The organism is Gemmobacter fulvus (genome assembly GCF_018798885.1).
Taxonomy (GTDB): domain Bacteria; phylum Pseudomonadota; class Alphaproteobacteria; order Rhodobacterales; family Rhodobacteraceae; genus Gemmobacter; species Gemmobacter fulvus.
Map to the genome: position 1 here is coordinate 2,844,931 of NZ_CP076361.1, position 55,377 is coordinate 2,900,307.

At 64.9% G+C, this 55,377-nt stretch carries 53 protein-coding genes and 1 tRNA gene (2 of these 54 cut by a window edge); 25 read left to right on the forward strand and 29 right to left on the reverse strand.

Annotated elements, in window-relative coordinates; genetic code table 11:
• Window positions 1-2,088, reverse strand: partial view of an NADP-dependent malic enzyme gene (locus tag KM031_RS13790; protein WP_215506947.1) — the 5' portion only. The gene continues 192 nt to the left of window position 1, outside the view; only the first 2,088 of its 2,280 coding nucleotides appear in the window; its start codon is at window positions 2,086-2,088; the stop codon falls past the left edge of the window.
• A 140-nt stretch (window positions 2,089-2,228) separates the two neighbouring features.
• Here KM031_RS13790 and KM031_RS13795 point away from each other — a divergent pair, with 140 nt between their 5' ends.
• From KM031_RS13795 to KM031_RS13825, 7 genes are all read left to right on the forward strand, one after another.
• Window positions 2,229-3,338 (forward strand): cupin domain-containing protein, encoded by a 1,110-nt coding sequence (locus tag KM031_RS13795; RefSeq protein WP_215506945.1) that lies wholly within the window; start codon window positions 2,229-2,231, stop codon window positions 3,336-3,338.
• 69 nt (window positions 3,339-3,407) lie between these two features.
• Complete coding sequence (locus tag KM031_RS13800; protein ID WP_260691971.1) at window positions 3,408-3,845, forward strand: cytidine deaminase; 438 nt, start codon at window positions 3,408-3,410, stop codon at window positions 3,843-3,845.
• Complete coding sequence (locus KM031_RS13805; protein ID WP_215506941.1) at window positions 3,842-5,152, forward strand: thymidine phosphorylase; 1,311 nt, start codon at window positions 3,842-3,844, stop codon at window positions 5,150-5,152. Before KM031_RS13800 ends, KM031_RS13805 begins: the two co-directional genes overlap by 4 nt.
• Window positions 5,152-6,348, forward strand: a complete 1,197-nt coding sequence (locus KM031_RS13810) for a phosphopentomutase (protein ID WP_215506940.1) — start codon at window positions 5,152-5,154, stop codon at window positions 6,346-6,348. Before KM031_RS13805 ends, KM031_RS13810 begins: the two co-directional genes overlap by 1 nt.
• Complete coding sequence (locus tag KM031_RS13815; protein WP_215506938.1) at window positions 6,345-7,340, forward strand: adenosine deaminase; 996 nt, start codon at window positions 6,345-6,347, stop codon at window positions 7,338-7,340. The genes KM031_RS13810 and KM031_RS13815 overlap by 4 nt, the downstream gene beginning before the upstream one ends.
• On the forward strand, window positions 7,330-7,977 hold the full coding sequence (upp, locus tag KM031_RS13820; protein WP_215506936.1) for a uracil phosphoribosyltransferase: 648 nt from the start codon (window positions 7,330-7,332) through the stop codon (window positions 7,975-7,977). Before KM031_RS13815 ends, upp begins: the two co-directional genes overlap by 11 nt.
• Window positions 7,978-8,042: 65 nt before the next feature.
• Entirely contained in the window at window positions 8,043-9,341 is a 1,299-nt protein-coding gene (locus KM031_RS13825) for an SPOR domain-containing protein (protein ID WP_215506934.1), read from the forward strand.
• 85 nt (window positions 9,342-9,426) lie between these two features.
• Here KM031_RS13825 and KM031_RS13830 read toward each other — a convergent pair whose 3' ends face one another.
• The 3 genes from KM031_RS13830 to KM031_RS13840 form a co-directional block, all read right to left on the reverse strand.
• Window positions 9,427-10,452 (reverse strand): hypothetical protein, encoded by a 1,026-nt coding sequence (locus tag KM031_RS13830; protein WP_215506932.1) that lies wholly within the window; start codon window positions 10,450-10,452, stop codon window positions 9,427-9,429.
• 88 nt (window positions 10,453-10,540) lie between these two features.
• On the reverse strand, window positions 10,541-11,029 hold the full coding sequence (locus tag KM031_RS13835) for a GNAT family N-acetyltransferase (RefSeq protein WP_215506931.1): 489 nt from the start codon (window positions 11,027-11,029) through the stop codon (window positions 10,541-10,543).
• Window positions 11,026-12,663, reverse strand: a complete 1,638-nt coding sequence (locus KM031_RS13840) for an AMP-binding protein (protein WP_215506929.1) — start codon at window positions 12,661-12,663, stop codon at window positions 11,026-11,028. Before KM031_RS13840 ends, KM031_RS13835 begins: the two co-directional genes overlap by 4 nt.
• 97 nt (window positions 12,664-12,760) lie before the next feature.
• Between KM031_RS13840 and KM031_RS13845 the strand changes: the two genes are divergently transcribed.
• The gene (locus KM031_RS13845) at window positions 12,761-13,693 is read left to right on the forward strand and encodes a DMT family transporter (protein WP_215506927.1); all 933 of its coding nucleotides are present in this window, start codon (window positions 12,761-12,763) and stop codon (window positions 13,691-13,693) included.
• Here the strand turns inward: KM031_RS13845 and KM031_RS13850 are convergent.
• Window positions 13,678-14,268, reverse strand: coding sequence for a thymidine kinase (locus KM031_RS13850; RefSeq protein ID WP_215506925.1), 591 nt, complete (start codon window positions 14,266-14,268; stop codon window positions 13,678-13,680). The genes KM031_RS13845 and KM031_RS13850 overlap by 16 nt on opposite strands.
• 501 nt (window positions 14,269-14,769) lie before the next feature.
• Here KM031_RS13850 and KM031_RS13855 point away from each other — a divergent pair.
• The gene (locus KM031_RS13855; protein WP_215506923.1) at window positions 14,770-15,225 is read left to right on the forward strand and encodes a hypothetical protein; all 456 of its coding nucleotides are present in this window, start codon (window positions 14,770-14,772) and stop codon (window positions 15,223-15,225) included.
• 91 nt (window positions 15,226-15,316) lie between these two features.
• On the opposite strand, the gene KM031_RS13860 is transcribed toward KM031_RS13855, so the two are convergent.
• Complete coding sequence (locus tag KM031_RS13860; protein WP_215506977.1) at window positions 15,317-16,708, reverse strand: DEAD/DEAH box helicase; 1,392 nt, start codon at window positions 16,706-16,708, stop codon at window positions 15,317-15,319.
• A 442-nt stretch (window positions 16,709-17,150) separates the two neighbouring features.
• On the opposite strand from KM031_RS13860, the gene KM031_RS13865 reads away from it, so the two are divergent.
• On the forward strand, window positions 17,151-18,548 hold the full coding sequence (locus KM031_RS13865) for an aldehyde dehydrogenase family protein (RefSeq protein WP_215506921.1): 1,398 nt from the start codon (window positions 17,151-17,153) through the stop codon (window positions 18,546-18,548).
• Between the two features lie 6 nt (window positions 18,549-18,554).
• On the opposite strand, the gene KM031_RS13870 is transcribed toward KM031_RS13865, so the two are convergent.
• The 3 genes from KM031_RS13870 to KM031_RS13880 all read right to left on the reverse strand — a co-directional run bounded on the left by KM031_RS13870 (window position 18,555) and on the right by KM031_RS13880 (window position 23,154).
• Window positions 18,555-19,709 (reverse strand): MFS transporter, encoded by a 1,155-nt coding sequence (locus KM031_RS13870; protein WP_215506919.1) that lies wholly within the window; start codon window positions 19,707-19,709, stop codon window positions 18,555-18,557.
• Window positions 19,710-19,823: 114 nt separating this feature from the next.
• Window positions 19,824-22,268, reverse strand: coding sequence for an ATP-dependent helicase HrpB (gene hrpB / locus KM031_RS13875; protein WP_215506917.1), 2,445 nt, complete (start codon window positions 22,266-22,268; stop codon window positions 19,824-19,826).
• Window positions 22,269-22,425: 157 nt separating this feature from the next.
• Window positions 22,426-23,154, reverse strand: a complete 729-nt coding sequence (locus KM031_RS13880; protein ID WP_215506915.1) for a DUF3108 domain-containing protein — start codon at window positions 23,152-23,154, stop codon at window positions 22,426-22,428.
• A 144-nt stretch (window positions 23,155-23,298) separates the two neighbouring features.
• On the opposite strand from KM031_RS13880, the gene meaB reads away from it, so the two are divergent.
• The 4 genes from meaB to KM031_RS13900 all read left to right on the forward strand — a co-directional run bounded on the left by meaB (window position 23,299) and on the right by KM031_RS13900 (window position 26,553).
• Window positions 23,299-24,273 carry a methylmalonyl Co-A mutase-associated GTPase MeaB gene (meaB, locus tag KM031_RS13885; RefSeq protein WP_215506913.1) on the forward strand — a complete coding sequence of 325 codons (975 nt, stop codon included), beginning with the start codon at window positions 23,299-23,301 and terminating at the stop codon, window positions 24,271-24,273.
• Window positions 24,274-24,484: 211 nt separating this feature from the next.
• A complete protein-coding gene (locus KM031_RS13890) occupies window positions 24,485-25,582 on the forward strand; it encodes a bifunctional transcriptional activator/DNA repair enzyme AdaA (protein ID WP_215506912.1) in 1,098 nt (365 codons plus the stop codon).
• Window positions 25,583-25,685: 103 nt separating this feature from the next.
• Window positions 25,686-25,973: a 50S ribosomal protein L28 gene (gene rpmB, locus KM031_RS13895; RefSeq protein ID WP_215506975.1), complete on the forward strand. Its 288-nt coding sequence runs from the start codon at window positions 25,686-25,688 to the stop codon at window positions 25,971-25,973.
• Between the two features lie 148 nt (window positions 25,974-26,121).
• The gene (locus KM031_RS13900) at window positions 26,122-26,553 is read left to right on the forward strand and encodes a copper chaperone PCu(A)C (RefSeq protein WP_215506910.1); all 432 of its coding nucleotides are present in this window, start codon (window positions 26,122-26,124) and stop codon (window positions 26,551-26,553) included.
• 15 nt (window positions 26,554-26,568) lie between these two features.
• Here the strand turns inward: KM031_RS13900 and KM031_RS13905 are convergent, their stop codons facing one another.
• The 3 genes from KM031_RS13905 to KM031_RS13915 are packed head-to-tail and all read right to left on the reverse strand — an operon-like array spanning window position 26,569 to window position 28,807.
• On the reverse strand, window positions 26,569-27,909 hold the full coding sequence (locus KM031_RS13905) for a sensor histidine kinase (RefSeq protein WP_215506908.1): 1,341 nt from the start codon (window positions 27,907-27,909) through the stop codon (window positions 26,569-26,571).
• On the reverse strand, window positions 27,906-28,568 hold the full coding sequence (locus KM031_RS13910) for a response regulator (RefSeq protein WP_215506906.1): 663 nt from the start codon (window positions 28,566-28,568) through the stop codon (window positions 27,906-27,908). Before KM031_RS13910 ends, KM031_RS13905 begins: the two co-directional genes overlap by 4 nt.
• Window positions 28,568-28,807 (reverse strand): PepSY domain-containing protein, encoded by a 240-nt coding sequence (locus KM031_RS13915; protein ID WP_246567281.1) that lies wholly within the window; start codon window positions 28,805-28,807, stop codon window positions 28,568-28,570. The genes KM031_RS13910 and KM031_RS13915 overlap by 1 nt, the downstream gene beginning before the upstream one ends.
• A 322-nt stretch (window positions 28,808-29,129) precedes the next feature.
• Between KM031_RS13915 and KM031_RS13920 the strand changes: the two genes are divergently transcribed.
• Entirely contained in the window at window positions 29,130-29,795 is a 666-nt protein-coding gene (locus KM031_RS13920; protein ID WP_215506902.1) for a calcium-binding protein, read from the forward strand.
• A gap of 97 nt (window positions 29,796-29,892) precedes the next feature.
• Here KM031_RS13920 and KM031_RS13925 read toward each other — a convergent pair whose 3' ends face one another.
• Window positions 29,893-30,207: a hypothetical protein gene (locus KM031_RS13925; protein ID WP_215506900.1), complete on the reverse strand. Its 315-nt coding sequence runs from the start codon at window positions 30,205-30,207 to the stop codon at window positions 29,893-29,895.
• Window positions 30,208-30,503: 296 nt separating this feature from the next.
• On the opposite strand from KM031_RS13925, the gene lepA reads away from it, so the two are divergent.
• Complete coding sequence (lepA, locus tag KM031_RS13930; protein WP_215506898.1) at window positions 30,504-32,303, forward strand: translation elongation factor 4; 1,800 nt, start codon at window positions 30,504-30,506, stop codon at window positions 32,301-32,303.
• A gap of 172 nt (window positions 32,304-32,475) precedes the next feature.
• On the opposite strand, the gene KM031_RS13935 is transcribed toward lepA, so the two are convergent.
• The 10 genes from KM031_RS13935 to KM031_RS13980 all read right to left on the reverse strand — a co-directional run bounded on the left by KM031_RS13935 (window position 32,476) and on the right by KM031_RS13980 (window position 39,697).
• Window positions 32,476-33,252 carry a succinate dehydrogenase iron-sulfur subunit gene (locus KM031_RS13935; protein ID WP_215506896.1) on the reverse strand — a complete coding sequence of 259 codons (777 nt, stop codon included), beginning with the start codon at window positions 33,250-33,252 and terminating at the stop codon, window positions 32,476-32,478.
• Window positions 33,253-33,255: 3 nt separating this feature from the next.
• The gene (locus KM031_RS13940; protein WP_215506894.1) at window positions 33,256-33,555 is read right to left on the reverse strand and encodes a hypothetical protein; all 300 of its coding nucleotides are present in this window, start codon (window positions 33,553-33,555) and stop codon (window positions 33,256-33,258) included.
• Entirely contained in the window at window positions 33,555-33,875 is a 321-nt protein-coding gene (locus KM031_RS13945) for a hypothetical protein (protein WP_215506892.1), read from the reverse strand. Before KM031_RS13945 ends, KM031_RS13940 begins: the two co-directional genes overlap by 1 nt.
• A 160-nt stretch (window positions 33,876-34,035) precedes the next feature.
• A complete protein-coding gene (gene sdhA, locus KM031_RS13950) occupies window positions 34,036-35,838 on the reverse strand; it encodes a succinate dehydrogenase flavoprotein subunit (protein ID WP_215506890.1) in 1,803 nt (600 codons plus the stop codon).
• Between the two features lie 9 nt (window positions 35,839-35,847).
• Window positions 35,848-36,219: a succinate dehydrogenase, hydrophobic membrane anchor protein gene (sdhD, locus tag KM031_RS13955; RefSeq protein ID WP_215506889.1), complete on the reverse strand. Its 372-nt coding sequence runs from the start codon at window positions 36,217-36,219 to the stop codon at window positions 35,848-35,850.
• A gap of 10 nt (window positions 36,220-36,229) precedes the next feature.
• On the reverse strand, window positions 36,230-36,613 hold the full coding sequence (gene sdhC, locus KM031_RS13960; RefSeq protein WP_215506887.1) for a succinate dehydrogenase, cytochrome b556 subunit: 384 nt from the start codon (window positions 36,611-36,613) through the stop codon (window positions 36,230-36,232).
• Window positions 36,614-36,956: 343 nt separating this feature from the next.
• A complete protein-coding gene (locus KM031_RS13965; RefSeq protein ID WP_215506885.1) occupies window positions 36,957-37,988 on the reverse strand; it encodes a MaoC family dehydratase in 1,032 nt (343 codons plus the stop codon).
• 50 nt (window positions 37,989-38,038) lie between these two features.
• A complete protein-coding gene (locus tag KM031_RS13970) occupies window positions 38,039-38,242 on the reverse strand; it encodes a DUF1737 domain-containing protein (RefSeq protein WP_215506883.1) in 204 nt (67 codons plus the stop codon).
• Entirely contained in the window at window positions 38,242-38,796 is a 555-nt protein-coding gene (locus KM031_RS13975; protein WP_215506882.1) for an NnrU family protein, read from the reverse strand. Before KM031_RS13975 ends, KM031_RS13970 begins: the two co-directional genes overlap by 1 nt.
• Before the next feature lie 40 nt (window positions 38,797-38,836).
• The gene (locus tag KM031_RS13980; protein ID WP_215506880.1) at window positions 38,837-39,697 is read right to left on the reverse strand and encodes an HpcH/HpaI aldolase/citrate lyase family protein; all 861 of its coding nucleotides are present in this window, start codon (window positions 39,695-39,697) and stop codon (window positions 38,837-38,839) included.
• Between the two features lie 205 nt (window positions 39,698-39,902).
• On the opposite strand from KM031_RS13980, the gene KM031_RS13985 reads away from it, so the two are divergent.
• Complete coding sequence (locus KM031_RS13985; protein ID WP_215506878.1) at window positions 39,903-40,208, forward strand: hypothetical protein; 306 nt, start codon at window positions 39,903-39,905, stop codon at window positions 40,206-40,208.
• On the opposite strand, the gene KM031_RS13990 is transcribed toward KM031_RS13985, so the two are convergent.
• Window positions 40,205-40,957: a sulfite exporter TauE/SafE family protein gene (locus KM031_RS13990; protein WP_215506876.1), complete on the reverse strand. Its 753-nt coding sequence runs from the start codon at window positions 40,955-40,957 to the stop codon at window positions 40,205-40,207. The two genes, KM031_RS13985 and KM031_RS13990, sit on opposite strands and share 4 nt — an antisense overlap.
• A 155-nt stretch (window positions 40,958-41,112) precedes the next feature.
• Between KM031_RS13990 and mdh the strand changes: the two genes are divergently transcribed.
• Window positions 41,113-42,075 carry a malate dehydrogenase gene (mdh, locus tag KM031_RS13995; RefSeq protein ID WP_215506874.1) on the forward strand — a complete coding sequence of 321 codons (963 nt, stop codon included), beginning with the start codon at window positions 41,113-41,115 and terminating at the stop codon, window positions 42,073-42,075.
• A gap of 118 nt (window positions 42,076-42,193) precedes the next feature.
• Here mdh and katG read toward each other — a convergent pair whose 3' ends face one another.
• A complete protein-coding gene (gene katG, locus KM031_RS14000; RefSeq protein WP_215506872.1) occupies window positions 42,194-44,404 on the reverse strand; it encodes a catalase/peroxidase HPI in 2,211 nt (736 codons plus the stop codon).
• Between the two features lie 181 nt (window positions 44,405-44,585).
• On the opposite strand from katG, the gene KM031_RS14005 reads away from it, so the two are divergent.
• A complete protein-coding gene (locus tag KM031_RS14005; protein ID WP_215506870.1) occupies window positions 44,586-45,512 on the forward strand; it encodes a hydrogen peroxide-inducible genes activator in 927 nt (308 codons plus the stop codon).
• Window positions 45,513-45,597: 85 nt separating this feature from the next.
• Window positions 45,598-45,685 (forward strand) — tRNA-Ser (locus KM031_RS14010).
• A gap of 353 nt (window positions 45,686-46,038) precedes the next feature.
• Here the strand turns inward: KM031_RS14010 and KM031_RS14015 are convergent.
• Complete coding sequence (locus KM031_RS14015) at window positions 46,039-46,392, reverse strand: cupin domain-containing protein (RefSeq protein WP_215506868.1); 354 nt, start codon at window positions 46,390-46,392, stop codon at window positions 46,039-46,041.
• 163 nt (window positions 46,393-46,555) lie between these two features.
• Between KM031_RS14015 and KM031_RS14020 the strand changes: the two genes are divergently transcribed.
• The 4 genes from KM031_RS14020 to pdxR all read left to right on the forward strand — a co-directional run bounded on the left by KM031_RS14020 (window position 46,556) and on the right by pdxR (window position 50,741).
• Entirely contained in the window at window positions 46,556-47,137 is a 582-nt protein-coding gene (locus tag KM031_RS14020; protein ID WP_215506866.1) for a GNAT family N-acetyltransferase, read from the forward strand.
• 36 nt (window positions 47,138-47,173) lie between these two features.
• Window positions 47,174-47,713, forward strand: a complete 540-nt coding sequence (locus KM031_RS14025; RefSeq protein WP_215506864.1) for a P1 family peptidase — start codon at window positions 47,174-47,176, stop codon at window positions 47,711-47,713.
• Between the two features lie 137 nt (window positions 47,714-47,850).
• Window positions 47,851-49,230, forward strand: coding sequence for a hypotaurine--pyruvate aminotransferase Tpa (gene tpa / locus KM031_RS14030; RefSeq protein ID WP_215506863.1), 1,380 nt, complete (start codon window positions 47,851-47,853; stop codon window positions 49,228-49,230).
• Window positions 49,231-49,289: 59 nt separating this feature from the next.
• Window positions 49,290-50,741 (forward strand): MocR-like pyridoxine biosynthesis transcription factor PdxR, encoded by a 1,452-nt coding sequence (gene pdxR, locus KM031_RS14035; RefSeq protein ID WP_215506861.1) that lies wholly within the window; start codon window positions 49,290-49,292, stop codon window positions 50,739-50,741.
• A gap of 212 nt (window positions 50,742-50,953) precedes the next feature.
• On the opposite strand, the gene KM031_RS14040 is transcribed toward pdxR, so the two are convergent.
• A complete protein-coding gene (locus KM031_RS14040; RefSeq protein ID WP_215506859.1) occupies window positions 50,954-52,192 on the reverse strand; it encodes an MFS transporter in 1,239 nt (412 codons plus the stop codon).
• Between the two features lie 118 nt (window positions 52,193-52,310).
• Here KM031_RS14040 and KM031_RS14045 point away from each other — a divergent pair, with 118 nt between their 5' ends.
• Window positions 52,311-53,015 carry an ArsR/SmtB family transcription factor gene (locus tag KM031_RS14045; RefSeq protein ID WP_215506857.1) on the forward strand — a complete coding sequence of 235 codons (705 nt, stop codon included), beginning with the start codon at window positions 52,311-52,313 and terminating at the stop codon, window positions 53,013-53,015.
• A gap of 96 nt (window positions 53,016-53,111) precedes the next feature.
• On the opposite strand, the gene KM031_RS14050 is transcribed toward KM031_RS14045, so the two are convergent.
• On the reverse strand, window positions 53,112-53,600 hold the full coding sequence (locus tag KM031_RS14050; protein ID WP_215506855.1) for a YciE/YciF ferroxidase family protein: 489 nt from the start codon (window positions 53,598-53,600) through the stop codon (window positions 53,112-53,114).
• 39 nt (window positions 53,601-53,639) lie between these two features.
• A protein-coding gene (locus KM031_RS14055; RefSeq protein WP_215506853.1) for a catalase crosses the window boundary here: on the reverse strand, window positions 53,640-55,377 show its 3' portion. The gene runs 341 nt beyond the window's last position; the window shows 1,738 of its 2,079 coding nt (coding positions 342-2,079); the start codon falls outside the window, past its right edge; the stop codon is at window positions 53,640-53,642.

Sequence of the window (55,377 nt, forward strand, 5' to 3'; positions counted from 1 at the left end):
AATATTCGCGGCCCCCTGCAGGCGCGATTCGGGGAACATGCGGGCGCGCAGCTCGGTGTCGAGTGCGGCATCCACGCTCATTTCACCCTCATAGATGAAATCACGGGGCGTGCTGTCGAGGATCTCCAGCGCCGCGCGCATCCGGCGGCCCGAATCCGTCTCAAGATTGCCGAAGTTGGAATGCGAGCACAGCGCCACTTTCGGGGTCACGCCAAAGCGTTTGGCATGGCGCGCGGCCCCCAGAATGGTCAGCGCGATCTGTTCGGGCGTTGGCACCGGGTTGACCTGCGTATCCGCGATGAACAGCGGCCCATCCTCAAGGATCATCAGGCTGAGCGCGCCATGCGGGCTGAGCCCGTCGCGCCCCAGAACTTGCGAGATATAGTTCAGGTGCCACAGATACTGACCGAAGGTGCCGCAGATCATGCTGTCGGCATCGCCGCGATGCACGGCAATGGCGGCAATCGCCGTGGTATTGGTGCGCAGCACGGCCCGGGCAATATCGGGCGACACGCCGCGCCGCGCCATCAGCTCGTGATAGCTCGACCAGTAATCGCGATAGCGGCGGTCGCTTTCGGGGTTCACGATCTCGAAATCCCGCTCGGGGCGGATCGGCAGGCCCGCGCGTTCGCAGCGGGTGGCAATCACATCCGGGCGGCCGATCAGGATCGGCTTGTCGGTGGTTTCTTCCAGCATCGCATTTGCGGCGCGCAGCACCCGTTCATCCTCGCCTTCGGCAAAGATGATGCGGCGGGTGACCTGACGCGCGGCCTCGAACACAGGGCGCATGATCAGCGCCGATTTGAACACCGAGCCGTTGAGCTTTTCGCGGTAAGCGGCCAGATCTTCAATCGCGCGGGTGGCCACACCCGTTTCCATCGCCGCCTTGGCCACGGCCGAGGCAACAACGCCGATCAGGCGCGGATCGAAGGGTTTCGGGATCAGGTAATCCGGCCCGAAGGTCAGTTGCTCGCCCTTGTAGGCGGCGGCGGCCTCGGCGCTGGTGGTGGCGCGGGCGAGCGCCGCAATCCCGTCGATACAGGCCAGCTGCATCGCATCATTGATCTGCGTCGCGCCCACATCCAGCGCGCCGCGGAAGATGAAGGGGAAACACAGCACGTTGTTGACCTGATTGGGAAAATCAGACCGGCCTGTGGCGATGATCGCATCGGGGGCCACGCTGCGCACGGCATCGGGCAGGATCTCTGGCGTCGGGTTGGCCAGTGCGAAGATGATCGGGGCAGGGGCCATGCGCGACACCATCTCGGGCGTCAGCACACCGGGGCCGGACAGGCCGAGGAACAGATCCGCGCCGTCGATCACATCCGACAGGCTGCGCTTGTCCGATGCCTGCGCATAGGCCGCCTTCTGCGGGTTCATATCCTCGGCGCGGCCTTCATAGACCAGCCCGTGAATGTCGCAGAGCCAGACATTCTCGCGCTTCACCCCCAGTTTCAGCAGCATGTTCAGGCAGGCAATGCCCGCCGCGCCACCGCCGGTGGAGACGATCTTGATGTCCTCGAACCGCTTGCCCGCCACATGCAGCGCATTGGTTGCCGCCGCGCCGACCACGATGGCGGTGCCGTGCTGGTCATCGTGAAAGACCGGAATGTTCATCCGCTCGCGGCACAGTTTTTCGACGATGAAACAGTCGGGGGCCTTGATGTCCTCAAGGTTGATCGCACCAAAGGTCGGCTCCAGGGCGCAGACGATATCGGCCAGCTTGTGCGGGTCTGGTTCATTCAGTTCAATATCGAAGCAATCGATATTGGCGAATTTCTTGAACAGGACGGCCTTGCCCTCCATCACCGGCTTGGAGGCCAGCGCACCGATATTGCCAAGCCCCAGAACGGCGGTGCCATTGGTGACGACCGCGACCAGATTTCCCCTTGCCGTATAACGGCTTGCCGTGGCGGGATCGGCCTTGATCTCAAGGCAGGCCTCGGCCACGCCGGGGCTATAGGCGCGGCTCAGATCGCGGCCATTGGCCAGCGGTTTCGTCGCGCGGATCTCAAGCTTTCCGGGCTTGGGAAATTCGTGATAATCCAGCGCCGCCTGACGGGCGTTATCCTGCCGTGCTTCTTCCATATCATCCTCCCGGAAATTTGGTTTACCCTTAAACCACTCTCAAAATCACGCAAGCCTGATTGCGCCAACAGCATCTTTTGCCAAAGCTTGCAAATCATCCGTCCCCTCGGCACTCTGCGCCAATTCGGGGGAAGGAAACAATGACGGAAAGCCGCAATAGCGCCCGCGCCGAAATGCGCCTGCCCAGCCAGGATCTGCGCGCGGATCTGGCGTTCTTCACCCGCACGCTCGGCTTCCGGCTCGACACGATCTACCCGGCGGACAATCCCGAAGTGGCGGTGCTGTCGGGCCATGGGCTGCGGCTGCGGCTTCAGGTCGGCGCGACAGAGGCCCCCGGCACCCTGCGCCTTCTGACTGACGCGCCGGATGAGGTGGCCGCAGGCGCGCGGCTGCTGACCGCGCCCAATGGCACGCGGGTCGAGATTGACGATCTGAACCCGCCACTGGTGCTGCCGCCGACCGAACATGCCTTTCTGGTGCGGCGTCTGGCCGATCAGGCCCCGTGGATCATTGGCCGCGCCGGGATGCACTACCGCGACCTTGTGCCGTCGCGTCTGGGCGGGGCGGTGATTGCCAGCCATATCCGCATCCCTGATGGTGGCCCGGTGCCCGATATGGTGCATTACCACAAGGTCGGCTTTCAACTCATCTTCTGCATCAAGGGTTGGGTGGATGTGGTCTATGAGGACCAGGGGCCGAAAATCCGCCTGACTGCCGGGAATTGTTTCATCCAGCCACCCGAGATCCGCCATCGGGTGCTGGAAGCCTCGGACGGGATCGAGGTCATCGAGATTGGCGTGCCCGCCGAGCATGTGACCGAAATCGACCATGAGATGACCCTGCCGACGCCGCATCTGCGCCCTGACCGCGAATGGCAGGGGCAGCGCTTTGTGCATAATATCGGGGCAGAGGGGCAGTTCCGGCCCTTCCGCATTCCGGGGTTCGAGGCTCGCGACACCACGATCTGCGCCAATACCCAGGGTGTAGCCTCGGTGATGGTGGTGCGGCCCCTGTCCAATGCGATGGGCACGCCCGCGCCCTGGACACGGCATGATGGCGACATCCTGTTCACCTTCGTGATGGCGGGGCATCTGCTGTTGGAAGGCGAGGGCAAAGCACCGTTCCGCCTGTCGCCCGGCGATGCCTTCGTGGTGCCGCCCGGCATGGCAACCCGCTATGCCGACCCGACCGAGGATCTGGAATTGCTGGAAGTCAGCCTGCCGGGGGTCTTTGCGACAGAGCGCCTCTGACGGCGGGCGGGCACTGCCGCAAGGGCTGCGCTTGCCTATCGCGCGGCGCTGCCGCACACTCCGAACCAAATGGTCAAAACCGGAGCCGCCATGTCCTTGCTTGATGCCGCGACGAACGTGCGTGAAAACGCCTATGCCCCCTATTCGCGTTTCAAGGTCGGCGCGGCCCTGCGCACGCCTTCAGGCGTGATCTATGCCGGTTGTAATGTCGAAAATGTCGCCTATCCCGAAGGCACCTGTGCCGAAGCCGGGGCGATTGCCGCCATGGTTGCGGCGGGCGAGACACGGATTGCCGAGATGCTGGTGATTGCCGACAGCCCGGATCCAGTGCCGCCCTGTGGTGGCTGCCGCCAGAAGATCGCCGAATTCGCAGCGCAGGATGTGGTGGTGACGCTGTGCACGACGGCGGGTCAGTCGCGCCGCATGACGGTGGCCGATCTGCTGCCTGGCGTGTTCACCGCCGCGCATATGGCCGCCAGCGACAGCGCCGGAGGCGACGGCGCATGACCGACGCCCGCGCCATCATCGCCACCCTGCGCGATGGCGGGCAGCCCAGTGTGGCCGATCTGCGCTGGTTTGCCGACGGGCTGGCATCGGGTGCGGTCAGCGATGCGCAGGCCGGGGCCTTTGCCATGGTCGTGCTGCTCAAGGGGCTGGGCGAGGGCGGGCGCGTGGCGCTGACACAGGCGATGCGCGATTCCGGGCGGGTGCTGGAATGGGATATGCCCGGCCCGGTGCTGGACAAACATTCCACCGGCGGGATCGGTGATTGCGTGTCATTGCTGCTGGCGCCTGCGCTGGCGGCCTGCGGGGCCTATGTGCCGATGATCTCGGGGCGCGGTCTGGGCCATACCGGCGGCACGCTGGACAAGCTTGAGGCGATCCCTGGCTTCCGCACCGGCCTGAGCGAGGCGCAACTGCGCCGGCAGATTGCCGAGACACGCTGCGCCATCGTATCGGCCAGTGGCGATATTGCCCCGGCAGACCGCCGACTTTACGCGATCCGCGATGTGACCTCGACCGTGGAAAGCATTGACCTGATCACCGCCTCGATCCTGTCCAAGAAGCTGGCGGCGGGGCTTGAGGCGCTGGTGCTGGATGTGAAGGTCGGCTCTGGTGCCTTTATGAAGACCATGGACCGGGCCGAAGCGCTGGCGCGTGCGCTGGTGAAAACCGCGCAGGGGGCGGGCTGCATGACCACGGCGCTGATCACCGACATGAGCCAGCCGCTGGCCACGGCAGCGGGCAATGCGCTGGAGGTGATCGAGGTGATGGAGACGCTGACCGGCACCTCGGTCAATGCCGCGCTGTGGGACATCACGGCGGCGCTGGGCGGCGAGGCGCTGGCGCTGGGCGGCCTTGCGGCGGATGCCGCCGATGGGGCCGCGCGGATCGAACAGGCGCTGCACAGCGGGGCGGCGGCCGAAGTCTTTGGCCGGATGGTGGCGGCACAGGGTGGGCCTGCGGATTTTGTCGACCGCTGGCCGGACCGTCTGCCCGCAGCACCAGTCACGCGCGAAGTGCCCAGCCCGCGCGATGGGTTTGTGACAGCGATCGACGGCTTTGCGCTGGGGCAGGCGGTGGTGCATCTGGGCGGTGGTCGCCTGCGAGAGGGTGACCGGGTGAACCCCTCGGTCGGCCTGTCGGATCTGGCCGGGCTGGGCGAAGAGATGCACCGCGGAGTGCCGCTGGCCATGGTCCATGCGGCCAGCGTGTCAGAGGCCGAAGCCGCCGTGCGCAGCGTTCTGGCCGCCTATGAGCTGGGCGCGCAGGCGGTGGCCGAGCCGCCGCTGGTGTTGAAAAGGATTGCCTGATGAGCCGCGCCTTTCTCGTGGTGATGGACAGTGTTGGCATTGGCGGCGCGCCGGATGCCGCCGATTTCGGGGATGCCGGGGCGAATACGCTTGCCCATATTGCTGCGGAATGTGCGGCAGGACGGGCCGAGGTCGGGCGCAGCGGGCCGCTGCGGCTGCCGCATCTAGATGGCTTGGGTCTGGGGGCAGCCTGTCGGCTGGCCAGCGGGGCAGAGGTGCCGGGGCTGACGGCCGCGCCCAGCGGGCGCTGGGGGGCGGCCACCGAAGTTTCGCGCGGCAAGGATACGCCCTCGGGGCATTGGGAACTGGCGGGGGTGCCGGTGCCATGGGACTGGACCTATTTCCCCGACACGCAGCCCGCCTTCCCCGAGGCGCTGGTGGCCGAGGTCTGCCGTCTGGCGGGGACGGCGGGCATTCTGGGCAATTGCCATGCCTCGGGCATTCCGATCATCGAACGCCATGGTGCCGAGCATCTGCGCAGCGGCTGGCCGATCTGTTACACCTCGGCGGACAGCGTGTTCCAGATTGCGGCGCATGAGGAAAGCTTCGGGCTCGACCGGCTGATTGCGCTTTGCGCAGCACTGGCCCCAAGCCTGCATGCGATGAAGGTGGGGCGGGTGATTGCGCGGCCCTTCACCGGGCAGGTGGGCGCGTTTCAGCGCACCGCGAACCGCCGCGATTTTGCCATAGCGCCGCCTGCGCCAACCTTGCTGGATTGGGCGGCATCCGCCGGGCGGATGACCCATGCCATTGGCAAGATCGGCGACATCTTTTCGCATCGCGGCATCGGCAGGCTGCACAAGGGCAAAGACGACCTTGCCCTTTTCGACCATCTGGATCGCTTGGTAGCCGAGGCAGAGCCGGGATCTTTGACCTTTGCGAACTTCGTGGAATTTGACAGCCTTTATGGCCACCGGCGCGACGTGGCCGGGTATGCCCGCGCGCTGGAGGTATTCGACAGCCGGGTGGGCACCTTTCTGACGCGGCTGCGCCCCGGCGATCTGGCCCTGTTCACCGCCGATCACGGCAATGATCCGACCTTCCGGGGCACCGAGCACACGCGCGAGCGGGTGCCGGTGTTGGCAGCGGGCGTGGGGGCGGGCGAGATCGGCCTTTGTGCCTTCACCGATATGGCGGCCTCGGTCGCCGCCCATCTTGGCATCCCGGCGCAAGGGCCGGGACGGAGTTTTCTATGAGCCTGAAATCCAACCCGAAACTGGAACTGCACCTGCATCTGGAAGGGGCGGCCCCACCGGCCTTCATCCGCGGGCTGGCCAAGGAAAAGCATATCGACATTTCCGGCATTTTCGATGCGCGCGGCGGTTATGCCTATACCGATTTCTGGCACTTCCTGAAAATCTACGAAGCGGCGACCTCGGTCCTGCAAAGCCCGATGGATTTTCACCGCCTGACGCTGGCGGTGCTGGAAGAAAGCGCGGCAAATGGCGTGATCTACACGGAAATGTTCATCAGCCCGGATTTTTGCGGTGGGCGCGATCTGGGGGCGTGGCGCGAATATCTGCATGCGATGACCGAAGCCGCCGAACAGGCGGAGCGTGATCTGGGCATCACCATGCGCGGGATCGTGACAGCAATCCGGCATTTCGGCCCCGACAAGGCGCGCGAAACCGCGCGCTGTGCGGCAGAAACGGCGGGACGCTTCATCACCGGCTTTGGCATGGGTGGCGACGAGAAGATCTGCGAGCCCAAGGATTTCGCCTGGTCCTTCGACATGGCGCGCGAGGCCGGGCTGGGGATCACCGTCCATGCCGGGGAATGGCGCGGGCCGGAGCATATCCGCGATACGCTGACCGCGCTGCGCCCCAGCCGTCTGGGCCATGGCGTGCGCGCCATCGAGGATCTGGCGCTGGTGGATGAACTGGCCGAACAGGGCATCGTGCTGGAGGTCTGCCCCGGATCGAACATCGTGCTGGGTCTTTACCCGGACTGGCGCGCGCATCCCATCGGCCAGCTTTACGACCGGGGCGTGAAGGTCACGGTCTCCACCGATGACCCGCCGTTCTTTCACACCAGCATGGCGCGGGAATGGGACCGTCTGGCAGACGCGCTGGAGTGGGATGACGGCGTGTTCCAGACCCTGAACCGCACCGCGCTTGACGCCGCTTTCTGTGACGCCGATACCCGCGCAACCCTCGCCAAGACACTGGAGCAAGCCTATGCCCGATAATCAGCCGCTGCCGCATCTGACCGTCGTCCATCATCCGCTGGTGCAGCACAAGCTGACGATCATGCGCGACAAGGAGACCTCGACCGCTGGCTTCCGCCGCCTGCTGCGCGAGATCAGCCTGCTTCTGGCCTATGAGGTGACGCGCGAACTCGACATGACCACGACGCGCATCGAAACGCCGTTGCAGCCGATGGATGCGCCGACGCTGGATGGCAAGAAACTGGCGCTGATTTCCATTCTGCGCGCGGGCAACGGCTTGCTGGATGGTATTCTGGAACTGATCCCGGCGGCGCGGGTCGGCTTTGTCGGATTGTATCGTGACCCGGAAACACTTCAGCCGGTGCAATATTACTGCAAGGTGCCCGATCATCTGGAAGAGCGCATCTGCATCGTGGTGGATCCGATGCTCGCCACCGGCAATTCTTCGGTCGCGGCGATTGATCTTCTGAAACAATCAGGGGCCAGGAACATCCGTTTCCTGTGCCTGCTGGCCTCACCCGAGGGGGTTGCCCGCATGAAGGAAGCCCATCCCGACGTGCCAATCGTTACAGCTTCGCTGGATAGTCACCTGAATGAACACGGTTATATCGTTCCTGGCCTAGGGGATGCGGGCGACCGTATGTTCGGCACTAAATAAGGGATTACCCCTTTACTCGGGAACAATCCTAACGCATGATTCGCCCATACTACATGGGGGTAGTCATGCTTCGTAAGATTGTTGCGGCCGCAATTCTGGCGGCTGTTGCCGGGGTTACTGTTGCGCAGGCGCAGACGGTTGCGCAAATCGGTGGACCCGCAGAGCTGCCGCCCTCCAGCTTCAAGGGCCAGATGTATGTCGACAGCCGGGGCTGCGTGTTCCTGCGCGCAGGCCTGAGCGGGCGCACCAACTGGGTGCCGCGCGTCAGCCGGGATCGCAAGGCGCTCTGCGGCTATCCGCCCACCCTTGCCGCCATGGCCAATCCTGTGCCGGTGGCCGAAGCGCCTGCCGTGACTGTGGCCGAAGCACCCGCCCCCCGGGCGACTGGCAAGCCGCTGAACACCGTGGCGACGCTGACCACCCCGCCGAAGATCCGCATGACGCCGCCTGCGGGCGCGATGACGGCCGAGCCCTATATGACGCGGGCCGTGCCCGCCGCCATTGCCGCACCGCCTGCGGTGGTTATGGCACAGGCGCCGCGTGTGGCGGTGCAGCCGCCCGTGACCCGCGCGCCCGAGCCGATCCTTGGCCCGGTGCAGACCGGGCTGACCGGCGGCAAGATCGGCTGCTACACCTCGGCCCCGGTGCCGAAACTGGTGTCGCTGTCCAATGGCGGCACAGCGGTTCTTTGCACCAGAGGCGATGGCACCCTGGCCGGGGCACGGGCCCCGCTTTACGCCAAGGTGGCGATGGGCGAGGGCAACCGCGTCGGGGCCGGGCTTTATGATCCGGCAGGCACCCGCGTCAGCCGGGGCAATATGTCGGTCGATGCGGTGGGCAGCGCGGATCGCGCGACCATCGTGACGACCTACGCCGCAGCCCCCGAGCCGATCGTGATGCCCAAGGGCTACAAAGCCGCTTGGACGGATGACCGCCTGAATCCCTACCGGGCGCAGGGCACGGCACAGGGTCAGGCGCAGCAGGATCAGCTGTGGACGCGGGAAGTGCCGTCCAATCTGGTCGCGGCACAGGGCACCGTGGTGCGCCGGGTAGCCGTCTCCACCAAGGGCACCGCCCCGCGCGTGCAGATCTCGACCAAATCCGAGCCAACGGCGCGGGTTGCCAAACCGGCAACCAAGGGTAGCTTCTATGTGCAGGTCGGCACATTCGGGGTGGCCAGCAATGCCGAGGGCGCGCGGGCGCAATTGCGCGCGGCGGGCCTACCGGTTGGCACCGCGAAGATCAGCAAAGGCGGCAAGCAGATGCAGATGGTTATGGCCGGCCCCTTTGCCGACAGCGCTGCGGCGCAGATGGCCTTGCGCGCGGCGCGCGGCGCAGGCTTTGGCGACGCTTTCATCCGCTAAGACATTTCCGTTCAGGCAAAAAACGGGCAGATATAAATCTCACGCCCTCCTGCCATTGGCCGGGGGGCGCTTTTCTGTCTGCCGCTCACTCGGCGCAGATCGCCTGAAGGCTGATCCAGTCGCCATCCGGCAAGACGGGCTTGGCTGGGCTGCGGGCGAAAGGGTCGGCCTCGATCAGCGCCAGCGTGGCCTCGCCGCTCGGGTCCAGTGCCCGCGCATAGGGGCTGGAGGGGATGCCCGCCTCGGCAAAGCGCGCCAGCAGCGGCTCTGCCGCAAGCGGGGCGGGGGGGGCAAGCAGAAGTTCCGCGCCATACCCCTCGACCGCGCCAGGATCGAGCCGCCCGGTGGTCAGCAGTCCAAAGGTGGCGCGCAGCCCCGCATGATCCAGCAAGGGTTCCATCGGATCGGCCGTGCTGGCCCGCTGCGCCTCGGCCAGCGCGAAACCGGCGGCGAGTTCGCCGCTTTCCTGCGGTTCGATCAGGCTGCGATGCAGAGTGATGATATGGCCGGGCAGATGCAGCGCCTTGGCAGCCCCATCGCGTAGCACATAAAGCTGCGGCGGGTTGGGGCCAAAGACCCGCAGCGCCATCCGGTCCAGCGCCGCCTGCCCGGAGGGATCGGCGCAGGGCGCACCTGCCACGCGCGACAGATCAGCCAGTGCCATGCGGCCAATCGCCTTGCGGGTGGCTTCGGGCACCATCGCCGCCGTATGATCGACCATGGCCGAGGGCACAAAGGCCATGCCCAGCAGCAGCACCAGCGACGTGCCGATCAGGAACAGGCTGCCGCGCAGCCGCCCCGGTTTGGGTCGTTCTGACGCCAGCGCATCGCGCACGGTTTCCAGCGCCGCGATCATCGTCGTATCGTCCAGTTCCAGCGTTTCCAGCGCATCGGGTCCAGGGGCATAGAGCGCAGGCATCTCGCCGGGGTTCAGCCGCTCCACCGCGGGCAAAGACCAATGCGACAGCGCGGTTTCGGTGCGCGGATCGGCGAGCGTCAGCGAAGCTTCGCCAAACGCCACCACAACCTCGCGGCGCTGCAACTCCGGCGCCTCGCGCCACAGGCCCGGACTTTCCAGCTTCTGATATTTTTTCAGCGCCGTGCTGCGCATGGAGGGCCTTTTTTGCCGCGTTCAGCGGACCTTAGCGCGGATGATGCAGGCTCACAACCGGCTCTGCCCGCCGCAGCGCGGCAATAGGCTAGTCCAGACCGAAGGCGGCATGAAAGCGCAGGGCACCGGCGGCGGTGCTGGCACATCGGCGGGTCAGAACATAGTCGGGCGGGATGTCGGGCGCAAAGATCGCCGGGTCGGCGGCAAAGCCGAAGCGGCCATAATAAACCGGGTCGCCGACGATCACCACACCGCCCACCGACAGGCGGCTGAGCTGTGCCAGCGCCGCCCCGATCAGCGCCGTGCCGATGCCGCTGCGCTGCTGCGCCGGATCCACCGCCAGCGGCGCGATGCAGGCCCAGCCCGTTTGCCCGCCCACCGAACAGGGCGAGGCCGCGATATGCCCCTGGATGCCGTTTGGCCCTTCTGACACCAAGGACAGCAGCAGGCCGCCTTCTGCCCGCAACCGCGCAACGATTTCGGCCTCGTTGCCATCGGCATGGGCGGCGGTCAGAAAGGCCTCGGTGATCAGCGTGGCAATGGCGGGCGCGTCCTGCGGCCCCTCGGGGCGGATCATCCTTTCTGCGCCATCAGCTTGGCCACGGCGCGCAGCTCGAACTTCTGGATCTTGCCGGTGGAGGTTTTGGGCAGGTCACAAAACACAACCGCTTTGGGGGTGGCAAACCCGGCCAGCCGGGCACGGCAATGTTTGATCAGCTCGTCTTCAGTGGCGGACATGCCGGGCTTCAGTTCGACAAAGGCGCAGGGCACTTCGCCCCATTTGTCATCCGGTTTGGCGACGACCGCGCAGAGGCTGACGGCGGGGTGGTGCATCAAGGCCCCCTCCACCTCGACCGAAGAGACATTCTCGCCGCCGGAAATGATGATGTCCTTCGCGCGGTCGGTGATCTTGATATAACCATCAGGATGTTGCAACGCGATGTCGCCGGAGCGGAACCAGCCGCCCTTGAACGCCTCGGCGGTGGCTTCGGGGTTCTTGTAATAGCCCTTCATCACCATGTTGCCGCGCAGGGCAATCTCGCCCAGATGGGCAGCATCGCGCGGCACCGGCATGCCGTGGGTGTCATGCACCTCGGCCCCTTCCAGCGTCGCCATGGCGACGCCGGTGCGGGCCTTGAACGCGGCGCGGTCCTCGCCGGTTTTCTGATCCCATTCGGGTTTCCACAGACATTCGGTGGCGGGGCCATAGGTTTCGGTCAGGCCGTAAACCTGCGTCACGTTGAAGCCCAGCGGTTCAATCGCCGCCAGCGTGGCGGCGGGCGGCGGGGCACCGGCGGTGAACACCTCGACGATCTGGGCAAAGTCGCGGCGGTCTTCGGGCTTTGCATTGATCAGCGTGTTCAGCACGATGGGCGCACCGCCGAAATGGGTAACCCCTTCATCGGCAATCGCATCATAGACCGCCTTCGCCGTGATGTCGCGGCAACAGACGATGGTGCCGCCCATCATCGGGATCATCCAGGGGTGGCACCAGGCATTGCAATGGAACAGCGGCACGATGGTCAGATAGACGGGATACAATTGCATCCGCCAGGCAATCACATTGGCCATGGTGGCGAGATAGGCACCGCGATGGTGATAGACCACGCCCTTGGGGCGCCCGGTGGTGCCCGAGGTATAGTTGATGGCGAGGCTTTCCCATTCGTCCTGCGGCAGGATCCAGTCAAACCCCGGATCGCCTTCGGCCAGAAGCTCTTCATATTCAAGGTAATGGCCGCTGGCGGCAAAGCCTGCCTCGGCATCGGCAACCTCGATGATCTGCGGCGCGGGGCCCTGCATCTTCTTGATTGCCTGTTCCGCCAGCGCCACAAAGGCGCTGTCCACCAGCACGATCTTTGCCCCGGCATGGCCGAAGATATAACCCACCGTATCGGCATCCAGCCGGGTGTTGATGGTGTTCAGCACCGCACCGCAGGCGGGCACGCCGAAATGCGCCTCGGCCTGTTGCGGGATATTGGGCAGAAGCGTGGCCACCACATCGCCGGGGCGGATGCCGCGCGCCACCAGCGCCGAGGCCATGCGGCTGATCCGGACGGCATATTCGGCATAGCTGCGCCGCGTGGTTTTCCAGACCAGTGCGGTGCGGTCGGCATGAATATCCGCGGCGCGCTTCAGATGCGACAGGGGTGTGAGCGGCACATAATTGGCCGCGTTTTTGTCGAGCCCCGATTCATCCACCAACCAGCCCATCGCATCCTCCCGAAATCTCGCGCATATGTCGCTTTTCGGCGGGCAGTTTGCGTCCGTATCGGGTGATTGAAAAGAGCATCACGAAAGGAAATTACGCATGGCCCCCATGACACAGGATCGCACGCTGACCGCAGCCGGCATGGTGCTGATCTATGCCATGCTGATCGGCTTTACCGACAATTTCGTGCGGGTGATCGCGGCAGAGGCCGGGCTGTGGCAGTTTCATGCCACGCGGTCGATCATGGCCTGGGGATTGCTGCTGGCCTTGATGGTGCCTTTTGGCCTGCGTTTGCGTCCGGTGAACATGCGGGCGGTGGTGGCGCGGTCGGCGATTCACGGGCTGGCCATGCTGATCTATTTCGGCGCGCTGGCGTTTTTGCCGGTGGCACAGGTTGCGGCGGGGCTGTTCACGGCGCCGATCTTTGTGCTGCTGATCTCGCGCTTTGCCTATGGCCACAGGATCGGCCCGGTGCGGATCATCGCCGTGGCCATCGGCTTTTGCGGTGTGGTGCTGGTGCTTGGCCCTTCGGCGATGGCGGGGGCCAGTGTGGCGGCGTTTCTGCCGGTGCTGGCGGGCGGGCTTTACGCCATGGGCAATATTGCCACGCGCGAATGGTGCCCCGAAGAAAGCGCCGAAACCCTGCTGGGCGGGTTTTTCGCGGCCCTTGGGATTCTGGGCCTGATCGGCATGGCCCTGCTGGCGCTGATGCCGCTGGCGGTGCCGGAGGGGGCGGCGGGCTTTGTGCAGCGCGGCGCGGTCTGGCCCTCAGGCGCCTTCTGGTTCTGGACCTTTGTGCAGGCGGCGGGATCCTTGCTGGGCGTGGGCATGATGATCAAGGCCTATCAGCTGGCCGATGCCAGCAGGGTCTCGGTGTTTGAATATGTGATCCTGCCCGCCTCGGCGCTCTGGGCCTGGCTGATCTGGGGCGAAACGCTGACGCCACTGGCGATTGTCGGCATGTGCCTGATCACGCTGGCGGGATTGCTGATCGCCGCGCGGTCGAGGCAGGTGGTTCAGGCAACCGCCTGATCGGCCACCGCCGCGCGCCAGTGGCGGCGGCACAGGCTGACATAGGTTTCATTGCCGCCGATCTGTACCTGTTCGCCATCGCGCAGGGCGCGGCCATCCGGGCCGCGCCGGATCACCATGGTCGCCTTGCGCCCGCAATGGCAGATCGTGCGCACCTCGCGCATTTCATCGGCCCAGGCCAGCAAGGCCGCCGAGCCGGGAAACAGATTGCCCTGAAAATCCACGCGCAGCCCGTAGCACATCACTGGCACGCCCAGATCATCCACGGCCTGCGCCAGTTGCCAGACCTGCGGTTTGGTCAGAAACTGCGCCTCGTCGATGAACACGCAGGCCACCGTGCCCGCCGCAAAGCGCGTGCGCAGCTTGGCCAGCATATCCTCTTGCGGGCCAAAGGTATCGGCAGCCTCGCCGATGCCGATGCGGCTGGCAATCCGGCCTTCACCGGCGCGGTCATCAAACCGCGCGGTCAGCAGATAGGTCGCCATGCCGCCTTCGCGGTAATTGTGCGAGGCTTGCAGCAGGGCCGTCGATTTGCCCGCATTCATCGTGGAGTAATGGAAGTAAAGCTTTGCCATGATGCGCGCGGCGATAGCGCAAAAGCCCCGGCTTTCACAAGCGGGGCTTTTGCGTCACTCGTCCGAAATCGTTACACACTCACTGATACGGCTACGTTACAGACACTGATACGGGCACTGGCAAGTGCGGGCAGGGGTCACGCCGGATGTGGTGGCTTCGGAAAGCCTTGTTCCACAGGGCGCGGGCACAATCGGGGCACAGAACGGCACCCCGGATACTCGTTACACAAAGATCACCCGGCACGAGGGGCACCGGCAATCGCAGAACTGGTTACGCACAGGACGGGCCCGCCGCAGGGTCGCCCAAAAAACAGGCTCCCATTCCATACAGAACAAGGCACGGCGGACCCCTACCCATGCCGACGCTGGGGACGCCGGCCACTCACTACGGTTCCGATTACGCGGAACTGAATTATGAATGACAAAACCCTGTCATCCGATTAATGGGAAAACGAAGATCGTTTTCCCCCATGCTCTTGCAGGGGTTTTGAAGGTTGAGAAATGTCCGTTGCATCCTATCTCAAGAAACATACCGAGGCGCTCGTCAAAGACGTGGGCATCGAAGCGGCATGTGAACTGACCGGCAAATCCAAGGCGACGATCGGGCGCTATTATTCGGATCAGCACGAACATGGCGACCGTTTCATGCCGATTGATGTGGTGGCGGATCTGGAGGCGGCGGCGCGCTTTCCGCATGTGACCTCGGCACTGGCCGATCTGCGGGGCATCACGCTCAGCTATGACGCCGAAAAGCGCAATGCGCAGTCGTCGGGCATCAATGCCGATGTGGTGGCGCTGGCCCAGCGGTTCGGCATGCTGATGGCGGAATACAATCAGGCGATTGGCGACGGCAAGATTTCAGTCAACGAGGCCAAGCGGCTGTTGCGCGAAACGCTGGCCATCCAGCAGGTCTTGCTGGAGATGAAGCTGAACCTTGAGGATGAGGTGGATTCCTGAACCAGGGCGGCGGGCTGATCGCCGCCGCGGCCGTGTCCAGATGCAAAAAGGGGCGGTGAACCGCCCCTTTTTTATGACACGGTGATGTGGATCACGAGGCCATCGCGCCGCGATTGGCCGGGCGGCGTGCGCCCTGCGGTTTCTTCGGCGTGGCAAGCCCCCCGGCAGAGCGGCCCGCGCCCTGCGGTTTGGCACTCTGCGGCTTGGCGCCAAACGGCTTGCCACCCTCGGCGCGCTGGCCTTGGGGTTTTGCCCCTTGCGGCTTTGCGCCCTGCGGACGACCGCCCGGCTTGGCCCCCTGCGGGCGGCCCCGGTTCTGGCCCGGCTTGACGGCGGCCTTGACCACATCCATCGCCCAGGGCGCGCCACCCACCACCGGGATCGGCTTTTTCAGCACTTTCTCGATGGCTTGCAGCTCTTCCATCTCGGCAGGGGCACAGAAGGCGATGGCATTGCCTTCTGCCCCGGCACGGGCGGTGCGGCCGATGCGATGGACATAGTTTTCCGGCACATTCGGCATGTCGTAGTTATAGACATGGCGCACGCCCGGAATGTCGATGCCGCGTGCGGCCACATCGGTGGCCACCAGCACATCCAGATCCCCGGCGCGGAATTCGGCCAGCGTGCGCTCACGCTGGTTCTGGCTCTTGTTGCCGTGGATCGAGCTGGCCTTGAAGCCCCAGCTGACCAGCAGCTTCATCAGCTTCTCCGACCCGTGTTTGGTGCGGCCAAAGACCAGCGCCTGTTCGCCCGGATGCTTTTTCAGATAGGTTTCCAGCAGTTTCGCCTTGTCACCCTGCGGGGTGTAATAGACGCCCTGCACGATGCGTTCGACCGGCTTGCCGGGCGGGGCGACCTGCACGCGCACCGGATTGCGCAGATAGGTGTCGGCGATTTCTTCGATGTCCTTCGGCATGGTGGCCGAGAACAGCAGCGTCTGGCGCTTGACCGGGATATGTTTGGCAATCCGGCGCAGCGCGTGGATGAACCCCATGTCGAGCATGTGGTCGGCCTCGTCCAGCACCAGATAGCCGCATTTTTCCAGGCTGACCGCGCCGCGTTCCAGCAGGTCGATCAGGCGGCCCGGTGTGGCGATCAGCACATCGGTGCCGCGCGCCAGCCGCTCGGATTGTTTGTGGATCGACGCGCCGCCGACCACCATGGTCAGTTTGACCGCCGTGCCCTTGGTGAACACCATGAAGTTGTCGTGGATCTGGCTGACCAGTTCCCGCGTCGGGGCCAGCACCAGGGCGCGCACATTGCGCGGCCCCGGCGGGTGGCCGATGTCGAGCAGGCGGTGCAGCAGCGGCAGGCCGAAGGCCGCCGTCTTGCCGGTGCCGGTCTGCGCCAGACCCATCAGGTCGCGGCCTTCCATCACCTGCGGAATCGCCTGCACCTGAATCGGGGTGGGGGCGGTAAAGTTGGTTTTTTCCAGCGCCTTGAGGATATTCGGCGAAAGGCCGAGGTCTGCGAACGTCGTCATCATATGTCTTTCCGACAGACCACAGGCCTGTCTGCAACCGCCCAGCTGGCGGAAGGAGGGGGCGGTGACGCCTCGCCCTCGGAACGGATTCCCGAGTGCCGTCGGCACCGCGGAACCCCTGCGTGATGGTGGGAACCTGTCCCCGCGCCCTCATATGGTGCTCACGCGGCACGGGCGTCGGTTGTGGTGCAGATGGGGCCTGCCTGTCTGTTTGTCAAGAAAAAAGGCCGGGAGGCAGAGTCGTGGGGCCGGGCACCGGGCGGCGTGGCCGGGATTTCTGTCGTCTGGCGCGGCCGATCTGGCGGCGGCGGCACACAGGATCCTTGACGTGATCCCAGAACAAAGCTCTGATTATAAATCGTTTTCCTGTGGCAAACAGGCCCTTCTGGTACCGCTGTGGCGGTCCGACAAGAAAGGGCAACAGGACGGGGGGAGGGGCGGCATGGACGGTGGCGATCCGGTAGCGAGGCTGTTTCACCTGCAATCGTCCGGGGCGGCGGCGCGGCGCGCCACCTTCGGGCTGACCGAGCGCCGCGCGGCGTTGGCCCGGCTGGCCGACGCGATCCGGGCGCGGCAGGCCGAGATCGTGGCAGCGCTGGCGACCGATTTCGGCAAACCCGAGGCAGAGGTGGTGCTGACCGAGATCCTGCCGCTGTTACAGGAAATCGCCCATACCTCGCGCCATCTTGGCCGCTGGATGCGGCCCCGGCGGGTGCGGGCCGGGCTGTCGGCCTTTGGCACCTCGGCGCAGATCGTGACCGAGCCGAAGGGCACCTGCCTGATCATCGCACCCTGGAACTATCCGCTCAATCTCGCGCTGGGGCCGCTGATCTCGTGTCTGGCGGCGGGCAACAGCGCGATCCTGAAACCGTCAGAGCTGACCCCGGCCACATCGGCGCTGATTGCCGATATCGTGGCCGAGACCTTTGCCAATGATCTGGTAGCGGTGGTCGAGGGCGGCAAAGAGGTGGCCGAGGCGCTGCTGGCGCTGCCCTTTGACCATATCTTTTTCACCGGCAGCCCCGAGGTTGGCAGCCGGGTGATGGCGGCGGCGGCAAAGACGCTGGCCTCTGTCACGTTGGAGCTGGGCGGCAAATCGCCCTGCATCATCGGGCCGGGGGCGGATCTGGCACAGGCCGCCAAGTGGATCGCCTTCGGCAAATTCACCAATGCCGGGCAGACCTGTATCGCGCCGGATCATGTGCTGGTTCATGCCAGCGTTGCCGCCCCTTTCAAGGCGGCGCTGCGCCATGCCATCAACCGGCTTTATCCCGGTGGGCTGGCGTCGCCCGATCTGACGCTGGTGATCAACGACCGGCACGCGCAGCGCCTGACGCATCTGCTGGGAGAGGCGCTGGACATGGGGGCGCGGCTGGTCACGGGTGGGCCGTCGCGCGGGCGGCGCATCCTGCCCACGGTGATCGAAGCGGTGACACCCGAAATGGGGCTGGACCGGGACGAGATCTTTGGCCCGATCCTGCCCTTGCTGATCTATGACGATCTGCCCGATGCCTTGGCCCGCATCGCAGCGCGGCCAAAGCCGCTGGCGCTTTATATGTTTGAAAAAGACCGGGGGCTGGTGGAGCAGGTGATTGCGGGCAGCACCTCTGGCTCTGTCGGGGTGAATCTGACGATGCTGCAATTCTCGCACCCGTTCCTGCCGTTTGGCGGGGTGAACCGATCGGGGCTGGGGGCGGCGCATGGGCAGTGGGGCTTCCGGGCCTTCAGCCATGAAAAAGCCGTGCTGCGCAACAGGTTCAGCCCGGTGCCGCTGCTGTTTCCGCCCTATACGGCGCGGGTGCGGCGGCTGATCGCGCTGGCGCAGCGGATGCTGGGCTGACCCGCCTCAGTGCCGGGCCGCATCCGCCGCCCGCACCAGCCCGGCCAGCGCCGCAACCACCAGCAGCAACAGCGCCAGCGCGCCATAGGTCCAGCGAAAGCCGATGTGTTCGGCCACAAACCCGATGGAAGAGGGGGCGACCAGAATCCCGCTGTAGCCGATCATCGTCACCGTCGACAGCGCGGCGCCACTGGCCATGCCGGGATGATTGCCTGCCGCCGAAAACATGATCGGCACGGTATTGGCGATGCCAAGGCCCGCCACCGCAAAGGCGACCAGCACCACCGGGGCCGAGGGGGCTGCGGCGGCGACCATCAGCGCCAGCGCGGCCAGAATGGCCGAGGCGCGCAGGGTCAGCACCGCGCCAAAGCGGTTGCGCACCGCATCGCCCGCAAAGCGCATGATCGCCATGGCCCCCGAGAACAGGGCAAAGCCCATGCCCGCCACCGCCACCCCAGCGCCATGTTCCTGCAACAGGTATAGGGCGGCCCAATCCATCACCGCGCCCTCGGGCACCATGCACAGCAAGGCCATCAGCCCGATCACCCAGATCAGCGGATCGCGCGGCAGCAGCCGGGTTTTCGGCGCATCCTGCATCGGCCCGGTCTCCGGCGCGGCATAAATCCGGGGTGCGGCCAATGTCACGATCAGCGCCACCGCTGCGGCCACGCCCAGCGCCTGCGCCACAGCGCCCCATTGCGCCAGCGCTAGCCCGCCAATGCTGCCACCCAGAAAGCCGCCGAGGCTCCAGAATCCGTGGCTGGAGGACATGATGGCCCGGCGCATCCCGCGCTCGACCTCGACCGCATTGGCGTTCATCGCCACATCCATGCAGCCGATCAACGCCCCGAACAGCGCCATCGCCAGCGCCAGCAGCGGCAGATTGGGCGCGATCACCACCAAGGGCAGCACCGGGATCACCGCAAAGGCAAAGCCGCACAGCACGCGGCGCGCGCCATGGCGCTGGATCAGCCGCCCGGCGAACAGCATGGCCGCCACCGCGCCCAGACCCAGCACGAGGATCAACAGGCCCAGCATCGCCTCGCCTATGCCGTGGCGGGGCAGCAGCAGCGGAATCTGCGGTGCCCATGCCCCCATGATGAAACCATTGGCCAGAAACATCGCAGCCACCGCCCAGCGGCCCTGTTGCGCATCCGTCATCGCCCACTCCCTGCTTGCCCGCACAGCCATATCCGCGGACTGACGCAGGGGGAAGATGTGCGGCTTCACAGAGTGTTGCAACCGATTTCAACCGTGGTCAAAGCGGTGTGAGGCTCAGGTTCCGCGCGGTTTGGTGCGGGTTGTGGGATCTGCGGCGCGCGGATCTTCCGGCCAGGGGTGGCGCGGATAACGCCCGCGCATGTCGCGGCGCACATCGGCATAGGAATTGGTCCAGAACCCCGGCAGATCTGATGTGACCTGCACCGATTTGCCGCCCGGCGACAGCAGCGTGATGCGCAGCGGCAACCGCTTCGGCCCGACTGTGGGGTGAACCGTCACCCCGAACAGCTCTTGCAGCCTTACCTCGATGCCCGGGGCCTCGCCGTCATAGTCAATCGGCACGCGCCGCCCCAGCGGGGTTTCAAAATGGCTGGGGGTCAGCTGATCCAGCAATTGCGCGCCGTCCCAGCCCAGCAGCGCCCGGATCGGTTCCAGCAGATCAAGGCTGCGCAGCTCGGCCTCGCTGCGCTTGCCCGAAAGATAGGGTAGCAGTGCATCGCCCGCCAGCAGCGCCGCCTCCGACACATCGGGCAGGGCAGAGCCGTCGCGCCGACACAGATCCACCCGCGCGGCCAGACGCCGGGCGGCGGCGCTCCAGTTCAGGCCGATCTGGCGCAGCCCGTCCAAGGCGGCGCGGGCAAGTGCCTCGGGCGGCGCATCGGTCCAGTGCCGGTCGTCCAGCACCAGCGCGCCGAAACATTCCTGTTTGCGGGCCACCACCCGGTTGTCGCGCTTGGACCATTCGCAGAGCGCGCGCCAGCCGATGCGGCCACCATGCACGGCGCGCAACTCGGCCTCTGTCAGCGCCACCGCCTGCCGGATTGTGGCTTCGCGCAGATCGCCGTCCAGATCGGTGGCCACCAGCAGCCTCTGCCCCGATAGCGGCAGGCCCGCCGCCATCGCCGCCCCCTTGCCACCGGACAGAACCCAGCGCGGCGCATCGCCCTTGCGGCGCAATCCCACCCGGTCCGGATAGGCCAGCGCCGCCATCTGCCCAAGGCTCAGCCCCAGCGGTGCGTCGGGCACCGCGCGGGCCAGCCGTTTGGCCTCTGCGCGGATGCGCTCCACCGTGCCGCGATGCACCTCGCGCCCGTCCCGCTCGGCCCGACCAGGGTCTTTGACCGCCGCCATGCGTAGGGCCAGATCGGGCGGCGCCCCACGTAGCGGATCCCGCTCTGCCAGCACTGCCGCCAGCGTCGCCGCCTCGGCCCCGCCACCCGCGCGCAGCAGCATATGCCCCAGCCGGGGATGCAGCGGCAGCGCCGACAGCGCCCGCCCGTGATCGGTGATCCGCCCGGCGACGTCCAGCGCCTCCAGCGCCGTCAGCAGCGCGCGCGCCTCGCCCAGCACGCCCGGATGCGGCGGGGTCAGGAAGGGCAGATCGCCGCCGCCCCAGACCGCAAGCTCCAGCGCCAGCCCGGTCAGATCGCCTGCCTCGATTTCGGCAGGCGGATAGGCGGCAAGCCCGCCCTCTTCGCCCTTGGACCACAGTCGATAACAGACCCCCTCGGCCACCCGCCCGGCGCGGCCCCGGCGCTGTTCCGCCTCAGCCCGCGTCACCCGCTCTGTCACCAGCCGCGCCATGCCCGACGGGGCATCATAGCGTGCCCGGCGTGCGCGCCCGGCATCCACCACCACCCGTATATCGGGAATGGTGAGCGAGGTTTCCGCAATCGCGGTCGCCAGCACCACCTTGCGCAGCCCCGGGCTGGCGGGGGCCAGTGCGGCCCGCTGCGCCGCAAACTCCATCGCGCCGAACAAGGGGCGGATCTCGCAGCCGCGCAGCCCCTTCAGCAGCCCCTCCACCCGGCGGATCTCGCCCTCGCCGGGCAGGAACACCAGCACCCCGCCCTCGGGGCACTCCTCCACGGCCTGCACCACCAGCGCCGCTGCCGCCTGATCGACACGCGCCCGCGCATCGAGCGGGCGCGGCAGCCAGCGGGTCTCCACCGGAAAGGCCCGCCCCGCCGAGGTGATCATCGGCGCATCGCCCAGCAGAGCCGCCACGGGTGCGGCGTCCAGCGTGGCCGACATCACCACCAGCAGCAGATCGTCGCGCAGCGCCGCCCGCACCTCCAGAACCAGCGCAAGACCAAGATCCGCATTCAGGCTGCGCTCGTGGAATTCGTCAAAGATCACCGCGCCGATCCCGTCCAGCGACGGATCGGTTTGCAGCATCCGGGTCAGGATCCCTTCGGTCACCACCTCGATCCGCGTGGCACGGCTGACTTTCGCCTCGCCCCGGATGCGATAGCCGACGGTCTGCCCCACCGGCTCGCCCAGCGTTTCGGCCATACGTTCGGCGGCGGCTCGGGCGGCCAGCCTGCGCGGCTCCAGCATGACAATCCGCCCGCTGCCCAGCCCGGCCTCCAGCAGTGCCAGCGGCACGCGGGTGGTTTTCCCGGCCCCCGGCGGGGCCTGCAAGACTGCCATGCGCCGCGACTGTAACGCCGCGATCAGCGCGGGCAGGGCCTCGTCAATCGGCAAACTGTGCTGCATCCGGCCCCCTGATCTGGCTGGCTGGCGTCACAGCAGAAGCGGCGCGCCAATGCAAGCGTGAAGGCACGGCTGCACCAACCCCGCCCTCTGCCATTTGCATTTTGCCCAAATACTCAGATCCGGCAGCACCGCATCGACGGTGCCGGGCTTGTGCGGATCAGCGCCGCACAAGCCGCGCCTTGCCGTAAAGCGTGTCCATCGCCACCTCGACCACGCGCATCCGGCCTTCGCCCGCCGGGGCATAGGTCAGGGTAAAGGGAAAGCGCGTCTTCTCGGCCATGTCTTCGGGCGAGAACCCCGCAACCCGCCGGTATTCGCCCGAACAGACCACCTTATCGCCCGTGGCCTTGGCGGCAGAGGTCACAAGGCGGCTGGCGCGGTGGCCATCAAACATCTTCAGATCGACCCGGCATTCCTGCCCCGCGGCCACTTCGCGCAGCGTGGCAAACATCGCGGTCAGCGGATCGACCGTGCCGCCCTGCGTCGCCGGATCGACATCATAGGCGCGGGGTTTGCGGTTGGTATTCGTGCTGGTCAGTGCGGGCACGCCCTTGCTGTAGCGCAGGGTGGATTGCGATTTGCGTTTGCCGGTATCGGCATCCTCGGAATAGGCTCTGGGCAGATAGGTGCCCTTGGCCGTGATCGTGCCCGAGGCGGTGGCATCATAGCGCACCTTCTTGAGCAGTGCGGCAAGCCCCGCCGTTTTCAGCCGCCCCTTGACGGAATAGGCAGCGCCCGGCGCACCATCCCCGCTCCAGGTCAAGGCACCGGCGCTGATTCCCCGCAGCACGAAATCGAACTCTGCCTGTTCGGCCCGCGCCCCCGTGGTCGCAGACAGCAGCGCCGCCGCGAAGATCACGCCCGTCAAACCTTTGCTCACCTGCATCACATCCGGCCTTTCTGGAACATGCGGCTGGTCATGCCGTCTTGCGCACTGGCATATAGGGCGGCGAACGGGCATTACAGCCCCGGATGTGGCGGTCGACCCCCGGCCCCCATGAAATGAGCGAAGCCCTGCCGGAGAGCCGCCATGGATGTTACAGCTCTTGCACAATCCGTGACACACGGCGACCGCCGTGCCTTGGCCCGTGCGATCACGCTGGTGGAAAGCGCCCGCGAGGATCACCGCACACAGGCGCGTGCGCTGGTGGCAGAGGGGGCCAAAGCCGGCCGTCAGGCGCTGCGCATCGGGCTTTCGGGCACGCCGGGCGTGGGCAAATCCACCTTCATCGAGGCGTTTGGCTGCCTGCTCACCGCGCAGGGGCTGCGGGTGGCGGTGCTGGCGGTGGATCCCAGCTCTGCCCGGTCAGGCGGTTCCATTCTGGGCGACAAGACGCGGATGGAACGGCTGTCGCGCGAGCCTCTGGCCTTCATCCGCCCCTCGCCCAGCCAGACCCACCTCGGCGGCGTGGCGCGGCGCACCCGCGAGGCAGTGGCCCTGTGCGAGGCGGCGGGATTCGACGTGGTGTTGATCGAGACGGTGGGGGTCGGGCAGTCGGAAACCATGGTCGCCGAAATGTGCGATCTGTTTCTGCTGCTGCTGGCCCCGGCCGGTGGGGATGAATTGCAAGGTGTCAAGCGCGGCATCATGGAAATGGCCGACCTAATCCTGGTGAACAAGGCGGATGGCGATCTGAAGCCCGCCGCGCTGCGCACTCAGGCCGATTACGCAGGCGCGCTGCGCCTGCTGCGCCGCCGACCGCAAGACCCCGACGGGTTCCCCAAGGCGCTGACCGTCTCCGCCCTGGAACTGCAAGGCTTGCAGGCCGCCTGGGCCGAGATGCAGGTGCTGGCCGACTGGCGCCGCGCGCAGGGCCATTGGGCCAGCCGCCGGGCCGATCAGGCGCGCCACTGGTTCGAAGAAGAGGTCCGCCATGGCCTGCTGGCCAGCCTCAACCGCGACCCGGTGAAAGGGTTGATGCAGCGTCTGGGTGCCGAAGTCGGGCAGGGGGGCCGCACCCCGGATGATGCGGCGGCAGAGCTTCTGACGCTGCTGGGCCGCTAGGCAGGCAGGGGGCGCTCGCGCCCCCTCTGCGGGCTGCGCCCACATTCACCCCCTGAGGATATTTTTGCCAAGATGAATGGGGAAACAGGTTTGTATTTCATCTTGGCCCAAATATCCATGTTGTAACGGTCACGCAGCGGACGGGTTGGCTGGGGGAATACACGCCCGATTTCCGCGCCCCTGTCAGGCGCGAATCGGATAGGCTCTGCGCATGTTGTTCACACTCCCCGATCCCGACAGCCTGTATCAGGCCCTGCTGGCCCGTGACCCGCAATATGATGGCCGCGCCTTTGTGGGCGTGGCGTCGACCGGCATTTTCTGCCGGTTGACGTGCCCGGCGCGCAAACCCCTCCGGCGCAATTGCAGCTTTTTCGACAGTGCTGCGGCCTGTCTGGAGGCGGGGTTTCGGCCCTGCAAACGCTGCCACCCGCTGGGCGAGATTGCGCCCGCGCATCAGGCCTTGCTGGCCGCGCTTGAGCAGGATCCGGCGCGGCGCTGGTCGGAGGCGGATCTGGTGGCGCTGGGGCATGATCCTTCGACCCTGCGCCGGGCGTTCCGGCGGCAGTTCGGCATGACCTTTCTGGATCTGGCCCGGCAGGCGCGGCTGCGCCATGCCGCGCGGCATCTGGCGCAGGGCGGCACGGTGATCGAGGCGCAGCTGGAGGCGGGATTCGACAGCGCCTCGGGGTTTCGGGCCGCGTTTGCGCGGCTGCTGGGCCATGCGCCGGCGCGAATGGCCGAGGCTGCGCTGTTGCGGGCCGATTTCATCGACACGCCCCTGGGGGGCATGGTGGCGCTGGTCGATGACCATGCGTTGCATCTGCTGGAGTTTACCTCGCGCCCGGCCTTGGGGGCAGAGCTGCGCCGTCTGTCTGCCTTGACCAAGGGACGGATCGGTCTGGGGCGCAGTGCGATCACGGATCAGCTTGAGGCGGATCTGGCGCGGTATTTCGCGGCCGAGTCGGCGCAGTTCACCACACCGATGGTGCTGTATGGCACGCCGTTCACCCGCGCGGTCTGGCAGGCATTGCAGACCATTCCGCCGGGCGAGACCCGCAGCTACAGCCAGATTGCCCGCCAGATCGGTCGGCCCGAGGCGGTGCGGGCGGTTGCGCGCGCCAATGGGGCCAATCAGCTGGCGGTGCTGATTCCCTGCCACCGGGTGATCGGGGCGGATGGATCCCTGACCGGATATGGCGGCGGTCTGTGGCGCAAGGAGCGGTTGATTGCGCTGGAGGCCCGGCTTGCCGCCGCTTCGCGTGATCAGAAGCTGCGTGAATCGCTTGACCTTGCTTGCAATTGGCCATAAACGGCGGCGATGGAATTCGGTGCCTGCTGGCTCAGTGGGCGTCATTGGTGTTACTCCGGGCCGCCGCTGCCGTGCAATGGCCCGAAAGACAAGGAACAAGACGATGTCGCGCGTCTGCGAACTGAGCGGAAAAGGCCCGATGGTTGGCAACAATGTCAGCCACGCCAACAACAAGAGCAAGCGGCGCTTCCTGCCGAACCTGAACGATGTCACGCTCATCTCTGATGTGCTGGGCCAATCGTTCAAACTGCGGATTTCGGCGGCTGCCCTGCGCACCGTGGATCACCGCGGCGGTCTGGATGCGTTTCTGGCAAAAGCCAAGGACGACGAACTGTCGGACAAAGCGCTGAAGATCAAGAAAGACATCACGAAAGCCCAGGCTGCGGCCTGATCCTTTCCGGTGATGAATGCTGAAAACCCCGCCATCGTGCGGGGTTTTTGCATTTGGCGGGTTTGGTCCATGTGCGGACTTGTCGCTTTGCATGGGGCGTGAAAATCGGCTTTGTTGCGGGCAGTCAGTCTTTTTGCAGGATCTTGCCATGCGCCTTCTTTCCAGCCTTGTTGCCGCAACCCTTCTTGTGGCCTGCCCTGTCTTTGCCGATGGCATTCAGATCAAGGATGCCTATGCGCGCAGCTCAGGCCATATGGCGAAAAGCGGCGCTGCCTTCATGGTGATCGAGAATCAGGGCAGCACCGATGATCGCCTGATTGCGGCCAGCGCCGAGTTTGCCAAGAAAGTTGAACTGCATACCCACCGCGAAAGCACGGATGGCGTGATGCAGATGGTCGAGGTTCCGGAAGGCTTTGCGGTGGCGGCGGGTCAAAGCCATGCGCTGGCGCGGGGTGGCGATCATGTGATGTTCATGGGCCTGACCCGCAGTCTGAACCAGGGCGATGTTCTGACTGTCACCCTGACCTTCGAGAAGGCGGGCGAGATGGCCATCGAGGTTCCGGTTGATCTGAACCGCTGAGCCGGGCAGGGCGGGTCAGGCCACCAGTGGCAACCAGACCCGTGCTTCAAATCCCGGATCGGCATTGGCCAGTTCGATGCGCCCGCCTGCCGCTTCGGCAATGTCGGCGACGATGGCAAGGCCGATGCCATGCCCGGCCTCATCCAGCCGCAAGCCGCGCTGGGTGAGCAGATGCAGCAGGTCGGGCGGGGCGCCCGGCCCGTCATCGCGGATGGAGAGGCACAGCTCCTCCGCCCCGCTGCTCGCCTGCACAGTGACGCGTTCCGTGGCGTGGCGCAGCGCGTTTTCCAGCAGTGCGCCCAGCAGTTCGGTCAGGTCTGCCGCGTCGATGCGGGCGCGCAGATCCTCGGCGCCCGACAGCACCCATTCGGTATCTTCGCCCTGCGGCGTGCGTTGCAGCACGGCGACCACCTTGCGCAGCACCGGCATCACGGCGGTTTCGGCATGGCGCGGGTCCGTCAGCAGCCGCGCCCGGGTCAGTTCGCGTTCCACGTGACGGCGCATGGCGGTGACGATGGTGGCGATGCTGGTGGCGATTTCGCCCTCGCCGCGCTGGCGCAGCCGGTCGGCGTCGCCCTCCAGCGCCTGTAGCGGCGTTTTCAGCCCATGCGCCAGATCGCCCGCCCGTGCCCGCGCCCGGGCCAGCTCGGCGGCGCGCGCCTCCAGCAGGCCGTCGATTTCGGCGGCCAGTGGCATCACCTCCTCGGGCAGATCGGCCCCCATGCGCCGTCGCCGCCCTGCGGCGAGATCGGCCACCCGTGCCCGTGTGGCGGCCAACGGGCGCAGCCCGACACCGATCTGCACCGCCGAGGCGGCAATCAGTGCGGACCCCAGCAGCGCCAGATAAGGCAACAACTCTGCCAGAAAGGCCTGACGCGCCGCTGCCAGTTCGGCGCGGTCGGTGGCAAGGGTCAGCCGCAGCAGCGGCGCTTCGGGGCGGGTGCCGAAGCGCAGGCTGCGGTCCAGCACCAGCAGGGCCTCGCCCCGTGGGCCGGGCAGCGTCAGCACCGTGGCGGTGCCGGGCGCGGGGGGTGTTTCGGGCAGGGGCAGGGTGTAATCCCAGAGCGAGCGGGTGCGCTGCACCTGATCGCCCAGCCGGATCTGCCAGTAATGCCCCGAGAGGGGCTGCATATACAGCGGATCAATCGGGGTGCTGCGCAGCACCGGCTTGCCATTGGCATCGGGTTCGATCGCGGCGGCCAGTGCCAGAAAGCGCGAGTCGAGATCTGCGACTGCCACCCGCTCCACATGGCGGTCGAACAGCAGGGCCAGACCACCCGCCGCGAGCGCCAGTGCCAGCCCGATGGCCGCCGCCCCTGCCAGTAAGAGCCGCAGCCGGATCGAGCGGGCCGTCACGCGGTCTGATCCAGATGATAGCCGAAGCCGCGTCGGGTGAGGATGGTCTCGGCGCCCAGCTTGCGCCTGAGCCGAGTCACCACCGCCTCGACCGCGTTCGCCTCACGCGAATCGTCATCGCCATAGAGATGTTCGCGCAGCTCGGTCGGGGGCACGGTGCGGTCACGGTGCAGCGCCAGATAGGCCAGCAGGCGGAATTCCAACGGGGTCAGCACCACCGGCACCCCAGCCTGTGCGGCGGTCATCCGGTTCATGTCGAGGCTGAGCCGCCCGACCACCAGCACCGACCCGCCCCGCCCGACCGAGCGGCGCACCAGCGCGCGGGCGCGGGCCAGAAGTTCCTCCATGCGGAAGGGTTTGGGCAGATAGTCGTCGGCCCCGGCATCAATGCCTTCGACCCGTTCCGTCCAGGCCCCACGCGCGGTCAGCACCAGCACCGGCACCTCGACCCCTTCGGCGCGCCAGCGTTTCAGCACGGCCAGCCCGTCCAGCTTGGGCAGGCCCAGATCCAGCACGATCAGATCATAGGTTTCGGTTCCGCCCAGAAACCATGCGGCCTCGCCATCGGCGGCCATTTCCACCCGGAAACCGGCCGCGGTCAGCGCCCGGTCCAGATCCGCCGCGATGCGTGGATCGTCCTCGACGACAAGCGCCCGCATCAATCTTCCTCTTCATCGACATCCAGAATGATGCCGGTCACGGCATCCACGTCCACTTCGATCAGACGGCCATCCGGCGTCAAGATTTCCAGTTCGTAAATACGGGCGTTCCGCTCATATTCCAGCTCGATCTCGATGATGCGGCCCGGATGCGCGGCCTCGACACCGGGCAGGATGCTGGCGAGCGGCAGAATTTCGCCACGTGCCACGGCGTCGCGGGCCAGTTCAGCATCATCCATCGGCAGAGGCGGCTCTGCGAGGGGCGGAGAGGGGGGCACTTCGCTTCCCGCAGCGGCGGGCCACAGAAGCAGGCACAGAAGGGCAAGATGATATCGCATGGTGGCAGATTAGCTGCGGGCCCCTGACAATTGGCTGACAACAGGGGTCAGGCCGCTGTCAGGAAGCCTGTGGCAAACAGCCGTCATCGTAGCCCGTTCCGGCGGGTTTGCGCCGCAGCACCGCGCTGCCGGAACCTGATCGGGAACAGAACGCCCTGTTGTGCGTTTTCCGGTGCAGGCTTCGGCCCAGGCGATCAAGACAAACGAGCGAAGGAGACCTCACATGGTACGTAAAACCGGCAACGATCTTGCCAACACGCTTAAGGGCAGCACTGTGAATGACTGGCTGTCGGGGCAGGGTGGCAATGACACGCTGTACGGCTATGCCGGCAATGACGACCTCTATGGCGGCAGCGGCAATGACCGTCTGTTCGGTCACCTTGGCCGCGACGATCTGGAAGGTGGCTCGGGCGACGATGTGCTCTATGGCGGTGCCGACCATGATGATCTGGAAGGCGATGCAGGCAATGACCGTCTGTTCGGCGGGGCGGGCAATGACGACCTTGACGGCGAATCCGGCAATGACCGTCTGTTCGGCGGCTCTGGCCGCGACGAGCTGGACGGCGGTTCGGGCAAAGACCGTCTGTCCGGCGGCACCGGGTCTGACTGGCTGGATGGCGGTTCGGGCAATGACGTGCTGACCGGCGGTGCCGGGGCGGATGTGTTTGAATTCGACCGCCGCGATGGTGTGGACGTGATCACCGATTTCACCAATGGTCAGGACCGTCTGGAAATTGACGATCTGAGCCGCAGACAGGCGTCGGATCTGATCGAAAATGCCCGTCAGGTGGGCGATGATCTGGTGCTGACGCTGTCGGCCGATGCGCAGATCACCCTGCAAGACATGCAGCGTGCCGATCTGGGCCTGTCGGATTTCATCTTCGACTGATCCCGTCTTCGGGGCGCGGCATGGCTGCGCCCCATCGGTTCATTTGGAAAGGGGGGGCAAATTGCCCTCCTTTTTTGCTATAGGGATGGGTTGCCGATCAGCCGCCGCAATAGGCTTCGGCGGTCTGGCCGAAGGCCTTGTAGCGTTCCCAGAACGCATCATCGGCTTCGCGTTTGGAAATCCACACATCATGCGCGCGGTCCGGGTCGTTCATCAGCTTGGCCGCCTTGCGCTGATCGCCGCCTTTCAGCGTCATGTCCGCGACCTGCTGGATGCAGGCACAGACACCGCGATTGGCCGCGCTGCGGTCAGAGCGGTTGCAGGCCTTCTCGATTGGCCCGGCTACCGCCGCGAGTGTCATCATGGGAAGGATCAGAGCGCCGAAAGCGCCTGCCAGAACCAGTTTCTTCATGTCTCTGCCTCTTGCCTGTTGGCGGGGTTCCCCTCCGCCACGGGTCATTTTCTGCCATGCAGTATGACGATTCGGGCGGAAATTTGCAAGGAAAGCCGTGTGATCGGCGGGCTTTGGCCCATGGGCGGGCGCGCAGGCCCTATGCTGCGGCCAAGGGGGAACCGAACCGCAAGATACGGTAAGGGCGAGGCGCGCGCTGTGGCAGATCTGCCGTGCCTGCGCAATTGGGTCGCCTGCGGACGCGCCCCCCCGATACCCCCTTCCCGGCCCTGCAGAGACAGGTTATATCGCGCGCCATGACCCAGCTTGACCTCATCCGAAATTTCTCCATCGTGGCCCATATCGACCACGGCAAATCCACCCTTGCGGACCGGCTCATCCAGATGACCGGCACGGTGGCCGACCGCGATATGAAGGCACAGATGCTTGACTCGATGGATATCGAGCGCGAGCGGGGCATCACCATCAAGGCCAACACGGTGCGGATCGAATATCCGGCCAAGGATGGCAAGACCTATATCCTGAACCTGATCGACACGCCCGGCCACGTCGACTTCGCTTACGAAGTGTCACGGTCGATGCGCGCAGTCGAAGGTTCGCTGCTGGTGGTCGATGCGTCGCAAGGGGTCGAGGCGCAGACGCTGGCCAATGTGTATCAGGCGATTGATGCCGGGCACGACATCGTGCCGGTGCTGAACAAGATCGACCTGCCTGCCGCTGAACCCGAACGGGTGAAGGCGCAGATCGAGGATGTGATCGGCATTGACGCATCGGATGCCATTCCGATTTCGGCCAAATCCGGCCTCGGCATTGCCGATGTGCTGGAGGCCATCGTGACGCGGCTGCCGGCCCCCAAGGGCGACCGCGATGCCCCGCTGAAGGCGATGCTGGTCGACAGCTGGTATGATGCCTATCTGGGCGTTGTCGTGATGATCCGCGTCATGGATGGCGTGATCAAGAAGGGCGACCGCGTCAAGATGATGCAGACCGGCGCGATCTATGGCATCGACAAGCTGGCCGTGCTGAAGCCGCAGATGGTGGATATTGCCGAACTGGGGCCGGGCGAGATCGGCGTGCTGACCGCCTCGATCAAGCAGGTGCGCGATACCCGCGTGGGCGACACCATCACCCATGAACGCAAGGGCACCGACACGCCGCTGCCGGGCTTCAAACCTGCGCAGCCAGTGGTGTTCTGTGGCCTGTTCCCGGTGGACGCCAATGACTTCGAGGCGCTGCGCGATGCGATCGAGAAGCTGGCGCTGAACGACGCCTCGTTCAGCTACGAGATGGAAACCAGCGCCGCCCTTGGCTTTGGCTTCCGCTGCGGCTTTTTGGGCCTGCTGCACCTTGAGGTGATCCGCGACCGTCTGGAACGCGAATATGACCTTGATCTGATCACCACGGCACCGTCGGTGGTGTTCAAGCTGCACATGAAAAGCGGCGAGGTGATCGACCTGCACAACCCCGCCGACATGCCGGATCTGACCTATGTGGATCATATCGAAGAGCCGCGCATCAAGGCCACCATCATGGTGCCGGATGACTATCTCGGCGATATTCTGAAGCTGTGTCAGGACCGGCGCGGGATCCAGCTGGATCTGTCTTATGCCGGGTCGCGGGCAATGGTGGTCTATGACCTGCCGCTGGCCGAAGTGGTGTTCGATTTCTATGACCGGCTCAAATCGGTCACCAAGGGCTATGCCAGCTTTGACTATCAGATCTCGGAATACCGCGAGGATGTTCTGGTGAAGATGTCGATTCTGGTGAATGACGAACCTGTGGATGCGCTGTCGATCATGGTCCACCGGGACCGGGCCGAAGCGCGGGGCCGCGCCATGGTGGAAAAGCTGAAAGAGCTGATCCCCCGCCACATGTTCAAGATCCCGGTGCAGGCCGCCATCGGCGGGCGGGTGATCGCGCGCGAAACCATCGCGGCGATGCGCAAGGACGTGACGGCGAAATGCTATGGCGGCGACGCCACCCGGAAGAAGAAGCTGCTGGAAAAGCAGAAAGCCGGTAAAAAGAAGATGCGCCAGTTCGGCAAGGTCGAGATTCCGCAGACGGCATTCATCTCTGCGCTCAAGATGGACAACTGAAACAGGGCAGGGGCGCGTCATGTGATGCGCCCCGCCTTTGCAGCGGCGGGGCAAAGCGCGTGTCATGCGGCACCGAGGGCTGCTGTGCGCCCTGCAATACAATCCCAACCATGTCGGAAAACGGGCCTGATCGCCCGGAACAGGCGGGGGCCACAACGGGCCCCCGACGATATCAGACGGCCCGTTCGACCATCATCTTCTTGATCTCGGCAATAGCCTTGGCCGGATTCAGCCCCTTGGGGCAGGTCTTGGCGCAGTTCATGATGGTGTGGCAGCGGTAGAGCTTGAACGGGTCTTCCAGATCGTCCAGACGCGCGCCGGTCGCCTCGTCACGGCTGTCGATGATCCAGCGATAGGCGTGCAGAAGCGCGGCCGGGCCAAGGTATTTGTCGCCGTTCCACCAGTAGGACGGGCAAGAGGCGCTGCACGAGGCGCACATCACGCATTCATACAGACCATCCAGCTTTTCGCGGTCTTCAATCGACTGCCGCCATTCTTTTGCCGGGCGGTTGGTCTTGGTTTCCAGCCAGGGCATGATGCTGGCGTGCTGGGCGTAGAAATGGGTCAGGTCGGGGATCAGATCCTTGATGACCGGCATATGCGGCAGCGGATAGATCTTCACATCGCCCTTCACCTCGTCCAGACCATAGATACAGGCCAGAGTGTTGATGCCGTCGATGTTCATCGCGCAAGAGCCACAGATGCCTTCGCGACACGAGCGGCGGAAGGTCAGCGTCGGGTCGACCTCGTTCTTGATCTTGATCAGCGCGTCCAGAATCATCGGGCCGCAGCTGTCCATATCCAGAAAATAGGTATCGACCCGCGGGTTTTCCCCATCATCGGGATTCCAGCGGTAAATCTGGAACTTGCGGACATTCTTGCCCTCGGGCTTCGGCCAGGTCTTGCCGGTGCGCACCTTGGAGTTCTTTGGCAGGGTGAACTGGACCATTGGCTAGTCTCTCCAATCTGAACGGGAGTAGAGCGGCTGCGAGGGCAGCTGCCCGGATTGTCGATAAACACAGGAGTCGTAGACCTGTGCGGGGTCACGCCCCATGACGTAATCGGATGAAATATCCATCTCGAAGCGGGTGATGGCCCCGCCATCGCTGCTGGCCCCGATGCCGATTTCGCCGCGCGGTTGCTGGGCAAGGCGGGCTTGCTGGAAACAGCTGCGCTCTGCCGCCTCGCGCGAGACCGGGCCGCAGGCGGCAAGGCTCAGACACAGCAGCAGGGCAGGGCACAGCATGGTCATCACCCCGCCACCGGCCCGATGCCACGGGCCCTCATGCAGGAGGCGGTGGCCGGGCGGCGCAGGATGTTTGCCACATTCTGCACCGTCAGCGTGCCGGCGCGCACGCCGACATCGCGGGCAAGGCCCTGCAATTCGGCGGGCGAGGCATTGGCGATCACACAATCCGCCGCCGCTTCGGCCTGCGGTGCGGTCATGTAATTCTGCATGACCGGCACCACGACAGAGCGTGCGGCACGGGTGTTGATGTTCTGTGCCACTGTCTGCGGATTGCAGGCGGCAAGGGCGGTCAGCAGCAGCAGGGGGGCAATCAGACGGGGCATCATTCATTCCTCAATGTCAGCTCGGCGCACAGGCTAACCCGTTCACCGGCTGAAGATGAGACACTTGCACGCGAGGCGGTGACGGCGCGCGGAAACCTGCCAGCCGGGGCCGCAGCTGCGGCCTCGGGGAGGCGTGTTGACAGGGATGCCGCGCGGATCATCAGAACTTGCGCTCTGCCGGGGCGATCTTTTTCAGGCTGATGCCGCCATCGGCCTCGCTGGTCAGCGGATCGGTATGCACCGCCCGATAGCCCAGCGTCACCGCATTGCCATCTACCCAGGCCAGCGAGTGTTTGCGCCAGTTGGCGTCATCGCGGTGCGGGTGATCCTCATGCGCATGGGCGCCCCGGCTTTCGGTGCGGGCATGCGCGCCATAGATCGTGGCCAGTGCATTCGGCATCAGGTTGGTCAGTTCCAGCGTTTCCATCAGGTCGCTGTTCCAGACCAGGCTGCGATCCGTGACCTTCAGGTCGCCGATCTTGCCTGCGATGGCGGTCATTTTCACTTCGCCTTCGGCCAGCGTCTTTTCGGTGCGGAACACGGCGGCATCCGATTGCATGGTGCGCTGCATCTCCAGCCGCAGATCGGCGGTCGGGATTGCGCCATTGGCATGGCGCAGCGCATCAAAGCGGCCCAGCGCCTTGTCCACTTCGGCGGTGTTCACCGGGGCGGCGCGCTCTTTCGGGTTGACGATCTCGCCCGCGCGGATGGCGGCGGCGCGGCCGAACACCACAAGGTCGATCAGCGAGTTCGACCCCAGACGGTTCGCGCCATGCACCGAGGCACAGCCCGCTTCACCCACGGCCATCAGGCCGGGGAACACCGCATCCGGGTTGTCGGCGGTGGGGTTCAGCACCTCACCCCAATAGTTGGTCGGAATGCCGCCCATGTTGTAATGTACGGTCGGCAGTACCGGGATCGGTTCCTTGTGCAGGTCAACCCCGGCAAAGATGCGGGCCGATTCCGAAATGCCGGGCAGGCGCAATTCCAGCGTCTCGCGCGGCAGGTGGTTCAGGTGCAGATGGATATGGTCACCATTGGCGCCCACGCCGCGGCCTTCGCGGATTTCCATCGTCATGCAGCGGCTGACATAGTCGCGCGGCGCGAGATCTTTGTAATGGGGCGCATAACGCTCCATGAACCGCTCGCCGTTGGAGTTGGTCAGATAGCCGCCTTCGCCGCGCGCGCCTTCGGTGATCAGGCAGCCCGAGCCATAGATGCCAGTCGGGTGGAACTGCACGAATTCCATGTCCTGCAACGGCAGGCCCGCCCGCGCCACCATGCCACCACCGTCGCCGGTGCAGGTATGGGCCGAGGTCGCGCTGAAATAGGCGCGGCCATAGCCGCCGGTGGCCAGCACGGTCATCTTGGCGTTGAACACATGGATCGTGCCGTCATCCAGCTTCCACGCCACCACGCCGGTGCAGCGCCCGTCGGTCATGATCAGGTCCAGCGCGAAATATTCGATGAAGAATTCCGCGTTGTTCTTCAGGCTCTGGCCATAAAGCGTGTGCAGGATGGCGTGGCCGGTGCGGTCTGCGGCGGCGCAGGTGCGCTGCACAGGCGGACCTTCACCATATTCGGTGGTGTGGCCGCCAAAGGGGCGCTGGTAGATCTTGCCATCTTCGGTACGCGAGAACGGCACGCCGTAATGCTCCAGCTCATACACGGCCTTGGGGGCCTCACGCGCCAGATATTCCATGGCATCGGTGTCGCCCAGCCAGTCAGAGCCTTTGACCGTGTCATACATATGCCACTGCCAGCTGTCCGGGCCCATGTTCGACAGCGAGGCGGCAATGCCGCCCTGCGCCGCAACCGTGTGGCTGCGGGTCGGGAACACCTTGGTCACACAGGCCGTGCGCAGGCCCTGTTCGGCCATGCCGAGCGTCGCGCGCAGACCCGCGCCGCCCGCGCCCACCACGACCACGTCATAGTCATGCACTTCATAGGGATAAGCAGTCATGTCAGCCTCTCAGAGCGCGATTTTCGCAAGGGCGAACAGCCCGATGGCGGTCACCGCGTAGGATATCGAAATCACCAGCATCACCAGGCCCTTCTTGGCCGAGCCGCGGGCGTAATCTTCGATCATCATCGTGGCACCCTTGGCGAAGTGGCGCATCCCCACAAACAGGACAAGCGCCGTCAGGATTGCCGGGAAGGGGCGGGAGAAGGTGGCCAGAACCTCGTCATGGCCCTTGCCCAGGGCCGAGCCGAACACATAGAGGAACACCGGCACCATGAAGGCCAGCGCCACGGCGGACACCTGCATCTGCCAATGATGTTCGGTTCCGGTATGGGCGGCGCCCTTGCCTTCGGCGCGTTTACGATCGGTCAGATAGCGCATGGTTGCCTCCTCAGACCAGAATGATGGTGATGACGGTCAGCACGACCGAGCCGATGATGCAGGCCCAGCCGAGCTTTTCGGCGGTGGGAATGTCCAGCCCCTTGCCTGCGTCGTAATAGAGGTGCCGCAGCCCTGCGAGGTAATGATACCAGATCGCCCAGAGCGAGGCGGTGAACACCAGTTTGCCGAACCACGAGGTCACAACCTTGTTGGCCAGTGCAAAATACTCGGGCGAGGTCGCAGCCGCCAGCAACCACCAGACCGACAGCAACACCGCAACGATCAGGCCGTTGCCGGTGATCCGCGTCAGAATCGAGGTGATCGAGGTCAATTGCGGGCGATAGATCTGGAGATGGGGGGAAAGGGGGCGTTCCACCCGTTTCACTTCAGCCATGACGTTTCCCTTTGTCGCTTGGGCAGCAGATCGTGTGCCGCGCACTGGCAGGATTTCTGAGCATTCAATAGCGTGTTTTTTGCCCAAGTCACCTGTGCAATCGCAGCATAATCGGGCCGTTGCCGCTATCATCCGGTAATTTTTTCACTTTGTGATCACAAATTTTCTGGCCGTGATCACAGCTTGGCAGTTTGCTGCGCAGGGCGGGCGTTCCACGTTGCCCCCGGTTTGGACGTGCCGGTCAGCGATTTGGAGCGCGGCGCCCGCACGGCGTTGTCCGGCCAGCCTGTGCGCAGGTCATGCCGGTTGCGGCAGGCGCCAGGCACCAAGTGCGCCGCGCGGATCACTTGGGCATCACCGCCCAGTAATCCAGATCCAGCAGAACCTCGGGCAGGTATTTGCCATCCTCGCCGCGCAGCGCAAACGGGGCCGCGCCCTGTTTGACGGCGACCAGCCGCAGCCGGATGGCACCCACGCCCGGTGCCGACGTGTCGGCCTTGTCGATCACCTCGGACCAGGCCTTGACCGTATCGCCCGCGAAACAGGGGTTGGCATGGGCCCCGGCGTTCAGCGCCACGATCATCTGCGCATTGGCGAGGCCATTGAACGACAGCGCCCGCGCCATCGAGATCACATGGCCGCCATAGATCAGCCGCTTGCCATCCGGGCGGAAGGTCGCGTCGAAATGCACCTTGGCGGTGTTCTGCCACAGGCGGGTGGCGATCATGTGCTCGGCCTCTTCGATGGTCACGCCATCAACGTGGTCGATCTTCTCGCCGATGGCGTAATCGCCCCAGCGATGCGGCTCGCCCGCCAGTGCGAATTCATACCGGCTGAAATCCAACCCGGCGGGGATCACCAGCGTCTCGGGGGCGACAACCTTGGCCAGCGCGGGTACGACAGCGTCGGGGGCAGGGGCGTCCAGCCGGTTCTTGCGCACCATGACCCAGCGCACATAGTCCAGCACGGTGGTGCCGTTCTGGTTGATGCCGCGTGTGCGCACATAGACCACACCCGACGCGCCGTTGGAGTTTTCCTTCAGCCCGATCACCGTGCTTTCGGACCGCAGCGTATCGCCCGGATAGACCGCCGACAGCCAGCGCCCCTCGGCATAGCCCAGATTGGCAATGGCATTCAGCGAGACATCCGGCACAGTCTTGCCGAACACCACATGGAAGGCAGCCAGATCATCCAGCGGCGAGGCCGCAAGGCCGCAATTGCGCGCGAACTCGTCCGAGGAATAGAGCGCATGGCGCGCCGGATAAAGCGCATGATACAGCGCCCGCTCTCCGCCCGAAACGGTGCGGGGCACGGCATGGGTGATCGTCTCGCCGATGCGGTAATCCTCGAAGAAACGTCCGGGGTTGGTTTTCATGCGCTCTCTCCATCAGGGGCGCGGCGGGGGCCCTCCGCCGCGCGCGTCTATCAGTGTTCGCCCAGCTTGGTGTCGGGCGTGTAATCGCCGGGGACTTCCTTCACCACGGCCTGCCCGCAGCGCATGACGCCGCGCGCGGCATCAAAGGCATAGGTGGGGCTGCCATGCAGCGCCCAGCCCTTGTTGAGGGCCGCCGTCACCTTGTGACAGAAGGCCGATGTGTCGTCGTCGGACAGAAAGCGATAGAGCTGCATCAGAAATACGTCCCTTCAAACACCGGATGGCCCAGCCACAGGTGAACCATCGCAATCGCGCCGAACAGCAGCAGGGTGCCGACAAGGTTCATCGCATCGCCCTTGAGGCCGCGCCCGCCGACAGGCCGCACCCATGACGTGCGGTTCAGGATCAGCATTTCCACCACCGCCCAGAGGCCGATGCCGCCAAACAGCAGCAGCGAGGCGCGGTCGCCATTCACCGCCAGATGGGCGAGCGACCAGATCACCGTGCCCCAGAGCATCGGGTGGCGGATCCTAGGGTAAAGCGTGCCCTTGGTGCCGCCCACCCCGAACAGGAACAGCGAGATCAGCATCAGCGTATTGTTCAGATGGCCCATGCCGGGCAGCGGGCTATAGACCGGCACGAATTCTGCCCCGCGATAGCCGAGGGCCATCAGCCCCACCGCCAGCACCAACAGGGCCGTCACCAGCCCCTTGCCCCGGTCGCCAAGGGCCGCGCGCGCGTCGGGCGCAAGGCGTTTGAACAGATGGGCGGCAACCCAGAGGAAAAGGCCGAGGCTGAGAAAGATCATCGCTGAGGCTCCGAATATGTGAATTTCTTTCACATAGCCATTATCCGGCCAGCGCCGCAATCGCCTCTGCTTTGGCCAGCGTGGCTTTCGCCGTCACGATATGCAGGTTTTCCACGATTTTGCCATCCACCACGGCCACCCCGCCGCCCTGCGACATGATGTCGGTGAAGGCGGCAATCTGGCGGCGGGCCAGATCAATCTCGGCCTCGCTGGGGGCAAAGGCGGCATTGGCGATATCAAGCTGCGCCGGATGGATCAGGGTCTTGCCGTCAAAGCCCATGTCGCGGCCCTGCGCACATTCTGCCTGCAACCCGGCCTCGTCCTTGAAGGCGTTATAGACGCCATCGACGATCACCAGGCCATAGGCCCGCGCCGCCAGCAGGCACAGGCCCAGACCGGCCTGCATCGGCAAGCGGTCGGCGCGGAAGCGCGCGTTCAGCTCTTTCGCCAGATCGTTGGTGCCCATGACCATGCCTTTCAGCCGGGGATGGGCGGCAATCGTGGCGGCGTTGAGCATGCCCTGCGCCGTTTCCATCATGGCCCAGAGATCGGCACCGGGCACAGCCTCGGCCACCGCATCCAGATCGGCGGGGCTGTTCACCTTGGGGATCAGCACAGCATCGATTCTGGCGCCGCGCGCAATGGCCTCGTCCAGCGCATCGGCATCGGCGCGGCCCCATTCGGTGTCAAAGCCGTTGATCCGCACGATGCGCACCCGCGCGCCGAAATCCCAATCGGTCAGCACCTGCGCCAGCAATTTGCGGGCGGCGGGCTTTTCTTCGGGGGCGACCGCATCCTCCAGATCAAAGATGATCGCATCGGCCGCCAGCCCCATCGCCTTTTCCAGCGCGCGCTCTTTGGAGCCGGGAATATACAGAACGGAACGATAGGGGCGGGTCATCGAGTCTCTCCCAAAGCAAGATTCTTTCGCCAATGACCACATTCGCGGCATATTCGGCAAGGGTGATTTTGCCGCAGCGCAGAAATTTTGGACCATGGTCGCAGAAAATGCCGCAAGGTCGCCGGATCGGACGAAGCGTTAACCGTTTCTCAGCCGTTCCGGCGCAGCCTTCGCCCATGATCCGCAGTCATGGAAAGGCCCGCCGATGACCAGAACCCTCTTTGCGCTGTCGCTTGGTTTTGCAGGCGTGATCCTCGCCACGCATGCGGGCCATGCCGCCACCTGCGCGCCGCGCGATGCGCTGCTGGCCACATTGGCCGATCACTATGGCGAACGTCGGCAGGCGCTGGGCCTTGCCGACAACCGCATGGTGATGGAGCTGTTTGCATCCGATACCGGCAGCTGGACCATGGCCTTCACCGGGACGGATGGCATCACCTGCCTTGTGGCCACCGGGCGGGCTTATGAGGGCATAGCCGCGCCTCTGCCCACCAAGGGCGATCCGGCCTAACCGATCAGGGCGGCAGCCGCACTCCAGATCAGTTTGACTGACAGCAGCAGCAGTGCCCAGGTCACCAGCTGGAAGAACAGCTTTTCCGGCAGCACCCGCACCAGCCGCACCCCGGCGAAAACGGCAAGGCTGGCCGGGATCATCAACAGCAGCGTCAGCCGCAGATTGCCAAGGCTCATCTGGCCCAGCGCCCAATAGGGCACCAGCTTGATCGCATTCACATAGGCGAACAGAATGGTGGACGTGCCCGCGAACACCTCTTTCGACAGGCGCAGTGGCATGGTGTAGACCTGATAGGGCGGGGCGCCTGCATGGCTGACAAAGCTGGTAAAGCCGGTCGCCGTGCCCCAGAACAGCCCCGGCGCGACCCGTGCCGGCTGTGCCTCAGGCTCGGCTCCGCGCCGGAGCAGCAGATTGGCGGCGAACACCGCCCCCACCGCGCCGATGATCCCGGTGACGATCGCTTCGGGCACCAGATGCGCCGTGGCCCAGCCCAGCCCGACGCCCAGCGTGGTGCCGGGCACAAGGATCGCCAGCACGCGTCTGTCGAAGGCATGACGATAGGCCCAGAGGCCGAAGATGTCCGACACGACATAGATCGGCAGCAGCAGCCCCGCCGCCATGACGGGCGACATCACCTGTGACATCAGCGGCACCGACAGCATCGCCACCACCGGCACGCCGCCCTTGCCCATGCCCACCAGCACAGCGGCCAGTCCGGCGATGGCCCAAAACATCACGTCATCCACGCGCCACGGCTCCTGTTGGCCAAAACGCGCCACCTTTAGCGCAAACAACTTGCGCGAAACAATCCTGCCTGTCATGCCGCAACGCGGCGGCTTGCGGGAATCTCGTCAGGCCCCTAAGCATACCACCGTATACAATCCCAGCCGGAGACGGAATCATGGCACGACCCAAGATTGCACTGATTGGCGCAGGCCAGATCGGCGGCACGCTCGCCCATCTCGCCGCCATCAAGGAACTCGGCGATATCATCCTGTTCGATATTGCGGAAGGCACCCCCCAAGGCAAGGCGCTGGACATTGCGCAATCCGGCCCCTCGGAAGGGTTCGATGCCGTGATGAAGGGCGCCAACAGCTATGAGGATATCGCGGGCGCCGATGTCTGCATCGTGACCGCAGGCGTGCCGCGCAAGCCCGGCATGAGCCGCGATGACCTGCTTGGCATCAACCTCAAGGTGATGAAATCGGTGGGCGAGGGCATCAAGGCCCATGCGCCGAACGCCTTCGTGATCTGCATCACCAACCCGCTTGACGCGATGGTCTGGGCGCTGCGCGAATTTTCGGGCCTGCCGCATGAAAAGGTCGTCGGCATGGCCGGCGTGCTGGATTCGGCGCGCTTCCGTCACTTCCTGTCGGTGGAATTCAACGTCTCCATGCGTGACGTGACCGCCTTCGTTCTGGGCGGCCATGGCGACACGATGGTGCCGCTGACCCGTTATTCCACCGTGGGCGGCGTGCCGCTGCCGGATCTGGTGGAAATGGGCTGGACCACGCAAGAGCGTCTGGACGGTATCGTGCAGCGCACCCGTGATGGCGGTGCGGAAATCGTTGGCCTGCTGAAAACCGGCTCAGCCTTCTATGCGCCCGCCACCTCAGCCATCGAAATGGCCGAAGCCTATCTGAAAGACCAGAAGCGCCTGCTGCCCTGCGCCGCTTATGTGGATGGCGCGCTGGGCCTGAACGGCATGTATGTCGGCGTGCCGACCATCATCGGTGCCGGTGGCATCGAACGCATCGTCGATATCAAGCTGAACGAAGACGAACAGGTGATGTTCGACAAGTCGGTTGATGCGGTGAAGGGCCTTGTTGCCGCCTGCAAAGCCATCGACCCGTCGCTGGCCTGATCTGCCCTACCACGAAATCGAAAACGCGCGCCCTTGCAGGCGCGCGCTTTTTTATGCGGTGCGCATCCAGCCCGAAGGCCACCCCGGCGCGACCCATCGGGCCGCGCCAAGGCCGGGATCAGGCCAGATCGAAGCGGTCGGCGTTCATCACCTTGGTCCAGGCAGCCACGAAATCGCGCAGGAATTTTTCCTGAGCATCGTTTTGCGCATAGACTTCGGCAATCGCCCGCAGCTGCGAGTTGGAGCCGAACACCAGATCCACACGGCTGCCTGTCCACTTCACGGCACCTGTGGTGCGGTCACGGCCTTCGAACAGATCCTGCGTCGCAGAGACCGCGCTCCAGACCGTGCCCATATCGAGCAGGTTGACGAAGAAATCATTCGTCAGCGCCTCGGGGCGGGTGGTCAGCACGCCGTGTTTGGTGCCGCCATGGTTGGCGTTCAGCACACGCAGCCCGCCGATCAGCACGGTCATTTCCGGCGCGGTCAGCGTCAGAAGTTGCGCCCGGTCGATCAGCAGCTCTTCTGCCGAGGCGGTGAAGGCCTTTTGCTGATAGTTGCGGAAACCATCCGCCAGCGGCTCCATCACCTCGAAGCTTTCCACATCGGTCTGCTCTTGCGTCGCATCCGTGCGGCCCGGGGTGAAGGGCACGTCGATGGCGCGGCCCGCAGCCCGCGCTGCCGCTTCCACCGCCGCCGAACCGCCGAGCACGATCAGATCGGCCAGCGAGACACGTTTGCCACCCGAAGCGGCAGCGTTGAATGCGGCCTGAATGCCTTCCAGCACCCCCAGCACGCGCTGCAACTGTTCGGGCTGGTTCACATCCCAGTCCTTCTGCGGCGCCAGACGGATACGCGCCCCGTTCGCGCCACCGCGCAGATCGGACCCACGGAAGGTCGAGGCCGAGGCCCAGGCCGTCGACACCAGTTCCGGCACCGTCAGACCTGACGCCAGAATCCGCGCCTTCAGATCGGCAATATCCGCCGCGTCGATCAGCGCGTGATCGACCGCAGGCACCGGATCCTGCCAGATCAGATCTTCTGCCGGAACCTCTGGGCCGAGATACAGCGCCTTCGGCCCCATGTCGCGGTGGGTCAGCTTGAACCAGGCGCGGGCAAAGGCATCGGCAAAGAGATCGGGGTTCTCGTAGAAGCGGCGCGCAATCGGTTCGTAGATCGGGTCAAAGCGCAGGGCGAGATCCGAGGTGAGCATGGAGGGCGCGATCCGTTTGGTCGGATCATGCGCATCCGGCACCGATCCGGCCCCGGCCCCGTGCTTGGGCTGCCATTGATGCGCCCCCGCCGGGCTTTTCGTCAGTTCCCAGTCATAGCCGAACAGGTTCCAGAAGAAGTTGTTCGACCATTTGGTCGGCGTCGAGGTCCAGACCACCTCAAGCCCCGAACCGATGGCATCGCCGCCCTTGCCGCTGCCATAGCTGCTGGCCCAGCCCAGGCCCTGCGCCTCGATCGGGGCGGCCTCGGGGTCCACCCCCACATGGGCCGCATCGCCAGCACCATGGGTTTTGCCAAAGGTATGGCCGCCCGCGATCAGGGCGACGGTTTCTTCGTCATTCATCGCCATGCGGGCAAAGGTTTCGCGGATGTCGCGGGCCGAGGCCAGCGGATCCGGCGTGCCGTTCGGCCCTTCGGGATTGACGTAGATCAGGCCCATCTGCACGGCGGCGAGCGGGTTTTCCAGCTGGCGGTCCCCGGCATAACGCTTGTCGTCAAGCCAGGTGTTTTCGGCGCCCCAGTAGATGTCTTCTTCCGGTTCCCACACATCGGCGCGGCCACCGGCAAAGCCGAAGGTCTTGAAACCCATGGATTCCAGCGCGACGTTGCCCGCGAGGATCATCAGGTCGGCCCAGGAAATGCTGTTGCCATATTTCTGCTTGATCGGCCAGAGCAGGCGGCGGGCCTTGTCAAGGTTGACGTTGTCCGGCCAGCTGTTCAGCGGTGCAAAGCGCTGCGTGCCCGAGCGTGCGCCGCCCCGCCCGTCGGCGGTGCGATAGGTGCCTGCGCTGTGCCAGGCCATACGGATGAAGAACGGCCCGTAATGGCCCCAGTCGGCCGGCCACCAGTCCTGGCTGTCGGTCATCAGCGCGGTCAGATCGGCCTTCACGGCCGCAAGGTCCAGCGCCTTGAATGCCTCGGCATAGTCAAACTCGGCGCCCATCGGATCGGACAGGGCAGAGTTCTGGTGCAGGATCTTCAGGTTGAGCTGGTTCGGCCACCAGTCACGATTCGACCGCCCCTTGAATGTTGCATTGCGGTTCACACCATGTGCGACGGGGCATTTGCCGCCACCGTTGGTATCGTTTCCGTCCATTATTCTCTCCCATCAGGCTGCGTATCGTCAGTTTTCCGTGTCTTGCACGGTTTCGTGGCCTCGCGCGGCTGTGGCCCGAAACCTTGGGGTGCCGCTGTCGAAGGATAATCACGACCCCTCTTACCAGACCCGGTCGATTAGTTTAATTTGGAATTTCTGATTGTCGTCATAAGGCACGGTTATGATAAACCTGACATTCAAACAGATGCGCTATTTCGAGGCGCTGGCCCGGCATGGCCATTTTGGCCGGGCGGCGGATGCCTGTGCCATCACGCAACCCGCCCTGTCGATGCAGATCAAGGAGTTGGAGGCGGCGCTTGGCACACCGCTGTTCGAACGGAGCGCGCGGCAGATCCGGTTGACCGGCTTTGGCGAGGTGTTTGCGCTTCGGGTGCGCGGCATCCTGCGCTCGGTCGACGAGTTGGAGGATCTGGCACGCAGCGCGCGCGACCGGCTGGCCGGGCGGTTGCGTATCGGGGTGATTCCCACCGTGGCCCCCTATCTCTTGCCGACGATCATCCGCCAACTGTCGCAGCTCTATCCGGGTCTGGATCTGAACCTGCGCGAAACCGTCACGCCCAAGCTGTTGCAGGAGCTGATGGAGGGGCGGCTGGATACCGCCATCGTCGCACTGCCCGTTTCCGAACATTCGCTGACCGAAATGGCGCTGTTCACCGAAAACTTCGTGCTGGTCCGCGCCGCAACCGAGACTGGTAAACCCGTTCCCAGCCGCGAGAATCTGCGCGAGATGCGGCTGCTGCTGCTGGAGGAGGGGCATTGCTTCCGCGATCAGGCCTTGTCCTTTTGCGACATTCCCTCCACCCGGTCGCGCGAATTGCTGGATGGTAGTTCCCTGACCACGCTGGTGCAGATGGTCGGGGCAGGGATCGGGGTCACGCTGATCCCGGAAATGGCGGTCCCGGTCGAGACGCGCTCGGCGCGGGTGTCGGTGGCACGGTTCAAGGAACCGCAACCCGCACGTACCATCGGCATGATCTGGCGCAAGACCAGCCCGCTCGCCAGCCAGCTGCATCAGGTGGCCACGGTTGTCCGGCAATCCGCCGAGGCCCTCTATGCCGCCCATGCCGCCGGCGCAGGGCCGCAATGACCGCCCCTAAATGCCCGCAGATTTATTTGGGATCGGCGCAGGAAGCACCTTGCACCTGTGAAGTTTGATCTGTAAGTCCACCAGCGGAGCTGTGGCCGAGTGGTCGAAGGCACACCCCTGCTAAGGGTGCAGACGGCAACGTCTCGAGGGTTCGAATCCCTTCGGCTCCGCCATAAAATGTCCCATAAATCACTGACGCGATTTAATAAGGTCAATTGGCTTGCTGACGTTTTGCACAGACCTGAAATTTGCGCCACATTTTGATATACAATTGACCACATCAAACCCTTGCGCGATGGGCTCATGTAGCCGCACAAAAAAAGCTGCACCACGCGATCTGCAGAATGCGCACAGCTTGGGCGGCAACTGACGACCCATCTGCACGCTGCTTGGGGTGATACAGGTCCACGAACGGATAACCCGGTATCAGGTGGGCCAGCTCTTTCTTCGGCAGCGCAACTCACAACACGGTCACCCGGGTCATCTGCTGTCCGGCTGAGCTGGCCCACCTGATCCGCGGCGTGGCTTATTTCAGCTTGATGGCGAAATGCTTGCGCACCGGCTCCTCGATGGTCCAGGTGCCCTTGAACGTCGGCTCGACCACGAAGGCGTCGCCCGGTTTCAGGGTGACAGGGGGGCCGCCGTCGGGGGTGATGGTGATGCGGCCCTCGATCAGATGCACGAATTCGTAGAACTGGTAGGTTGCGTGCCAAGTGCCGGTGGTCGCCTCCCAGGTGCCCGAGATCATGCTGCCATCCAGCGCGCTGTGCTGCACCCAATAGCGCATGGTCGGGTTGCCCTCGATCTTGGTCCAGCCCGCCAGATCGGTGGTGATGGGCTCCGGGCCCGGTGCGGGGAAGCGGAAAAGCGTGTCGCTCATATCTGTCCTCGTGATGCGCCTTGTGGTCACCGCTCTTGGTAAGCGGCCCCTGCACGGGGCGCAAGCCGGACGCGCGGCGGGGGCGCTTGCCGAAGGGGGCTGGCGAGCGGGCGGCAAATCGTCAAAGACTGTCGCGGTAAAGAAAGCAGAACGGGACACGGGCATGAACATCCGCGAGGCACGGGCATCGGATGCAGCACATCTGGCGCGCTTCATCAACATGGCGGCGGACGATCTGCCGCTGCATTTCTGGCGCAAGACGGTTGGCCCGGAGGGCGACCCCTGGGCGCTTGGGCAGGAGCGTGCGGCGCGCGGGACGGGCAACTTCTCGTACCGCAATGCCTGGCTGGCCGAGGTTGATGGCGCGGTGGGGGCTTGCCTGCTCGGGTATGCCGCCGAAGTGACGCCCGGCCCGATTGACCCCGACACACCGCCGATCTTCGTGCCGCTGCTGGAGCTGGAGGCGCTGGCACCCGGGTCGTGGTATCTGAATGTTCTGGCCACCTATGCGGCCTTTCGCGGCAAGGGATTGGGCAGCGCCTTGCTGGCACAGGCTGACGCGATTGCCGCCGCCTCGGGTCATCACAGCATCAGCCTGATTGCCGCAGACACGCATCAGGATGCGCTTCGCCTTTATTCGGCGAAGGGGTTTCGGCAGATCGCCCGCCGCCCGGTCGTGAAAGGTGACTGGGCCGTTGATGCAAGTGAATGGATCCTGTTCACAAAGGCGGTCAGCGCCAACTGATTCCGTCAACGGAGCTGCGCCGCCGTTGCAACTGCGATGCGAGAGGCGGCTACGAGAACAAGCGGAACCGGCACCTCCTCGCGCCGGGTCACAATTGGTCAGGATTGGACCGTGGCCGCTCTTGTGCAAGCAAACCATGGCCTGCGCCCCTGGCTGACCATCTGCGGCAAGCCGGTGGGGCAGATGATGCCGGAGGGACGGCTGATCGAAAAGGAAACCGGCTCGATCATCGTGATCCTTGCGACCGACGCGCCGCTGTCTCTGCGCGCGCTGGCCAAGCGCGCGGCGATCGGGATTGGCCGGGCCGGGACACCGGGTGGGAACAACTCGGGCGACATTTTCATGGCTTTCTCCACGGCGGATGCGGGTGACATGCCGCAGCGCCGGGGGCCATTGGAGACAGTCACGCAGATGAACCCTGAACACCTTGATCCGCTGTATCTTGCGGCGGTGGAAGCTGTGGATGAAGCCGTGATCAATGCAATCGTGGCGGGCGACGACGTAGCGACCGTCAAGTCCAAGGGTAAGACCCGTCACGCGATTGACCAGGCGCAGCTTTCGGCATTGTGTCGATGACCGGATGCGCGCGTGCCCATGACGGACAACGGCGCAGGCGGGGCTGGATCTGGTCCTAGCAGGCGCAGGATTCTGGCCCTACCCACCTGCACAGGATGGGTGCAGGAAGAGGCATCACCCATGCTGGAGCCGCCGCCATGTCACTTGACCACTCCGTAAACGACCTCTCTCATGTGACCGAGGCCGACCGTGCCCATGTCTGGCATCACCTGAGCCAGCACAAGCAATATGAAACCGTCGATCCCCGCATCTTCGTTGAAGGCAAGGGCCTGCGCCTGTGGGATGCGAAGGGGCGCGAGTATATCGACGCGGTTTCGGGCGGTGTCTGGACGGTGAACGTGGGCTATGGTCGCGAAAGCATCGCCAATGCGGTGCGCGATCAGCTGGTGAAGCTGAATTACTATGCGGGGGCCGCAGGCACCGTGCCGGGCGCGCTGTTTGCCGAAAAGCTGATCGAAAAGATGCCGGGGCTTACCCGCGTCTATTATTCCAACTCGGGGTCGGAAGCGAACGAGAAGGTCTACAAGATGGTGCGCCAGATTTCGCACCGGCACCATGGCGGCAAGAAATCGAAGATCCTGTTCCGCGAACGCGACTATCACGGCACCACCATTGCCACGCTGGCCACCAGCGGCCAGTTCCAGCGCGCCGAACAATACGGGCCCTTCCCGGAAGGGTTCGTGATCGTGCCGCATTGCCTTGAATATCGCGCGCAATGGGATGTGGCCGATTATGGCCGCCGCGCGGCGGATGCCATCGAAGAGGTGATCCTGCGCGAAGGCCCCGACACCATCGGCGCGCTTGTTCTGGAACCCATCACCGCCGGGGGCGGTGTCATCGTGCCGCCCGAAGGCTATTGGCCGCGCGTGCAGGAGATCTGCCGCCAATATGACATCCTGCTGCATATCGACGAGGTGGTCTGCGGGCTGGGCCGCACCGGCACCTGGTTCGGCTATCAGCATTACGGGATCGAGCCGGATTTCGTGACCATGGCCAAGGGGGTTGCCTCGGGCTATGCCGCGATCAGCTGCACTGTCACCACGGAACGGGTGTTCAACCTGTTCAAGGATGATGCGAGCGATCCGCTCGGTTATTTCCGCGACATCTCCACCTTTGGCGGCTGCACCGCCGGACCGACCGCCGCGCTGGAAAACATGCGCATCATCGAAGAGGAGGGGCTGCTGGAAAACACCCGCCTGATGGGCGAGCGCTGCCTGGCCAATCTGCGGGCACTGATGGACCGGCATGCCGTCATCGGTGACGTGCGCGGCAAGGGCCTGTTCCTGGGGGTTGAACTGGTGGCGGATCGCACCACACGCGAACCGCTGCCGGAAAAGCAGGTTCAGGCCGTGGTGGCCGAATGTCTGGCACAAGGCGTGATCATCGGTGCCACCAACCGGTCGATCCCCGGCTTGAACAACACGCTCTGCCTGTCGCCCGCGCTGATCGTGACCGCCGAGGAGATCGACACGATCACGGGTGCCATCGACGTGGCCCTGACCCGCATCTGCGGTTGAGGGCTTGATCCTGTCGCGCGGGTCGGACTTCATGGCCCGATCCGTGCGCTGGAGTTGCAATGCCGATCCCTGTCGAATCCTTTTTCATCGACCGCACGTCATCGGTGCCGCTTCAGGTGCAGCTTCAGCGCCAGATCATCACGGGGGTCACCGAAGGACGGTTGCGCCCCGGTGATGCGCTGCCGTCCAGCCGCCGTATGGCCGCGCATCTTGGCGTGGCGCGTGTCACGGTGGTTCAGGCCTATGCCGAGCTTGCGGCCACCGATTACCTCGACAGTCTGCCACGGTCCGGCCATCGCATCTCGGACCGGATCGAGCGGCGGATCGACCCGCCTGCCGTAGCACCCGGCGTGCAGCACTTTGACTGGCAGCGCAAGATCGACGGGCGCTTTGCCCGTTCCGCCCGCACCGACCGCGTGACCGACTGGCGTCAGTATCGCTTTCCCTTTGTCTATGGTCAGGTGGATCCGGAATTGGTGGATCATGCCGCCTGGCGTGATTGCGCCGTGCGCGCGCTGGGGCGGCGCGAATTCGCCTCGCTGACCGCCGATCTGTATAACGAGGATGACCCGGAGCTGATCGACTATATTGCCCGCCACATCCTGCCCCGGCGCGGTATTCGGGCGCGGCCTGCAGAAATCCTGCTGACGCTCGGCGCCCAAAACGGGCTGTGGATGGCCGCCGAAGTGCTGCTGGGCCGGGGGGGGCGCTGCGCAGTGGAAGACCCCTGTTATCCCGGTCTGCGCGAGATCCTGGCGCAGACCCGGGCCGAGGTTGTCGCCTTGCCGGTCGATGCGCATGGCCTTCCGCCCGAGGCAATCCCCGCGGGTGTTGCGGCCATCTTCACCACCGCGAGCCATCAATGCCCGACCAGTTCCACAATGCCGCTTGATCGCCGCCGTGCCCTTCTCGATTGCGCCAGCCGTCAGGGCTTTGCCGTGATCGAGGACGATTACGAATTCGAGATGTGCTTTGCTGGTGCGCCTTCGCCCGCGCTGAAGGCCATGGATGTGGCGGGCGCGGTGATCTATGTCGGCTCCTTCTCCAAATCGGTATTTCCGGGCCTGCGGATGGGTTACATGGTCGCCGACCCTGCCTTCATCGCCGAGGCGCGGGCATTGCGTGGCCTTGTCATGCGGCATCCGCCGGGGATGTTGCAGCGCACGCTGGCCCATTTCCTGTCGCTGGGTCACTACGACGCGCAGATGAACCGGATGCGCCGGATCTATGCCGAACGCAGGGCGGTGATGGCACAGGCTATCACAGAGAACGGGCTCATCCGGGCCAATGGCGGGGCGGGCGGATCGAGCTTCTGGATGTCATTGGAAGCCGGGAAGGATAGCCGCATCCTCGCACAGGCGCTGCGTGCGCAAGGGGTTCTGATCGAACCCGGCACGCCCTTCTTCGCGCGGGAGCAGGACGGGGCTGGCTTCTATCGTCTGGCTTATTCCTCCATCGCGGCACCGCTGATCGAGGAAGGCGTCGCCCGCATCCGTGCCGCCCTGACATGATGGCCGGGTGAGGTCGAGATTGCGATGACCTTTGGCACGCAGGATCGCCAGAGATGAAACCAGCTGAGGAAAGCGTTTCGGCCTCGCGGCGCGTCCAGCTCCAAGGAAACAGGTCCAGCCGGTGTGACAAGGGCCTGTTTGGCAACCGCGCGAGGCCATCAGCCAGCCAAGCCTGACCTGAGCCATGCCTGTTACGACCCCGTGACGGCGCTTCAGGTTTTGCCACGGCCTGCCAGAAAACACAGGATGGCCGCTGTCTGGATCGCTGCGGCGCAGAGGAACAGGGCCGTGCCAGTGACATCGGCGATGTTTTCGCTGCGCAGCAGGCCGAATGTGGCGGGGGCAAACGCATAACCGGCCTGACCGATGGCGACGATCAGTGGCACCACGCGCGCAGTCTCGGCCGGTGCGAACTCCTGCTGGGCGATCAGCGGCGGCAGCGAGGTGGCATTGCCGATGCCAAGGCCGAACAAGGCGATTCCCAGGATGAGACTTGCCCCGGCTTCACCCGCCGCCATCATGAACAGCAGAGAGCCGATCACCTGCACGGCATAGCTGAGGCAGGCAACAAGGCGGCGGTCGGCGGACACCTGCATCACTGCTCCGACGAACGAACGCCCGAGGATTGCGGCGAGCGTCGCCCCGCCCATCGCCATGCCTGCCCCTGCCTCGCCAAGGACAGGCACCAGCAGCGAAAACAGATGCGCCAGCAGCCCGATCTGCGCGAAAAGGCCAAGCATCATGCCTGCCGCCAATGTCAGGAATTTGCGGTTCCGGAACAGGGACGTGCGGGAGGCAGGGGGAGCCTTGATGGAGCAGGGCTGCGCCGCCAGCCCGTCTGGGGTCTGGCCCAGACTTTCAGGGCTGTGCCGGAACACCAGCAGTGACAGCAGCGCGACCACCATCAGCATCACGCTGCCCACGGCCAATGCGGCAGCGGCAAAGCCGATCCCGGCGATCAGGGCAATCCACAAGGGTGAAAAAATCACCCCGCCCAGACTCGCGCCGTTATAGGCCAGCCCAAGGGCTGCCGGGCGGCGCAAGGTGAACCATGGCGCGATCAGCGCGTTCACGGCAGCGGCCCCCATGGCAACCCATCCGGCACCACTGGCGAAAGCTGCGCCGAACAACTGCCACGGTTCGGCGGCGATGGCCCAGCCCAGCACGCCCAAGGCCAACAGCGCCGCCCCGAGCACGGTGACTTGTGCCACCCCGAGATGCCGATACAGACGCGGCAGATTGGCCACGACCACAGCCCCCACCAGAAAATGCACGGTCACAGCCATCGAGACCAGCGCAACCGGCCAACTGCTGCGCGCGACGACGGCATAAAGAAACACCGGCGGGCCGTAAAAACCGACACCCCAGCCGAATGTGGCCAGCACAAAGGTTGCGGCAACGACATGCCAGCCGAAGAAGGTGCGGGCGGTATTGGGGGGCAGAGGCGGCATGGAACTCTCCTGTTTTTGCCTGCCGCTTATGGCCGCCCCGCGCCTTGCAATGCTTCGTCAAAGGCCGAAGTATTCCCGCTGGTCCTGTTGTAGGCTGTGCCAAACCGGAGGGATTGCGATGGCCACGCCGAACAGGATTGCCGAAGTTGCCGCCGCCGTGGGCGAGCCTGCCCGGGCGGCCATGCTGGCGGCCCTGATGGATGGCCGTGCGCTGACGGCCACCGAACTGGCCGAGGCGGCGGCCATCACGCCGCAAACCGCGAGCGCGCATCTTGCGCGTTTGGCAGCGGTGGGATTGATCGCGGCAGAAAAGCAGGGGCGTCACCGCTATCACCGCCTTGCCAGTGCCGATGTGGCGCGGATGATTGAAAGCGTGATGCAGATTGCGGGCGGCGTTGCCCTGAGCCGACCGCTGCGTCGGGTTGGGCCCAAGGATGCGGCGCTGCGTCAGGCGCGCACCTGTTACGATCATCTGGCCGGGCAACTGGGCGTCAGCATCGCCAATGCCCTGCGCAGCAGTGGCGCGGTCGAGATCGCGGGGGATGCGGCGGTGCTGACCGAAGGCGGACGGGTGCAGATGCAGGCGCTGGGCATTCTTGCACCGGAGGCGGATCTGCGTGTTGTGCGTCCGGTCTGCCGCCCCTGTCTGGACTGGAGCGAACGCCGCCCGCATCTGGCCGGGGTGCTGGGGGCCGCAATCTGCGCCCATGCGCTGAACCGGGGCTGGGTGCGGCGGCAGGCGGGCACACGGGCCTTGGCGATCACGCCCTCAGGCCAGATCGGTTTCCGACAGGCGTTTGGGCCGGGTGTGGTGCCAGCCTGACCGCAGGAGGTTCCGGGCCGTGCGGAATAACCGTCGGCCGCCAAAACTGGCGGCCGACCGGATCCGCTGCAAGCTGCGGATCAGCAAAGCGCTGTGTCAGGATTTGCGCTTGCCGCTGGGGTTCACGGTATCCACCGCGAGACTGGTCAGTTTGGAGTTGGCGGCCTTTTCTTCATCCAGAATCGCGGCCAGCAATCCATGCGCCTCGTCATGGCCCAATTGCTTTGCCCATTCCCGCAGGGTGCCGTAGCGGGCGATTTCGTAATGTTCGATGGCCTGCGCCGCCCCGATCATCGCCACGTCAAGTGCCTGCCCCTCGGCCTCGGCCATCAGGCCATCCGCCTCTTTCAGCAGGCCCTCCATCGCATCGCATTTTTCGCCCGACGCCTCTTTGCCGATGCTTTTGAACACCTGATCCAAAGTCTTGATATGGCCTTTGGTTTCTTTCAGATGCGCATCGAACGCGGCTTTCAGATCGGCATTGCCGACCGCCTTCGAGACTTTCGGCAGGGCTTTGGTCAGGGCATTTTCGGCCCAGTAGACATCACGGAGCGTGTGTTCAAAGACTTCTGCAAGTGTTTTCATGGTCATCGTCCTTTTGAGAGGTGGCTGTTTCACGCTGCGTCAGACCGGCAGCTTGACCTTCTGTTCCCGCGCCCAATGGCGGGTGGCGAGTTTGGTGATCAGTGGTTTTGTCCCGGCGGTGAGATCGCAGAAAAACCCGTCCGGTGCTGCGCCGACCTTGTCGAGCAGGGGCCTCGCTGCGGCGGTGTGGCCGATGGCCTTGCAATGGGCATAGGCGTCAGAGATGAAATCCAGCGCCGCCTTTTCGCCCAGCAGCGGCTGCACCCCATCCTCCGAGACGACCAGCGCGATGGCATCGAACAGAACGGAGGGTGCGCCGTCGATCTTTTCGTCGGCGGGCAGGCGTTTGCCGCCTTTCAATGTCACGCCGCCCACCTTGGCGGCGATGATCTTGACCGTGGCCGCCGCAGCCTCGGCGTCGGTGCGCAGCGCCTCGATCATCGCGCCATCCGCGCCGTCGGTGACCAGCACGCCAAGGCAGCGCCCGGTGACCGGCGGTGTGTGCTTCAGGATCGACAGCGCGTCGGATGGCGGCAGGTCGACGGGCGGTTTTGCAGGCGCAAGGGCGGGTGGCAGCTCTGCCCCCAGACCATCGGCCACCCGCTGTGCGAGATCGGGGTCCACATTCTGCAACTGTGCCAGCACACGGAGACGCACATGCGGCAGCTGCACCTTTGACAGTTCGAACACCAGCGCCGCAACCATATGCGTCTGCTCTACCTCGGTCTGCGAGGCAAAGAACTGGCGCGCCTGGCTGAAGTGATCGGCAAAGCTCTCGGCCCGCACGCGGCGCTTTTCGGTGGCGGGTTTGGCAAAGCGGGCCACCGAGGCAAAGCCCTGATCCACGGCACGCGGCCCGGCATCCTCGCCCGCCGCATCCAGACTGTTGGGTTCGTAATTGGCGCGACCTTTCGGCACCATGACCTGCATCAGGCCATCGCGCTGAAAATTGTGCATCGGGCATTTGGGGGCATTGATGGGAATCTGGTGAAAATTCGTGCTGCCCAGCCGCGATTTCTGGGTATCGAGATACGAGAACAACCGGCCTTGCAGCAGCGGATCATTGGAAAAGTCGATCCCCGGCACCACGTTTGACGGCAGAAAGGCCACCTGTTCGGTTTCCGCAAAGAAATTGTCGGGATATCGGTCAAGCACCATCCGCCCGACGATGCGCACGGGCACATCCTCCTCGGGGATCAGCTTTGTCGCATCCAGCACGTCATAGGGCTGTGCATCGGCCCAGTCTTCGTCGAACACCTGAAGACCCAGCTCCCATTCCGGGAAGTTCCCGGCCATGATCGCCTCATAGAGGTCGCGGCGGTGATAGTCAGGATCCGCCCCCGAGATCTTGACCGCCTCGTCCCATGTCGTCGACTGGATGCCCAGCTTCGGCTTCCAGTGGAACTTCACCATCTTTGCCACCCCCTCGGCATTCACGAGACGGAAGGTATGGACGCCAAAACCCTCCATCATGCGCAGTGACCGGGGCAGGGTGCGGTCTGACATGGCCCACATGATCATGTGCATGCTTTCGGGCATCAACGAGATGAAATCCCAGAAGGTATCATGCGCCGAGGCGGCCTGCGGAAAGCCGCGATCCGCCTCGGGTTTCACCGCATGCACAAGATCGGGGAACTTCATCGCATCCTGAATGAAAAACACCGGGATGTTGTTGCCGACCAGATCCCAGTTGCCCTCGGTCGTGTAGAATTTCACGGCAAAGCCGCGCACGTCGCGCGGGGTATCCTTGGAGCCCTTGGAGCCTGCAACGGTGGAA

What these genes read in the sequence shown, in the direction of transcription:
- KM031_RS13795 (WP_215506945.1), top strand. Translation starts at nt 2,229, where the DNA reads ATGACGGAAAGCCGCAATAGCGCCCGCGCCGAAATGCGCCTGCCCAGC.
- KM031_RS13800 (WP_260691971.1), top strand. Translation starts at nt 3,408, where the DNA reads ATGGTCAAAACCGGAGCCGCCATGTCCTTGCTTGATGCCGCGACGAAC.
- KM031_RS13805 (WP_215506941.1), top strand. Translation starts at nt 3,842, where the DNA reads ATGACCGACGCCCGCGCCATCATCGCCACCCTGCGCGATGGCGGGCAG.
- KM031_RS13810 (WP_215506940.1), top strand. Translation starts at nt 5,152, where the DNA reads ATGAGCCGCGCCTTTCTCGTGGTGATGGACAGTGTTGGCATTGGCGGC.
- KM031_RS13815 (WP_215506938.1), top strand. Translation starts at nt 6,345, where the DNA reads ATGAGCCTGAAATCCAACCCGAAACTGGAACTGCACCTGCATCTGGAA.
- upp (WP_215506936.1), top strand. Translation starts at nt 7,330, where the DNA reads ATGCCCGATAATCAGCCGCTGCCGCATCTGACCGTCGTCCATCATCCG.
- KM031_RS13825 (WP_215506934.1), top strand. Translation starts at nt 8,043, where the DNA reads ATGCTTCGTAAGATTGTTGCGGCCGCAATTCTGGCGGCTGTTGCCGGG.
- KM031_RS13830 (WP_215506932.1), bottom strand. Translation starts at nt 10,452, where the DNA reads ATGCGCAGCACGGCGCTGAAAAAATATCAGAAGCTGGAAAGTCCGGGC.
- KM031_RS13835 (WP_215506931.1), bottom strand. Translation starts at nt 11,029, where the DNA reads ATGATCCGCCCCGAGGGGCCGCAGGACGCGCCCGCCATTGCCACGCTG.
- KM031_RS13840 (WP_215506929.1), bottom strand. Translation starts at nt 12,663, where the DNA reads ATGGGCTGGTTGGTGGATGAATCGGGGCTCGACAAAAACGCGGCCAAT.
- KM031_RS13845 (WP_215506927.1), top strand. Translation starts at nt 12,761, where the DNA reads ATGGCCCCCATGACACAGGATCGCACGCTGACCGCAGCCGGCATGGTG.
- KM031_RS13850 (WP_215506925.1), bottom strand. Translation starts at nt 14,268, where the DNA reads ATGGCAAAGCTTTACTTCCATTACTCCACGATGAATGCGGGCAAATCG.
- KM031_RS13855 (WP_215506923.1), top strand. Translation starts at nt 14,770, where the DNA reads ATGTCCGTTGCATCCTATCTCAAGAAACATACCGAGGCGCTCGTCAAA.
- KM031_RS13860 (WP_215506977.1), bottom strand. Translation starts at nt 16,708, where the DNA reads ATGACGACGTTCGCAGACCTCGGCCTTTCGCCGAATATCCTCAAGGCG.
- KM031_RS13865 (WP_215506921.1), top strand. Translation starts at nt 17,151, where the DNA reads ATGGACGGTGGCGATCCGGTAGCGAGGCTGTTTCACCTGCAATCGTCC.
- KM031_RS13870 (WP_215506919.1), bottom strand. Translation starts at nt 19,709, where the DNA reads ATGACGGATGCGCAACAGGGCCGCTGGGCGGTGGCTGCGATGTTTCTG.
- hrpB (WP_215506917.1), bottom strand. Translation starts at nt 22,268, where the DNA reads ATGCAGCACAGTTTGCCGATTGACGAGGCCCTGCCCGCGCTGATCGCG.
- KM031_RS13880 (WP_215506915.1), bottom strand. Translation starts at nt 23,154, where the DNA reads ATGCAGGTGAGCAAAGGTTTGACGGGCGTGATCTTCGCGGCGGCGCTG.
- meaB (WP_215506913.1), top strand. Translation starts at nt 23,299, where the DNA reads ATGGATGTTACAGCTCTTGCACAATCCGTGACACACGGCGACCGCCGT.
- KM031_RS13890 (WP_215506912.1), top strand. Translation starts at nt 24,485, where the DNA reads ATGTTGTTCACACTCCCCGATCCCGACAGCCTGTATCAGGCCCTGCTG.
- rpmB (WP_215506975.1), top strand. Translation starts at nt 25,686, where the DNA reads ATGTCGCGCGTCTGCGAACTGAGCGGAAAAGGCCCGATGGTTGGCAAC.
- KM031_RS13900 (WP_215506910.1), top strand. Translation starts at nt 26,122, where the DNA reads ATGCGCCTTCTTTCCAGCCTTGTTGCCGCAACCCTTCTTGTGGCCTGC.
- KM031_RS13910 (WP_215506906.1), bottom strand. Translation starts at nt 28,568, where the DNA reads ATGCGGGCGCTTGTCGTCGAGGACGATCCACGCATCGCGGCGGATCTG.
- KM031_RS13915 (WP_246567281.1), bottom strand. Translation starts at nt 28,807, where the DNA reads ATGGATGATGCTGAACTGGCCCGCGACGCCGTGGCACGTGGCGAAATT.
- KM031_RS13920 (WP_215506902.1), top strand. Translation starts at nt 29,130, where the DNA reads ATGGTACGTAAAACCGGCAACGATCTTGCCAACACGCTTAAGGGCAGC.
- KM031_RS13925 (WP_215506900.1), bottom strand. Translation starts at nt 30,207, where the DNA reads ATGAAGAAACTGGTTCTGGCAGGCGCTTTCGGCGCTCTGATCCTTCCC.
- lepA (WP_215506898.1), top strand. Translation starts at nt 30,504, where the DNA reads ATGACCCAGCTTGACCTCATCCGAAATTTCTCCATCGTGGCCCATATC.
- KM031_RS13935 (WP_215506896.1), bottom strand. Translation starts at nt 33,252, where the DNA reads ATGGTCCAGTTCACCCTGCCAAAGAACTCCAAGGTGCGCACCGGCAAG.
- KM031_RS13940 (WP_215506894.1), bottom strand. Translation starts at nt 33,555, where the DNA reads ATGACCATGCTGTGCCCTGCCCTGCTGCTGTGTCTGAGCCTTGCCGCC.
- KM031_RS13945 (WP_215506892.1), bottom strand. Translation starts at nt 33,875, where the DNA reads ATGCCCCGTCTGATTGCCCCCCTGCTGCTGCTGACCGCCCTTGCCGCC.
- sdhA (WP_215506890.1), bottom strand. Translation starts at nt 35,838, where the DNA reads ATGACTGCTTATCCCTATGAAGTGCATGACTATGACGTGGTCGTGGTG.
- sdhD (WP_215506889.1), bottom strand. Translation starts at nt 36,219, where the DNA reads ATGCGCTATCTGACCGATCGTAAACGCGCCGAAGGCAAGGGCGCCGCC.
- sdhC (WP_215506887.1), bottom strand. Translation starts at nt 36,613, where the DNA reads ATGGCTGAAGTGAAACGGGTGGAACGCCCCCTTTCCCCCCATCTCCAG.
- KM031_RS13965 (WP_215506885.1), bottom strand. Translation starts at nt 37,988, where the DNA reads ATGAAAACCAACCCCGGACGTTTCTTCGAGGATTACCGCATCGGCGAG.
- KM031_RS13970 (WP_215506883.1), bottom strand. Translation starts at nt 38,242, where the DNA reads ATGCAGCTCTATCGCTTTCTGTCCGACGACGACACATCGGCCTTCTGT.
- KM031_RS13975 (WP_215506882.1), bottom strand. Translation starts at nt 38,796, where the DNA reads ATGATCTTTCTCAGCCTCGGCCTTTTCCTCTGGGTTGCCGCCCATCTG.
- KM031_RS13980 (WP_215506880.1), bottom strand. Translation starts at nt 39,697, where the DNA reads ATGACCCGCCCCTATCGTTCCGTTCTGTATATTCCCGGCTCCAAAGAG.
- KM031_RS13985 (WP_215506878.1), top strand. Translation starts at nt 39,903, where the DNA reads ATGACCAGAACCCTCTTTGCGCTGTCGCTTGGTTTTGCAGGCGTGATC.
- mdh (WP_215506874.1), top strand. Translation starts at nt 41,113, where the DNA reads ATGGCACGACCCAAGATTGCACTGATTGGCGCAGGCCAGATCGGCGGC.
- katG (WP_215506872.1), bottom strand. Translation starts at nt 44,404, where the DNA reads ATGGACGGAAACGATACCAACGGTGGCGGCAAATGCCCCGTCGCACAT.
- KM031_RS14005 (WP_215506870.1), top strand. Translation starts at nt 44,586, where the DNA reads ATGATAAACCTGACATTCAAACAGATGCGCTATTTCGAGGCGCTGGCC.
- KM031_RS14015 (WP_215506868.1), bottom strand. Translation starts at nt 46,392, where the DNA reads ATGAGCGACACGCTTTTCCGCTTCCCCGCACCGGGCCCGGAGCCCATC.
- KM031_RS14020 (WP_215506866.1), top strand. Translation starts at nt 46,556, where the DNA reads ATGAACATCCGCGAGGCACGGGCATCGGATGCAGCACATCTGGCGCGC.
- KM031_RS14025 (WP_215506864.1), top strand. Translation starts at nt 47,174, where the DNA reads ATGCGAGAGGCGGCTACGAGAACAAGCGGAACCGGCACCTCCTCGCGC.
- tpa (WP_215506863.1), top strand. Translation starts at nt 47,851, where the DNA reads ATGTCACTTGACCACTCCGTAAACGACCTCTCTCATGTGACCGAGGCC.
- pdxR (WP_215506861.1), top strand. Translation starts at nt 49,290, where the DNA reads ATGCCGATCCCTGTCGAATCCTTTTTCATCGACCGCACGTCATCGGTG.
- KM031_RS14040 (WP_215506859.1), bottom strand. Translation starts at nt 52,192, where the DNA reads ATGCCGCCTCTGCCCCCCAATACCGCCCGCACCTTCTTCGGCTGGCAT.
- KM031_RS14045 (WP_215506857.1), top strand. Translation starts at nt 52,311, where the DNA reads ATGGCCACGCCGAACAGGATTGCCGAAGTTGCCGCCGCCGTGGGCGAG.
- KM031_RS14050 (WP_215506855.1), bottom strand. Translation starts at nt 53,600, where the DNA reads ATGAAAACACTTGCAGAAGTCTTTGAACACACGCTCCGTGATGTCTAC.